Source organism: Dermabacter sp., assembly GCF_032550575.1.
GTDB lineage: Bacteria > Actinomycetota > Actinomycetes > Actinomycetales > Dermabacteraceae > Dermabacter > Dermabacter hominis.
Map to the genome: position 1 here is coordinate 576,100 of NZ_JAWFZC010000001.1, position 55,978 is coordinate 632,077.

Genomic DNA, 55,978 nt, shown 5'->3' on the forward strand with positions numbered 1-55,978 from the left:
TTCTGCGCGAACAACTACCTCGGGCTCGCCGATCACCCCGAGCTCATCGCGGCTGCCAAGCGCGCCCTGGACGAGCGCGGGTTCGGCATGGCGAGCGTGCGCTTCATCTGCGGCACTCAGGATCGCCACTTGGTCCTCGAACAGAAGCTGAGCGAGTTCCTCGGAACCGATGACACGATCCTGTTTTCCTCGTGTTTTGATGCGAATGGCGGCGTTTTCGAGTCGCTCTTTACGAAAGAAGACGCCATCATTTCCGATGAGCTCAACCACGCGAGCCTCATCGATGGCATCCGCCTGTCGAAGGCCGCGCGGTACCGCTACAAGAACGCCGATATGGACGATCTTCGCGCCCAGCTCGAGGCTGCGAAGGGCGCCCGCCGCACCGTCATCGTGACCGACGGCGTCTTCTCCATGGACGGATACCTCGCTCCGCTCGACAAGATCTGCGACCTCGCCGATGAGTTCGGCGCGCTCGTGCTCGTGGACGACTCTCACGCCGTGGGCTTCATGGGCGAGACGGGTGCGGGCACTCCCGAGCACTTCGGCGTTTCGGATCGCGTCGATATCTACACGGGCACGTTCGGTAAGGCCCTCGGCGGCGCAAGCGGCGGGTACGTGTCGGCGCATCAGGAGATCATCGATGTTCTGCGTCAGCGCGCCCGCCCCTACCTCTTCTCGAACTCGCTCGCGCCGGCGATCGTCGAGGCGACCATTACCGCTCTCGACCTCGTGAAGAATTCGGGTGAGCTTCGCACGAAGCTGTTCGAGAATGCGGAGCATTTCCGCAGCGCTATGACCGAAGCCGGGTTTGAGCTGCTCGAGGGCGAACACGCCATCGTCCCCGTGATGTTCGGCGACGCCGCCCTCGCGGGCCGCATTGCCGATCGTATGCTTGAGCACGGCGTGTATGTCACGGCGTTCAGCTACCCGGTCGTGCCGAAGGAGAAGGCACGTATCCGCGTGCAACTCTCGGCCGCCCATACGAGCGAGGACATCGACCGCGCCGTCCAGGCATTTGTCGCGGCTCGCGACGCCGAAAACTGAGTTTCCCATCGCCCTGAATTGCATAGGGGTTGTGGGGGTTTGACCCGAGCTCCCTCCCCCATTGCCCTGAATTGCACAGGGGCCACGGGGGTTTGACCTCCGACCACTCCCAATAGCGAAAGGCCCGGCATCCGTGCCGGGCCTTTCTCGTATCAGAACACCGGTTGAGGCCTAGGCCCCCGAGCGTACTGTCCCGACGTTTGCTCAGTGCTCGTCGTAGTGGTCGCCGTGCTCCGCGTGACGGTGGCCGTCGTGGACGTAGTCAACGTGGTCGTCGTGCTCGACAGCCTCGTGTCCGCAGTCCTCGCCGTGCTGGTGATCGGCGACGGTGTGCTCAGCCTGCGGCTGGTGCTCGTCGTAGTGGTCGCCGTGCTCTGCATGCAGGTGGCCGTCGTGCTTGTAGTCCACGTGGTCACCGTGCTGGACTGCTTCGTGGCCGCAGCCTTCGCCGTGCGCGTGCTCCGTGGGGGTGTGTTCGGCTTTGTGGTCAGTCATGGCGTTCTCCTTCTTGTGCGTGCGCCAGTGCGTCGTGGATGACGTGGGTGACATGGGCATCGGCGATCGAGTACCTCGTCGCTCTTCCTTCACGCTCCCCCTTCACCACGTGCACCTCGCGGAGTTTCCCGAGGTGCTGGGAGACGAGCGGTTGCGAGAGGCCCGTGAGATCTACGAGCTCCTTGACTGTGCACTCGCGTTCAGCGAGGTGCAGCACGATCTCGAGACGCGAGGTGTTGCCAAGCGCCTTGAATACTCGTGCGGCGTGCTCAATCTGCATGCTGTCTTCCATACGACAATCACACCACATCCATGAGCATATTGCAATATGCCTATTTATTGCGAATCGTTCCCACTCTCGCCATCACGCGACACCCGCAATGAGCGCACACACCCCCACGGCAACCCCCGCCCACGCCGCAGCCCACAGCACCGAGGCAAAGGTCCCGATAATGAACAACTCCCCCACGCGAGCCGCCTCACGCCCCTCCTTCTCTGCGCGCAGCTCCGGATACCGACCGAGCCCCTTCACGGCAAGCGCGACAGCGATACCCGGCGGGAAGCCTGCAACAATCGAGACGTAGACGGCAATTCGCTCAAGAATGCCGATCCATCGCCCTCCCGGCAATTCCTTTTGCGCCCCCATGAGGGTCCCCTGCGCGGCGGCGACGCGAGCCCCACCTTCATCAATGCGCCGCAAAAGCGCGCGGATAACCCCATTGCCCGCCACAGCACCACAGCCGCATACAGTTAGCGCAAGTGCGCTCCACACAACCGTCACAACACCACCCGTTTAGGCATTTCCTACATTTAGGACTAATTAAGCTATTCTCTACATATGGCACCAGTGAAGGATCAGGCTTACGCCGTCGCTGTCATCGGCGACATCGTCAACTCTCGCGGTCACAACCGCACCGCGCTCCACGAACACCTCACCGGTGCGCTCAACGCGATTCAGACACCATCACACGAACGCCTCCACCCTACCGTCGGCGACGAAATTCAAGGCGTGTTCGCCACCCACGGCGACGCCCTTCGCGCCACCCACATCCTCAGGCTCCACCTTCGCGAGCATGACATCGACATCCGATTCGGAATCGGAGCCGGCGAGATCCGCATCATCGACGAAGGCGCCGGCATCCAGGACGGCTCCGCCTGGTGGGCCGCGCGCGAGGCCCTCGAGCGTACAGAAGAACTCGCCCAAACCTCCGGGTTCTCAGGTATACGAACCGGGCTCAGTGCAGCAATCTCGGAAAATAAAGAGTCCGACGGTCGCCAGGCAACCGTCGGAACACAAGCCCCGCAAGGCCACGACACGCCCCCACCCGAAGCGCTGTGCCACTTGATCGACGCACACGTGAGCGCGCTCAAGGGTAGCGCCTGCGGAAGCTTACGCGGAATCCTCGAGGGCGAATCAAACGGCGATACCGCGGCGCGGCTCGGCATCTCTCCGAGCGCAAACACGCAGCGCATTATGCGCCACGATCTGCGTCCGCTCGCCGAGGCAATGCGCGCGACGTGGCTGTCGAACGCCCCCGCTGCACGGCCCGAGCGCTAACGAGGCAGGGCACGAAGGCGCCGAGACGCTCTACCGCAGGGCGTCGCGCACCTTGGCGAGCATCGTCATTGCCGCTTCAGCCTGCTTCCCGGCCACAATTGGATTATCGGCAAACGTCGCGAAGCCGCAGTCGGTATTCAGGAGCACTCGATCCTTGCCGAACATGTTCACTGCGGCACGCCCGCGCTCGAGCACAGCTTCGAAGGTTTCATCCTGCGGCGCCTTCTGGTTGAAGATGCCGATACCGATGCGCTGGTCTTCGCGCAGGCCCGTCAGATGCTCCCAGTCCCCCGCGCGCGGCGTGCATGTTTCCACAATGACGTTGCCGATCGGCACGGATGACAGTAGCGGGAGCAAAGGCGCGTAGTCTCCGGAAAGCGCCTTGGACTCATCGGGGGTCCAGTTGCCACGGCACACGTGAATACCCAGGCGATCGGCGGGAAAGCCCTCCGCTACCTGCGTAATCAGGTCCCGCGCAAATTCCAGCTCCGGCTGCACTGCTTTACGCTCACCGAGCGCCCCGCACATGAATGTACGACCGCCGCCGCCTTCGTTGCCGTAGACCACTTCGCTGAGCACGGGCTCGTCGATTTCCACCAACGCAACGCCTGCGGCGAGAAGCTCGGCGATTTCCTCCCGCAGAATCCGGACCACGTCGGTGGCGAGGGTTTCCCGGTCGGGGTAGGCGCGATCAGATACGCACTCCATCCACATGGTGCGAGTGAGGAGATAAGGGCCGGGAAGATCCACCTTCACCGCGCGATCGGTGATGGTCTTCAGGTATTGCGCTTCATGCACAGCAAGGGATCTGTCGCGGCCGAGCGGCCCGAACACCGCCGGGTGGCGAACCTCCCCTGCCGGCACATCGAGGGCGCGCAGCTCACGCTCGAACTGCACCGGATCATCAACGTACGGCAACAGGTCCGTGATGGGGATGAGCTGACAGTTCTGCAGCAGACCCCCAACGAAGCTGGAATAGTTATCGCGGCGCATTTCACCGTCGGTGACGACGTCGACGTCGGCGCGTTCTTGCGCTGCCACGACAAGCTGCACGGCGTCATCAGCGGTAGCGTCAAACTCTTCTTGGGAGAGCCGACCTTCCAGATGCTCATGCAGTGCGCGAATCAGCCACGACGGCCGCGGCCAGCTGCCCATAGTGTGCACGGCCAGGGGCTCGAGAGCGGGCGCCGCAGCAGGCTCGGGAAGCTCGGCAGGAATATGTGGCGTGACCACTTCCTGCGTAATCGCCATTTGCGGGCGCTTACGGGATTTCTTTCCTTTGCCTGCCGCGGGTGCGAGTGCCTCGGGGGCGTTCTCCTGCTGAGGCGTGCTCGCTGCGCCCTCGTAGGCACCCTTGCACACCAAGAACCGCCATTGGGTGAGTTCGCGGCCCTGAAACTGCACGGTCGTGGTAGTTGTATCGACCAGGTCATTCCCGGTCATACTGCACCAGCTAGGCAAGTCGACCTCCACCGTGGAATCCACGGAGGCGATCTCCAGGAACTTTCCCGGATCCAGTGGATCCAGATGTTTGCGGATCAGCAACAGCAGTCCGTTGCCGCAATCCAGATCTCCACCGTCAAAACTGGTGTGGCCTTTCAAGCCGTCCTTGAAGGTGGCCGGGGTGAACTCTTGAGCGTTCGTCATGGCGGTACTCGAGTGGCAGCCGTCAGTAGCTCACGCAGCTAGCGCCCTGGGACATGTACTCGACGAGCTTCGCGCCGCCGACGATCGTCGCGCCGTTGATGAGCTTGCCTTCGTCCAGTCCACGCTTCTTGTAGCACGGCGAGCAGACCCAGATCGTGCCGCCAGCTTCGGCGTAGTTGGTGATCAGTTCCTTGAGCGGCGCGAAGCCCTCCTCGTGAAGGTCGTCGGCGTAGCCTTCTTCAGCGAGCCGCGCCCCCTCGGAGGAGAGGAACACGACGGTTTCCTGATCGGAGGCGATCGAGGCATTGGCGATAACGAAACCCACCGTCGCCTTGTCAACATCGTCTTTGGCGTGGGTGATGCTCACACAGATCTTGGACATGTCAGGAATCCTTTCGTCGGATCAAAAACCGCGGCGGCTGTGCCACGGCAAGAGTGTGCCCGGTGAGGCTGCACCAGGCGGGGATGTCGATGATCGCGCCTTCGTCGGTGGCGATCAGCTCGAAGATTTCTCCCGGATTCAGGGCGAGCATTCGCGAGCGAAGCTTCATGACAAGCTCGCCGCAGCCCAAGTCCTCGGCGTCCCATCTATCTGCAATAGCGAGATCCGCGGAGTTGCTCATATGCATGCCTTTTCACCCAATGGACAAATCTAAAGGTGTTGTAGTCATACACACCACTGGCTCCACCATATCAACGCGGGCCAGAACCGGCTTGCCCAATCCACAAAGCAACAAAAAAGGACGCCCACTGTGCATAGTGGGCGCCCTCATCGTGGAGCCGGCGGGAATCGAACCCGCGTCCGATAGTGCGAAGCCAGGGCTTCTCCGGGCGCAGTCCGCGAAATCGTTTTCTCAGCCCCAGCGCTCACACGGACACGTCGCTGACAGGCTCAGTCACTCTAAGGTGTTCACCCAACCCCGGTGACCAGGGTTGGAAGCAGTGGCCCTCTAGATGATGGACAGGTCAGATCGAAGGCAATCCCTGACGGTCCAGACTGCTGTCGCTGATCAGGCAGCGAGAGCGAAGTCAGTGCGCTTAGGTTCGGCACTTATTGTTTTCCAGGGAGCGTTAGCGAGATAACCCTGGATCCTCGGCCCGCTTCCCCTCGCTGGACAACTACCGTCGAAACCGATCGACCCCGTATCGGGTGGCGACGCCCACAGCGGGACGCGCCAGATAATCTGCACCCGCATATGCGGGTGGGATGCGTGCCTGATTCGCACACCCTATGTGATTATCAAAAATCTCCTGCACCGCAAGGCGCAGCAGTTCAGTATACAGCTCTCAACGCGCAACACCAAGACCCTATTCCCGGCGAGCAACCGTCGGACCCGTTTTCCTGCCACCCGTCCGGGACGGGCGGGAATTTCCGACGCTAGCTGAGCATCTCGCGCCGCCTCATCGCACGCTGTGCCTCGCGAGCATCCTGCTTTTCGCGCAGGGTTTGGCGCTTATCCCACTCCTTCTTGCCGCGAGCAAGCGCAATCTCGACCTTGGCGTGCGAGCCAAGAAAGTAGATCGATAGGGGGATGATCGTGTACCCCTTTTCGCGAGTCTTATTCATGAGTTTCAGGATCTCGCGTTTGTGCAACAGGAGCTTACGTTTGCGGCGCGCCGCGTGATTCGTCCACGTACCCCGCACGTACGGAGCGATGTGCACGGCATCCATCCACACTTCGCCGTTGTCGATATAGCAGTAGCCATCAACGAGAGACGCGCCGCGCTCGCGCAGCGACTTCACCTCGGTTCCCTGGAGGACCACGCCGGCTTCCCACGTCGCATCGATGTGGTAGTCGTGGCGCGCCTTTTTATTCGAGGCGATGAGCTGCTTTTTTCGCTCCGGCGCTACGGGCGCCTGCTTCTTTCCGGCCTTCGTGGCCACGTTCATCCCTCCACACCTGCTGACACATTGACCGCCTAGTATCCCACAAATTTGCGGGGGTCGAGCGCCGTGCCGTCGAGGTGCGTCTCGAAATGCAGGTGGCAGCCGGTCGAAGCTCCCGTGGAGCCGACGTAACCCACGGTCTGCCCAGCCTCGATCCGCTGGCCGGCAGAGACCGCGAACCCCTGAAGGTGGTGATACGAGGTTGTGAGGATCTGACCGTTATACAGGCCATGGCTCACGATGACCTTGTTGCCGGCGCCGCTGTTGTAAGTCGTCGCAAGGACTTTCCCCGCAGCCATCGCCCCCACGGGAGACCCGCATGCCGCCGCATAATCCATACCCTTGTGGAGCTTGCGCGTGTGGTACACGGGGTGGAACCTATAGCCAAACATCGAGCTGCGGCGCGCCGAAACGGGATCGCGGAAGCCACCCGACGATGCGCCACCGCCACTCTCAGGCTTCGGCGCGGAGATCTTGCGGGGCTTACGCCGCTCGCGTTTTGCCCGACGCTCTTCAGCCTCGCGCGCCTCCCGAGCCTTCCGCTCCTGCTCGCGCTGGCGCGCAAGCGCCTCCTGACGTTCTTTTTCGATGAGTTGCTGAATGTCTGTTTCGAGAGCGCTCGACTGGGATTCGAGGGCCGATTCCGACGCTCGATATTTGTCCTTGAGCGTTTCGAGGTTCGCCGCCTGAGATTTCTGCGAAGCGTAAAGACCATCGAGGTCTTTCTTTGCCTGCGCCGCTTCACTCTCGGCCTGGCGGCGCTCGGCGACCGCAGCCGCTGACTTCTTCTTGAGGTCCTCGATCTCGGCACGGATCGCCTCAAGTCGGTCCGCGGAGTTCACGTTCGTGGCTTGCTGACCGCGAAGATCCGTGAGCTTCGCGCCCTGCGCTTGAAGCGTGAGGCGGTAGTTCATCGTTCGATCGACCGCGTCCTGCGGATTCTCCGAATTCAAGAAAATCGACGCGGGATTGGGAGCACTCGTGCCTTTATACGCCTCGATAGAGGCGCGCGAGACGTCCTCGTTCGACTGCGAAATCTTTTGCTGGCCACTTTCGACGGCCTGCCGGATTTCACTCTCCTCGGCTTGCGCGGCCTCGAGCCGCTTCGCCTGGCGAGCGTCTTCAGCTTTCGCCGCCTCGAGCGCGGAGCGCGCAGAGTCGAGGCGTGCTTGTGCATCGGGAATCCTCGACTCAGTTTCGGCGAGGGCGAGGTACGCGTCGGCAAGCTCCGTGTCAACCTCGTTGAGGTCCTCGCGCAACGCTGCAAGCTTTTCGTCGACGCTCTTCTTTTGTTTCTTCTTGTCGTCGATATCGTCAGCGAGCACATAGTCGTGCGAAAAAATGCCTGACGAGGCTAGGCCGAGAACGGCAGCGAACGACGCACCTTTCACGAGTGCGCGTCGAGAAAGAAAATTCATTTTCCCCTCATCATTCGACATATCCAGAACCTGCCTACACCTTCAAATAGCGGTTGAGCGAAACGACGGACGAGCCTATCGCGAGAATAGCACCGAGCGCGAGCAAAATAGGTCCTACCCACAACAGGTCCGACATCGTCATGTGGATGAGATCAGCTCCGAGAGTCGGAGCGAGCCAGCCCTCCACAAGATATTTAATGGCGAGCGAAAGTACACCGGTAGCCAGCGCTCCGCCGATCAGTGCGGCAACAGCCCCCTCCAGAAGGAATGGCAAGCGAATAAAGATATTGCTCGCGCCTACAAGGCGCATAATCGCAATCTCACGCCTTCTATTCGCCACCGACATACGGATCGTCGTCGCAACGAGGAGCACCGCCGCCACCAGCATGACGACAGCGAGAGAGATCGCAAAGACAGTTGATTGATTCAAGATCGAAATAAACGGTGCATATACCGCGAGAAGATCGGATACCTCATCGACCCCTTCTCTCCCCTGGAAGAAATCCACGACAGCACTCGAGCGCTCCGCCTCCACAAGCGTGATGTGGAAACTCACCGGCATATCTTCGGCAGTGAAATCCTGCGCAAAGCTCTCACCGCCAAACTGATCGCGGTACACCTCGAGAGCTTCCTCCTGGGAGCGCTCATCCACGGACGCGATATACGGGCCCAAAATATCACCCTTGAGCGCCTCACGGACCTCGGCAATCTGTGCGTCCGTCGCAGCGCCGCCGGCACATGATGTCGCCGTCGAATGCGGAGAGCACATATAGACGCTAATTTGCGAGTTCTTCACGAGGATGTCCTGAAGCGCGACAATCTGCTTCTGCATCAGAAGCCCCGCTCCCACGAACGTGAGCGAAACCGCGGTCACAATCACGACGGAAATCACCATCGCGATGTTGCGACGAAGCCCTCCGAAGCTTTCTTTAAGGATGTAGCGAAGCCTCATGCGAGTTCATCCTCCTCGCCCGTATCCGATTCCTCGAAGGCGCGATCGAAATCGCCCATGCGCTCGTCACCGCTCGCGGTTTCGTCAAACCGCTCGAAAGCTACGTCTGAGGCGCGCACACTTCCTCCGGTCGCGGAGTCCGACGGCTGTCGCTCCCCCGCTGCCTCACCATCGGGTACCGCGCCCGAGATCACGCTCTCATCGGAGGATCCTCGATAGTGGCCGCGCTTCTCATCACGCACAACGTGCCCATCGACGAGTTCGACCACACGTTTGTTCAAGCGATTCACTGCTTTCTCGTCGTGAGTAGCCATGAGAACGGTCGTTCCGCGATCGTTGATGTCTGCGAGAAGATCCATAATCCCCTTGGCCGTTTCCGGATCGAGGTTGCCCGTTGGCTCATCGGCAAGAAGGATCGTGGGCCGATTCACGTACGCACGCGCAATGGCAACACGCTGCTGCTCGCCACCAGACAGCTCATGCGGAAGCCGTTTTCCTTTGTCTGCCAAGCCCACCATGTCGAGAACCTCGGGCACGAGCTTTTTCACCACTCTGCCCGGAGTCCCAATGACCTGGAGCGCAAACTCCACATTCTGGAACGCCGTCTTCGAGGGCAGCAAACGGAAGTCCTGGAATACCATCCCGATTTCACGGCGGAGCCGGGGAACTTTCCAGCTCGACAGACGCGAAAGGTCCTTGCCCGCCACAAAAATGGAACCAGAGGTCGGATTAGTTTCCTTCAAAATGAGCCTGAGCATTGTCGATTTTCCCGAGCCTGAAGCCCCAACGAGAAAAGCGAATTCGCCACGCTCAAACTCGATCGACAGATCAGTGAGGGCGGGCGCGCTCTTACGCTGATATGTTTTCGTCACGTGTTCGAAACGAATCACAGGCTCATCCCATCTGGGCGGGTCGACAGCTCCCCTCGAGATGTCCGCGGGCACTACGAGGGTCAGTACCCGTCAACCCTAACCACGGCCCACCTCAAATCTTCGGATTCAGGCCGGTCACACGGGTCACGTTTTCCTCAAGAATTCGTCAAGAGGTGCTAGAGGCAGCGCGCTGAGCCTCGCGCCCATGTGAGCTCAGCAAGCGTCGGCCCCGTGCGGGTACGGGCCGAGCTCTACCCCGGCGAGTCAGTCCTCCGTGCGTGCCTGTTCGACGCGCCAGCGGATACCGGCCTCGATAAAGCCATCGATATTGCCATCAAACACCGAGGTGGGATTGCCTTCCGAGTACTCCGTGCGCAAATCCTTCACCATCTGGTACGGGTTCAGGACATAGGAGCGCATCTGGTCGCCCCAGCTCGCCTTGATATCGCCGGCGAGCTCCTTACGCTTGGCGTCTTCCTCTTGCTTCTTCAGGAGCAGGAGTCGCGACTGAAGCACGCGCAGAGCCGCGGCACGGTTCTGGATCTGCGACTTCTCGTCCTGCATCGAAACGACAATGCCCGTGGGGATGTGAGTCATGCGCACGGCCGAATCGGTCGTGTTCACGCTCTGGCCACCCGGACCCGACGAACGGAACACGTCGATCTTGAGTTCATTCTCGGGGATCTCGATGCTGTCGGTCGTTTCGATGAGCGGGATCACCTCGACTGCGGCGAACGAGGTTTGACGGCGCCCTTGGTTGTCGAACGGGGAAATACGGACGAGGCGGTGCGTCCCGCCCTCGACACTGAGCGTTCCATACGCGTATGGCGCACTCACTTCAAAGGTGACGGACTTGAGACCGGCCTCCTCCGCATACGAGGTGTCCATGACCTTGGTGGGGTACCCCTTGTGTTCAGCCCACCGCAAATACATGCGCAGCAGCATCTCGGCGAAGTCCGCGGCATCAACACCACCGGCGCCCGCGCGAATCGTCACGACCGCGTTGCGCTGATCGTATTCACCGCTCAGCATCGTGCGAACCTCGAGCTCGTCAAGCGCTTTACGAATCGCGGCAAGTTCTTTTTCAGCGTCCTCGGCGAACTGGGCATCGCCTTCTTCCTCGCCAAGCTCGACCATGACCTCGAGGTCGTCGATTCGACTCGACAGTTCGCTGACGCGGCGCTTCTCCGCCTGCGCATGCGAGAGATCGGACGTGACTTTCTGAGCCGCCTCCGGGTCATCCCACAGATCGGGGGCGGCCGCCTGCTTCTCGAGGTCGGCGATTCTAGCGGTCAGCGCATCAAGATCGGTGACCTTCTCGATCGATTCGAGGGTCGAACGCAGGTGGGGAATCTCGGCAGAAAAATCAGAACTCACAAACATCCACTCTACGCTACGCACTCACCGCACGGCAGGGACGCGACGCTCGCGCCCGGGCCAATGCGGCCCGCTACACACCAGCACCGGCGGTCCGCACTAGTGCGCATGCGCCGATGAGTCCACGCGCACAACGATGGGAGAGTCGAGCGCACGAGAAATCCACCCCACGAGCGGCGGGTGCACGCGAGCTTCGAGGGACAGCCTCACCTCACCATTCGGCGAGAGGGCAAGCGCTGTAATGTCCATATCGCTCACGCGAGAAAACTGGTGCGGGTACTGCGCGAGATAGGCAGAGGCGCGCTCGCGCGCTTCGGCCTCCGTAGGAATACGTGGGTCACCCGCGTCATCGTAGAGCCTGTTTTCGCTCGCTCCCCCCGCTGCGTATAGGGCCGCGCCATCCGCCACGAACTGGACACGATTGCGGTCGATCTCGACACCGGTCACGGCGATGCCGAACGCAATCACCATCAAAACCACGACGCTGACGCCTATCGTCAAGACGCTGGCGTTGCCGCGCTCCCCTCTGCATCGCGCCAGGCGACGCTTTCGGATCATGGCGTGCCTCCTTCAGCAATCAACGCGTGTCGGCCTTTCACGTCGACGATTGAGGAGTCCAGACCGATCACTCCGAGCCCGGGAATGGGCGCCGCGAGGCTCACCTCCACCGAAACGACCTCTCCCGCAACCGGACATGACACCGACTCACACGACACTGCGATGTCCCCGGCCTCAACCTCGACACCGTAGTCGCGCTCCACTTCAGCCACGATGCCCGCGATGCGTTCCTCGCGCCCCTCGGCAAGGTCATGGACGGAATACACCCGCGCGATCTGCCGCGCGAGGGTGTCGGCGGCGAATGAGGCGGACTGCACCGAGGCACACGTGAGCAGGAGATATACGAGCGGAATGAGGAGGACGACAGATAGTCCAGTGAACTCGACGACCGCGTTCCCCGATGCATCCCTCAACCGATGCAACGTTTCTTTCGCGACGGCGCCCAACCTAGAGAGCATCCTCGTCCACCGCATGTCCCACGACGTGCAATGCGTTGCTCGGTCCGAAAAATCCGATGAGCGGCAGGGCCGCGTGGATTTCTATCTCAATCACGCCCGCATGCTCGCGCGCTTCGACGTCCACGTCACCGAGTTGCTGAAACCGAGCAGAGGCCAGTTCTGAGGCCCGTGCGAGGCCGTCACTCGGATCGTTACCGAGCAACGCCCCGTGGTACGCCGACTGTACGGCGATATCCGTGAGTCCATTGCGCACGTGAAGGAAGAGGGCGAGCTGGAGAAGGCTCAGGCCAAGCGCCACCACGAGTGCCGCGATGAGGGGGAACTCCACGACCGCGTTGCCCCGTTCTTCGCGCAGGCGCCGATGCAATCGACGTATACGCATGCGCACGCTACTCGGTGAACTGGCTCATGGCCTGGTTGAACAAGCCCACGAGGGCATCGGATGCCACGGCCCATAGAGCCACGACGATGCCGGCCGTCATGAGAGTGATGAGGACCCACCCTGGAACGTCACCGCGTTCACTGGCAAGGCGCTCGCGCGCCGCGAAGAAAGCACGAACGGTCGCACGGGAGATGCGCTCACGCAGCGGGGTGCGGGCGGTGGCATTGTCAATCAAGGTTGAGCGGTTAATGGACACGGGGTTCTCCTTCGAAATGAGGTGGGATACCAAAATTGCAAAACGCGGGGCCATACCTGTCATAGCCCCACCTGGAGTGCGGTGATGCCGGGGAAGACCGCAAACACAATGACGAGCGGCATGAGGAGGAAGACGACGGGCAGAAGCATGTACACCTCGCGCCGTCCTGCGCTCTCCATCAACGTCCGCTTCGAAAGCTCGCGGGCATCTTGCGCTTGCGCGCGCATGACATCTGCGAGTGGGGTGCCTCGTTCGAGGGCGACGGCAATGGTTTCCGCGAACCGCGAGAGGGAGTCGAGCGGGGAGCGGGTCCCAAGATTGATAAGGGCGTCCTCGAGGCTCGCTCCCGCGCGGATCTCGGAGACGGCAATCGCGAGTTCCCGTGAAAGCTCTCCCTGAGAGGTGCGCGCGACTCTCTCCATCGCCGCGATCGGGCCTTCCCCTGCTGAAATCGCGAGGGCCAGCAGATCGGCAATAGTGGGAAATTCGCGCGCCATTGCCTGCTTCCGCGACGAAATCGCGCTCGTGAGGAGGTAGTCGCGCACGAGCGGTGCGGTCACGCTCGCGATCACGACAAGCGCAAGGAGCGCAATGAGCGGCGCTCGCTCAAGCGCGAACAGCCCCATCCCGAGGGCAGCGCTCGCCACGAACGCCACTATCGCCCAGGTGAACTGCTGAATTCTGAAATCTCGATAGGTGATCCGACCGCCCGCGAGCGCGAGACGCTTCTCGATCTCACGTTGGCTCCCGAGCGCCCGCGCGGCAAAGGCGCGCACGCTCTCGAGAAACGGGCCCACGCTAGCGTCAATGAGGGGATGCACCCGTGCACTGTTCTCGAGAAAATCGAGTGCTCCACGCGCGCTACCCCGTTTAATGTAAGGGCTGACGCGAGCTTCAACTGACCGAGGTCGCCGCCACGGATTCTCGAGGATCACGAGAGCGAGGCCGAGGCCGAAAAGTGCGCCGAGGGTGCACCCCAAAATGACGATCGTGAGCGTATTGTCGCGGATGATCATTTGCGCAGCACCCTCTCGTCTTGCGGCAAGCGCGCGAGCGCGAGCATGAGGCGATAAGCGAAGAACGACACGAGCGCACCAGCGATGATCAGCATGCCGCCGGCGGCGGAGTCGTAGGCCTCTGCGGCTTCGGGACGCAGAATCATGAGCCCGAGCACCACCCACGGGGCGATTAGGGCAAGCTTCGCCCCGTTGACCGTCCAACTCTGCCTCGCTTCGAGCTCGGAGCGCACGCGCGCATCTTCACGAAGGAACGATGACAAGGTGCGTAGAAGCGTGCCGAGATCGGTTCCGCCCACGTCTCGCGTAATGCGCAGTGCCTCGATGATGCGATCCGCAACAGGGTCGCTCAAGCGCACCTTGAGGCGATCGAGACTGTAGGAGAAATCGCCGGTAGCGTGGTATTCCCTCGCAAATTCACCGAATGACGAGCGCAGTTGCTCGGGCCCGCGATCGGCGAGTTGGGCAAGTGATTCAGGTAGGGAGAGCCCCGCGCGGACAGCCGATCCCACGAGGTCGATTACTTCCGGCCATACTTCGCGGAGGTTTTCTTGCCGACGCCTCGCCAGTGCTCGCAGCGCCCATGCGGGGAAAAGGCTTCCGCCGACCCCTGCCGCGACGCTCGGGATCATCGCGGTGCTGAGTCCTAAAGTGAGGATGAAAGCCACGCCACCGGTGAGCACCGACGCAATAAGAAGGTGATGCGGGCGTGCGCTCGAGAGCCCGATCCGGGCGAAATCGTCGCGGATTCGCTGCTCAATACGGGTACGCGAGCCCACCCTCACCGGCCTCCTCGCTTCACGGGGCCAAAACGCTGACCAGATCGTCACGAGCCCGAGGCCGAAGAGGGCTCCGGCAGCAAAGCCCGGGATCATCGCTTGTCTCCAAGGAGGGTCGATAGCGAGAAGCCGGCTCGTTCGAACCGTTCGGGGTGCGGCGGGTATGCGTCGCCCCTGCATAGCCGGCCGCGACGGAACTCGAAGATGTGCCCGAGCTCGACTACGGAATCTTCGACTCTCCCCGGAACGGCAACGATCTCTCGCACTCGACGCGTGCCATCGTGAAGGTGATCGAGGTGGACGACAAGATCGATTGCGTTCGCGACGGTAGGCGTCACGAACGAGCCGCTGACATTTTCGCCCGCGAGCAACGGGAGCGTGCACAGCTTGGCGATCGTGTCGCGGGCGGAGTTGGAGTGAATGGTGGCCATCCCTGGAAGCCCACTGTTAAGCGCGATGAGCATGTCGAGCGACTCGGCCTCGCGAACCTCGCCAACGATTATGCGGCTGGGGCGCATACGCAGCGCCTCCTTCACAAGGCGACGCATCGTAATTTCGCCGACGCCTTCGAGGTTCGGCTGCCGGCACTGCATGCCCACGACGTCCCGTGCCGAGATATTGAGCTCGAATACTTCCTCGATCGTCACGATCCTTTCGCGCGGGTAGACGGCCGAGCCGAGGCAACTGACCATCGTCGTTTTACCTGCGCCTACGCTCCCGGAGACGATGATGTTGAGCCCTGCCTTTACGCTTGCGTCGAGGAAGTCGGCAGCTTGCTGCGTGAGGGACCCTAACGCGACGAGGTCTGCGAGGGAGTGTGCTTTTGAGATGAACTTTCGGATGTTGACGGACCAGTGCTTGCGCGTGACATTCGGGATCACGGCGTGAAGGCGCGCACCGCTGGGGAGAAGTGCGTCGACGAATGGTGTACTGAGGTCAAGGCGGCGACCCGTTTGCGCAAGCATTCGTTCGACGAGCCCGCGAACTTCGCCGGCCGAAAGCACGAGTGGGGTCAATTCGCTGACGCCGTGCCGGTGGACGAAGATTTCGCTCGGCGAGTTGATCCAGATTTCTTCGATCTCCGGATCGTCGAGGAACGTCTGCAAGGCACCGAAACCTCCGATGCGTGCGGCCACTTCCCCCACGGCCGACTCGCGCTCACGCAACGCAGGGACTTCACCACGGGCAGCTTTGGCGTCGTACTCGTTGACGACTGTGGCGATGAGGTCATCGAGTGACGACGATGTCGCATCGAGACCCTGCTCGCGAATCGCTTGGCGAGCTTCGGCCTCGATGATGCCGAGTGCGTCGTGCATGGGTTCCCCCCCCCTTATGCAATCGTGGCGCCTGCTCAAGGCTCCCCGTGCCCCGTCCCCCTGGGGCTTTCTGTCATCTTTGTACCAGAGTTTGAGGGCACACGAAACGCTGTTCGGCAATTGTGGATAAGTATTCCTGGGTTATCCAGACTGCGGGTGCGTGTGCGGTGCGGCATACGTGCAGATCGGCCGTATAGACTCGCGTCGTCCCGTTCCCCGTCCCAGAGGATGACCGCATGGCAACGCGCCTTTCCACCCGCGATACCGCGGCCGAAGCAAAGATGTCGAAGACCGAATGGACGTACGCGGCTAAGCGCACTCTCACGGAATTCTCTAGAGCGGGCGGAACGGACCTCGCCGCTCAGCTCACGTACTTCATCGTCCTCGCCATCGCCCCATCCCTCCTGGCCCTCTTCTCGCTCGCTGCACTCGTACTAAGCGGTTTCCAAGACGAAATCGTCGGGCTGATTACCGATGCAGTAGCGAAGTCGAACATTGCGAAGGGCTCGGGCGATCTGAGCGGCCCGATCGAATCCACACTCAAATCTCTCCTCGGGTCGACCTCCTCAGGCACGATCGCTCTCATCATCGGTATCGTGACCGCCCTGTGGTCGGCTTCGGCGTTCGTCAAGGCATTCTCGCGAGCCTCCAACAAAATTTACCGGGTGGAGGAGACCCGCGGCCCCGTCAAGTTCAACCTCTCGATGCTCGCGGTCACTGCCGCACTCATCGTGGGAATCCTCCTGCTCTTCATTTCCATGTTGCTCAACCAAAGCATGGTCGACTCCCTCTTTGGACCCATTTTCTCGGCGATCCAGATGCCGGATCTTCTGTCCTTCCTCACCGACACCTTTATCCCGATTTGGGCGTGGGTGAAGTGGCCGTTCATGCTCGCACTTTTGTTCGCTGTCGTGTCGCTGCTGTACTGGGCGACACCGAACCTTGAGCACAAGTACCGTTTCATCTCGCCGGGTGGAATTTTCGCCATCGTGGGCATTGCCCTCGCGCTCGTTGCCCTCAGCATCTACATGTCGACCGCAGCGAGTTACTCGAGCTACGGCGCCATCGGTGGCGTCATGGCAATCCTGTTCGTCCTGTGGGTCGTGAGCATCGTGCTCATTCTCGGCGCGGCGTTTGACGCCGAGGTTTTGCGCGGCCGCCAGCTCGCCGCTGGTATGCCCGCCGAGGACGGTTTCGAACTTCCAAGTCGAGGCGCCGAACCGCCCACCAAAGCCGACCTCAAATACGCCAAGATCGTTGAGGAAGGTCGCGAAATCCGCGTCGGCAACCTCTACAAAAACCAAGGCAACTACACGGCGACATTCGCGGGTGAGGACGCGCTTCGCAAGGGCGACGAGGATGTCTTCTCCGTTTCCGAAAGCGACGAGTCATCGGGTGAGGAGCCCGCGGCTTCAACCACCGAGGACAGCGCGCGCGACGCGCAGGATTAGGCTGCGGCGTCGCCATGTGCGGGCGTTTCGCGTTTTTCCAGGAGATCGAGCCGCTTCTCGATGACATCGGCGCCCTCGATCGCGCCGATCCGCACCTGGCGGCGCGCTACAACATCCCTCCCACGACACCGATCTATGTCGTGACCGAGGGGGTCGAACGCGATACCGGCACGCTCACGAGAGCTGTGCGTACCGCCCATTGGGGCCTCGTCCCACGGTTCGCAAAAGACCTCTCGTTCTCCGCGAAAACCTTTAACGCGAGGCGAGAAACTCTCAGAGAAAAGCCAAGTTTTCGCGGCTCCCTTAGCCGCTATCGCGCTCTCGTTCCCATGAACGGCTACTACGAATGGCAATCGGGACCGAACGGGAAAAACCCGCACTACCTCCACGATCCGCACGCCCCACTCCTCTATGCAGCCGGCCTCGTGTCATGGTGGAAAGATCCTGCGCGGCCAGAAGCCGAATGGCTGCTCACAGCGACGATCATTACGAAAGCGGCCGAGGGACAACTCGAACGAATCCATTCCCGCATGCCCGTTTTCCTCAACCCCGAGAGCCGCGAAACTTGGCTCGGTTTCGAGTCTTTCGCAACGGGGAACGACGCCCATACCTGGATCAATGGCTCTGAAGGGCAGCTCCCAGCTCAAGCGCTTGAAGCCTACCAAGTGGGAAACGACGTTGGAAACGTGACGAACGAGGGCGCCCACCTCATTGATCGGCAGAATCCGACGCCTGCCTAGATCCGTCGGCGGCTTAGTCTTCGTCGGCGATAAAGAGCTCGCGATCGGGTCGATTCTCAGGGCGTATGAGAAGAACGAACAGCGCAATCGCGAGGGCGAGCGCAGTAAAGCCAGCCCAAAGGAGACCTCCACGGATGAGGCTTCCCCCAATCAGCGCCTGAAAAAGCTGCCATGTCACTCCAAAGCTCACGCCGTAGCGACCGCGTTTCATGAGCGAACGCGCGGCAAGCGCGACCATCAGGGCGAAGATCCCTAGACATGCGGTGAGTCCCACGGCGAGCGTTGAGAGTTTCGGGGACTGAGCGGGGAGCGTCACGAGGGCATAGAGCGCAGCGGCGAGAAGCAGGAGCGCCTCGACCACGAGAAGCGCAGCGCTCACGCGGCGCAGCGGGTGCGTGGGGCGTTGAGATTGCGCCTTGGAACCGGGGGCACCGCTAACGGAAGTCATGCCCCCACCCTAATGCCCGGTACGCCGTGTGGCCGCCGCTGGCAAGATGCAGGCGGTGTGGAAAAGATAACGAGGGATCTTCTCGCTAGATCCTTGTCCATTAGCGACGTTGCCAGGAACAATGGAGTACTACATCGCTTCGACACCACCGTGTGAGAGGCGATATGCATTGATGTCGAGGCCCACTGGGCCACACGCCATTGTGACCCCACTACGGTCACGATGCACTGGAAAGAGAGAGTGACCCGATGGATTGGCGCCACCGCGCTGCATGCCTCACCGAAGATCCCGAGCTTTTCTTCCCCATCGGGAATACGGGACCGGCGATCACCCAGATCCAGGAAGCCAAGGCCGTGTGCCAACGCTGCGAGGTCATGAACATCTGCTTGAAGTTCGCGCTCGAATCCGGCCAGGATTCCGGCGTGTGGGGCGGCCTTTCCGAAGATGAGCGCCGCTCGCTTAAGCGCCGTACCGCGCGAGCGCGACGCGTCGCCTAACGGCCACTACACACAGGCGTATTTTTCGAACCGTATCCAGCGGCGTTACTGCCGCGAGGTACAGCCGCGTCAACTCTGGACTTGCCCTCCCCACTCCTTAGCGTGAGATCGGGTCGAGATACACATCAATCGTGGCGCGCGTGCCACCGTCGGGCCTATTCTCCCAGGTGAGAACGCCACCAAGCTCCCCCTGCACGAGTGTTTGCGCGATGTTCGTGCCGAGTCCCTCGGGCCTGCTGGGCATCCCTTTGCCGTCGTCGTCGACGTCAATCACGAGATGGGTTCCGCTCCGCTCGCTCGTGATCGTGAGGTTTCCTCCGGTTTCCGAAAGTCCGTGTTCGACGGCATTCGTGGCGAGCTCCGTCAAGACAAGCGCCAGCGGGGTCGCCTCCTCCGCGCGTACGAGCCCTGCCTTGCCAACCTTGTGAGTCGTGACCGTAACCTGCCCGATGCCGCTCGCGTGGTCACCGTCATGCACCGTTGCCGAGGCGGCATCGACCGCGAGGCGCAGGCAGCGATCGATCACGTCGTCAAGCAAAACGGTCTCTTCGCTGCCCTGCAGGAGGGATTCGTGAACCAGTGCGATCGTCGAGACGCGCCTCATCGCCTCAAGTAACGCGTCCTTCGCCTCGTCGGACTTCATGCGCCTCGATTGCAAGCGCAAAAGCGCAGCGACCGTTTGCAAATTGTTCTTGACGCGATGATGAACCTCGCGGATCGTCGCATCCTTAGTCATCAACTCTTTTTCGCGACGGCGCACCTCGGTCACGTCGCGTACGAGAATGATGGCCTCCGTTCGCTGCCCCCGGCGCGTGATCGGGATCGCGCGCAGTGACAGGATCCCGCCTTTTGCCTGCATGTCGACGCGCCACGCAGCGCGCCCCGTCAACACCAGTGGAAGCGACTCATCGACGGGAATTCGAGATTGCAGATCGGCGGTCGCGAGCTCCGCGAGGAGAGACCCCACCATGTCTCCCTGCATCCCGCAGCGGTGGAAGGCGGAAAGTGCGTTCGGAGAGGCGGCCTTTACGACGCCTTCGCTATCGACCGACACCCAACCATCACCCACACGGGGAGCCCCTCGGCGGGGCGGAACGGGCGCCCCTTTAATGGGGAACGCCCCCTCCCCCATCATGAGCAGCAATTCTCGGCCAAGCCGATGCTGCTCCACTTCCGCGGCGGCGAGTCGCGCATCGGCGGGCGATGTAAACGATTCGATCGACACGATCGCGAGGACCACGCCCTTGCGACGAACGGGGGCAAAGCGCACGAATGCGGGGCGAGACTCGCGCTCGACCGTCACGAATGTGTCGACATCGTCGACGCCTGCTCCCGCATTGTCATAGGCCGCGAGTAGCTCAGGCCAATCCTCACGCGTGTAGACACTCGAGATCGGGTCCTCGAAATACACCGTACTGCCGTTAGCCGGGCGCGAATGCGCGGTCGCGCACATCCCCTCTTCGCGCGGCACCCACAGCACGAGATCGGAACCCAGCAGGTCCGAGACGACCTGCCAATCACCGAGGAGAAGCTGGAGCCACTCAACCTCGGGCCTCGGCGTTTCATCGTCATAGGTAAGCACGTTGTTCACGGTGGGAGCCATATCTCAAGCCTACTGCCTCACGGCTTGAGTCCGGCACCGCGCACACGCTCGTCTCGCCGCGCGCCGCTAGTCTTAGGTCAGCACCAGATGTGAGGAGACGACAGTGAAAACACTCCACGACACCATCGACTACAGCGCGAGCGTCGAGCGCGTCGCACGCTTCTACGCGAGCAGTGAGCACGCAGCTGAGCGTGCGCGAAGGCTCGGCGTGAACGATACGCACGTGGATGTCCAGGGCAATCCCGACAGCGCCTTCACCACGACGATCCAGGCGACTGTGCCACGCGAGCAGATCGACCACGACAAGTTCAGCCGTTTCCTGCCCGGGCGCCTCGACGTGACCATCGTGCATGACTGGGACGCTCCCGACGGCGGCTCCCGGACGGGGCGCCTACGCGCGACGGTCGCCTCTCTTCCGGTCGACCTTTCGGCGGACTTTACTCTCAGCGGCAGCGGCGACGGCTCGCGCATGAGCATCGAGGCAAACCTCAGCGTAAAAATTCCCCTCGTGGGAGGCGCAATCGAAAAGGCCGCACACGAAGCAGCGGGCGATGCCTTCGACACCGAGGAAGCATTTGCCAACGACGTCCTCGCAAACGAGCGCTAGGCTTCGAGGAACTCCCTGACGGCGCTGGCTTCGCTCGCGTCGAACCACAACACATCGGGAGCGTAGGGGTCGTCGGCAACCTCAGCGGCCGAATTCTGGGTGATGAGATAGGCCCGTAGCGGCACCGTTATCGCCTCGCTCTTAAGGAGGTGCGACCACTCGCCAACGTCGGCCGAGGCGTCGCTCTCGAGTGCGCGATCGGGAAGGTCAAACGCTGCGATCGCAATCCGGCCCCCACTTCTGTGCGCGTGGGCGAGGGACAGGATGCATTCACACATCGCCTCGAATTCGCGCTCTTCGGCTTCATCACCAGCGAGCCCCTTAGTCGCCGAGGCCGGCACACCCCACACCCGCGCGCCTGCGGGAAGGTCGAACGTCGGGACCGTCATATCGAGAACGCTCGTATCTCCCGCGAGCGCATCCACAGGGCAGAACACGCGCATGTGCCTCTCCTTGGCTAGTAACAGCTGAGGCCTCAAGACTACCGAAGAAGATTCTGGTCGACGTGAGTGGCGAGCCGCGTGAGCGCCTGCCGAAGTTTCGATTTCGGTGCAGACTCTGACAGGAGGACGCCGTCCCACCTCGCGCGAGAGGCTACCGCGGCATCGAGCGGGAGGGCGAGGCACGTATCAAAATCGAGGCGCGCGCGAAGAGTCCGCTCGATGCTCGCGAGCGTCACGCTTGAGTCGAGTTTGTTGACGACGACGGTCACGGGATTCCGCGCGAGCTCCATGACCTGGGGAGCTTCACGCACAAAGCGCGTCACGCTAATGGGATCAGCGGCCACAACGGCGATCAGGTGTGAAGCCGACGCAAGCGCGGTTCGCGTGGTGCCATTGCGTTGCTGAGCCCCGAAGTCACCCCCGCTGCCCTCGTGGTCCAGTGGCGCGGCGACATCAACGACGACGGTGTTCGTCGCCTCTCGAGCTTTTCCACATACCGCTTCGAGGGCATTGTCGTAGACCTCGATGTAACGCGACGGGACGCCTATTCCGCTGAGGAGGTGGAGGTCTTCGCTTACGAGCGGAGAATACTGGAGGACAAGCTCGGCTGTGAGCGCGCCTTTATCGCTTGCTCGACATGCGGCGACGAGCCCGGGCACTTCATCAAGGACGCCGAAAATCTGTGATTGGCACGGACCGTAGGTGTCGGCATCGATGAGAATGCTCTCGCCTCTGAGAAGCGACAGTTCGTGCGCAAGATGTGCGGCGACGAAGGAGCGCCCGGGGGCGCCTTCGGGGCCCCATACGGTCAGCATTGGAGAGGCCGCCTCGTCGGTGCTTGGCTCTTGGGTCCACGTAGAGTGATCGGGGTCCTGTGTTTCGAGCCCCGCGTGCAAGAGCAAGTCGTAGAGCTCATCGGCATCGATTCCGCCGTGCACTTCGAGGGTGATTCCAAGTGTCGCAGGATCGGTGCGGCTCGACTGAGACGTCACGGCAATGACGCCGGTTCCCCCACGCCTGATCTCGTGGACGATTTCACGCGAAAGCCCCGCAACATCAACATCGAGAAGGAGAACATCGCCGAGTTCGGCTCGTGTGAGAGCAAGAAGCTCCGTAAGGTCAACGCACCGCCTAAGCACACGGCAACGAGTGGAAAGTCGCTGCGCGATGGTCGAAACCAGCTGAACTTCGTCGGCACCCGACGCGCACACGAGGATGTCGATCATTCGGAATCCTCAAAAAGCCCCGGCGCTTCGACAACATAGAGGTTGCGCTTTGTTCCGAGTGCATCGAGCACGCTTGCCACGTGTGCGGAGGGGATGAGGACCTCAACTCGCGAGCCGCGCCCACTGAGCCCGCCGCCCTCATCAACGCCACGGACGACGGCGCCCTCCACGAGGATCGTCGAATTGGCTGCATCCTCACCACCGGAAGCCCACACGTCAACCAGTGCACCCTTTTTGAGCGAAGACGTAACTGGCTGATCGACCTGAATGGTAACGGGACGCATCGATGAATCTGCCGCTTGCCCGACGGCGCTGCGGGGTAGAAGCTCTCCTCGCGCGATGCTTTCACGGGCAACGCTTCCCTCTGCGATCGAGGCGGCTTTGTGCACGTAGTGCTCACGACTCTCCCCCATGCGGACCTCGGCCACCGTAAATTGTTCGGGTGTGAGCACGTCACCCTCGGCGATATCGGTTGTCGCGACAAGAACGTCTTCGCTCGAGGACACCATCGTGAATGCCAGGCCCCCGACGAGAGTGCTACCTAACACGAGTGCAGCGCCCGTAAGCAAGCGGGTATCGCGGTATGGATTCTTTCTGATGCGTCGAAAGCGCGTGCGCTCCCCCATTGACCCCCCAATGTTCGTGAACCACGTAGTTCACGACGAGCATAACGACAGTCGTGGCAGCATGCGAGCGGTTTTTCCAAATGTGGACAACTGCCGGGGCACCAACCCGTCGACACTTATCCACAGGGTCGCTAATCCGGATGACTGTTCATGCAAAAATAGTGGAGAGCCAAGTTGACCGAGGAGCACCATGCCAATGCACTTCTACACGCTCGATGAGGTGTGCGAGATCCTCGCGATCGAAAAACCGCAGGCCTACTCGCTTGTGCGGAGCGGAAGTCTGCGCGCAATCAAACTTGGAGGGCGCGGCCAGTGGCGCGTTGAAGAGGCAGAGTTACGCGCGTTCGTCGATCGCGCCTACGCCGAGACCGAAGCGGAAATTCATGCGCACAACAGCGCCCGCACCGCCGAGCGCACGCGATAGAACTAAACGACCCAGATAGCTTCGAGCGAGGAAAACGGCACGGAAATAACGCTCTGCGTCCGCCTGGAAGCGTCGGCCCCTGCGACCGCCCTGATCTCGCAGTGATCTGCGAAAACTCGCGCCACCACCCCGGTAAGGTCCCCGGCCACCGTCACGATCACTGCACGACGCCCAGTTTCGGCCATTTCTTGCACAGCACTGCGCAGCCCTAGCCGCGGTCGCCGCTCGTCACCGGGTCGCACCCGACCAAGAGCGCCACTCACCCACGCGACTTTCGCCGCGTTCACGATCATTGTGCGCGAGGGGTGGAGAGCATCGAGCTCGATCCAATCGCGGCCGACACGTCGCATGCGCCCCTCGTATGCCCGACCTGAGCAAAGACTTATCGTCACAGCCTGCCCCGCGGTCCCCGCGATTCGGTCGAGGAGTCCCACCTCCGCACGCTCTGCTTCGGCGAGCTCCTGCGCGTCTTGGCGAATGCGTTCAAGGCGCTCTCGCTCGAGCCAGCGATCGAGATCCTCGAGACGGTCATCGGCACTCATGGCGACAAGGTATCGCACTCTCCACAGTGACCTCTTGCACATCCACCAAAAAGCACATAACATCCTTCATGAACATCAAAGTTCATCAAACTGCATCAAATGGTGCGTACGTGCTCAGTACTCCCGAGAGGCTTTCCGCTGCTTCAGCAAAGCTTCGACGTTTCTGCGCGCGAGCAGTCGCACTCACGCATAGGGGGAACACTGTGACCACGACGTTGACCGCACACAGCCATCGCGCAGAGAGCTTCCAGTCCACCGAGCTCTCCACATTGGCACCCGTCGCAATTCGAAAAACTCGCGCCTTCGCCAAGGCGCTCGCGTGGCTCATCGCGAGCGTCGCCGCTGTCGGTGCACTCACCTTCGCGCTGCATAGCGCTCACTCGAGCGAAGGCACCAGAAAATTCGCGCTCTCGGTCTTCGCGTTAGGCGCCGGAGGGCTCGCCGCGCTCACCGCGCACTTAAGCGTGACCTGGATTCTCATCTCGTGCGCGCTCACCGCGCCCAGGCACTCCTCTCGCCGCACATTCGCTCTCAAGGCTCTACGCCTCTGGTCTCCGCGAGCCGCGCGCCTCGCGGTCGTCGCACTTGGGATCTCGGCAACAGCCCTCTCCCTTGGCGACCCCACACGGGCTCTCGCCGATGCCGCACCAACGCCCCCGTCTGCCACAGCCACTCCGCACGCCTCCGATTCGGGGGAAAGAGACAACCCCGTGGAGGCTATCGGCAATAGTGAAGGCATCCCTTTATCCGACGTCACCACCCTCGGTTGGGCTCCACGAGAGGCAGACTCGGGCATCATCCCAAGCCTAGAGACGACCGCGGAGCCCACACCTTCGCAATCGATGGCGTACAGCGGCGCCTCGCAGGCCCTCCCAGCGCCAGCGGCTGCCCCAAACGCTATCGAGCAAGAAAACGCATCTCCGGCTCCTACCGCCGCTCGCACCGCAACGGCGCCACGTTCGAGCGATACCTACACAGTGAAGCAGGGCGACACGCTATGGACGATCGCAAAGCGCCATCTCACCAGCCTCAACGGTGAACGCCCCACCAACGGAGCTATCGTTCGCGAAATCGAGAGAATCGCCGCGCTCAATCCCGAAATCGACGACGTCGATCTAATCTTCCCCGGCCAAAACTTCAACCTTTGATCGCTAGCCGCACCACGCAGAAAGATTCACGCCATGCTCACCAATCCTCATTCCCCGTCACCGCGCATCGAAACCCCATTCGACGACGACATCAAGGCACGCAGGCTCGTCGAGGCAGTCTCGCGTCAAGCACTTGAGGTACTCAACGGCTATCGCCCCATCACGTCGCTAAGCAAAGTTCTCGTTCCGCAAGAACAGGAAAACTTCGCCAAACGCGTCTCCTGCGTCAACGCCTACCGGCACACTGCTGGCATCAAAGTCGCCCCACGCGTGAGTGTCGGCGGTGTGCACATATGTCAAGTCAGCGACAGCGTGATCGAGGCGAACTCGGTCGTGCGAGACTCCCTTCGCCCCAGGTTCGTGTGCATGAGGTGGGAGAAGAAGCGTTCCGGCTGGAAAATCACAACTCTCGAACTCGGCTAACGCACGTCAGCAGGCTTTAACCGACGGCGAAGGTCAGTTGTTCTTCGTGCGTTTACGCTCCTCGCGCTCCTTGCGGCGACGCTCGGCACGCGAGAGCGGCCGCTCGGTGGCTGCTTCGCCCTCAGCGGAGCTGTAGGAGAAGTCCTCAACCTTCGGCCCTTCGCCAAGGCCTTTCGCCGCGATCTCGATGCCCTCGGAGTCGCCGGCTTGGTTCGCGGTCCCAGACCCGGCTTTCGCCCCACCCGGCACAGCCTTTGCCTGAGCGGCAGCTTCGCGCACGAGCTTTGCGACCTTCTCGGGAACCTGCCCTTTGCTGGGTGCTTGCTGCACCTTGACATCAAGATTGAACAGGTACCCCACGACGTCTTCCTTGATGCCAGCGACCATGTCGTTGTACATCAGGAAGCCCTCGCGCGCATACTCAACAACCGGATCTCGCTGGGCCATAGCGCGAAGACCGATTCCCTCCTTGAGGTAGTCCATCTCGTAGAGGTGCTCGCGCCAGCGCCGATCGATCACCGAAAGGAGTACGCGGCGCTCAAGCTGGCGCATCGCTGCTTCTCCAAGCTCGTCTTCACGCTTTTCATAGGCAATCGCGATGTCCGAGCGGATCTCACGCTCAAGACGCTTTGCCGTGAGGTTTTCCTTGCCTCCAACTTCCTCAACGACATCCTCGGCCGTGATGGAGGCGGGGTAGAGCGCTTTGAGCGAGCCCCAAAGCTCCTCGAGTTCGAAGTCCTCGGCGCTCTTGCCGGCGGTCGCGTTACGCACGAGCGCTCCCACGACGTCGTCGATGTAGCCAGTGATGGAGTTTTCGAGATCCTCACCTTCGAGAATGCGGTTGCGGTCCTCGTACACGCGGGCACGCTGCTTCGTCAAAACGTCGTCGTACTTCACGACATTCTTACGAATCTCGAAATTCTGCGCCTCGATACGCTTTTGCGCGCCTTGGATCGACCCTGTCACGATCCTGCCCGTCAACGGCGTGTCCTCGTCAACGCCTCCGCGCTCAAGAATCTGTTCGGCACGCCCCTGCGAGAAGCGACGCACGAGATCGTCCTGAAGTGACAGGTAGAAGCGGGACTCGCCGGGGTCTCCCTGGCGGCCCGAACGGCCGCGCAACTGGTTATCGATACGGCGGGACTCGTGGCGCTCCGTGCCAAGAACGTAGAGACCACCGAGGTCGACAACCTCATCGTGTTCCTTGGCGACCTGTTCGCGGGCTTTCTCGAGCGCGTCGTCCCACGCCGCCTCGTATTCCTCGGGCTGTTCCTCAGCACTGAGACCGCGGTTCTCGAGTTCCTTATGCGCCATGAACTCGACGTTTCCGCCGAGCATGATGTCGGTGCCTCGGCCGGCCATGTTGGTCGCGACTGTGACGGCTCCCTTGCGGCCCGCCATCGCGACAACGGCAGCCTCGCCCTCGTTGTTCTTAGCATTGAGGACGTTGTGAGGGATGCCCTTCTTCTTGAGCAGCGCGGAAAGGTACTCGGACTTTTCCACGCTCACTGTGCCAACGAGAACCGGCTGGCCTTTCTTATGGCGCTCCTCGATATCGGCGACGACCGCGCGGTACTTCGCCTTCTCCGTGCGATAGATCTGGTCCATCTGATCGATGCGCTGAAGAGGAAGGTTCGTGGGAATCGGGACAACACCAAGCTTGTAGGTGCCCATGAACTCGGCAGCCTCAGTTTCGGCGGTACCGGTCATGCCCGCGAGCTTGTCGTAGAGCTTGAAGTAGTTCTGGAGGGTGATCGTCGCGAGCGTCTGGTTCTCGGCTTTGATCGCGACGCCCTCCTTGGCTTCGATCGCCTGGTGGACGCCTTCGTTGTAGCGGCGACCAGAAAGAATGCGGCCCGTGTGCTCATCGACGATCATGACCTCGCCGTCCATGACGACGTAGTCCTTGTCGCGCTTGAAGAGCTCCTTGGCCTTAATGGCGTTGTTGAGGAAGCCAATGAGCGGGGTATTGAGCGACTCGTAGAGATTGTCGATGCCGAGCTGGTCTTCGACGAGGTCGATCCCCGGCTCCAGAATGCCGACGGTGCGCTTCTTTTCGTCGACTTCGTAGTCACGGTCGCGCTTGAGCTTAGTTGCGACGCGCGCGAACTCAGCGAACCACTTGTTCACATCACCCGTGGCCGGGCCGGAAATGATGAGGGGCGTGCGGGCCTCATCGATAAGGATTGAGTCAACCTCGTCGACAATGGCGAAGAAGTGGCCGCGTTGCACTTTGTCGCTGACCGAGTGCGCCATATTGTCGCGCAGATAGTCGAACCCGAATTCGTTGTTCGTGCCGTAGGTGATGTCGGCGGCGTACTGCTTGCGGCGCTCCGCGGGATCCTGGCCGGAGACGATCACGCCGGTTGTGAGGCCGAGCATACGAAATACGCGGCCCATGATGTCACCCTGGTACTTCGCGAGGTAGTCGTTGACCGTCACGATATGGACGCCTTTGCCGGCGAGCGCATTGAGGTATGCGGGCAGGGTCGCGACGAGGGTCTTGCCTTCACCGGTCTTCATTTCGGCGATCTCGCCGCGGTGGAGGGCAGCGCCGCCCATGAGCTGCACGGGGTAGGCGCGCTGGCCGAGTGTGCGGCGTGCGGCTTCGCGAACAGTCGCGAAGGCTTCGATCAGGATGTCGTCGAGCGTTTCGCCGTCGGCGAGGCGCTTCTTGAACTTTTCCGTCTCTTCTCGAAGTTCATCGTCGGTGAGTTCGAGGAAGCCTTCCTCGATATCATCGACACGTTGAGCGATGTCGGCGAGGCGTTTACGCTCGCGGCCTTCACCGGCACGAAGGATGACGTCGAAAAGCTTGGCCACTGGAAAACTCCCTTAGAGGATCTCGTCATGCACGCGCGCGTGCGGAACACTCACGGCGCGGTTTCCTTGCGGATAACAGCGCGAACCGTGCCAGTCTACGTGGCAAAGGGGGTCCGCGCGCTACTTGAGCGTCCGGACCCCCTGGAGTAAGGCATCACACACCGGAAAAACCGCAACTTAGCTGGATTTTTCGCGGCGGGTCACAATTATTCCAATTCGATAACGCCGTAGTTCCATCCTTTGCGGCGGTACACCACTTTCGGGTTGGCGGTTTCCTCATCAATGAAAAGGTAGAAGTCGTGGCCGACGAGCTCCATCTGGTAGAGGGCGTCGTAGATACTCATCGGCGTGGCCTTGTGCTTCTTTTCGCGAATGACGATGGGCGAATCAAGTGCGGGGTCGTCGGGTGCCTCCGCGTCGCTGTCATCATTCTCCTCGCGTGGTCCTGACTCGGCCTTGGCGAAAAGCTCTTCGATCCGGTCCGCGTCAGCCTGCATCTTGCGGAGCGTCTCGGTATCAGCGCCATGTCCCTTGGAGCGGCCACGGTGCCGGTCCTTTCGCCTGTCCGCGAGGCGGCGGAGACGTTCATGAAGCTTGTCAAGAGCGAGGTCGAGTGCAGAGTACAGGTCCCCGGAGCGTGCTTCGGAGCGGATGATCTGACCCTCGTCATGGACCGTGAGCTCAACGCGTTCGCTTTCGTCGGCGCGGCGCGGGTTCTTTTCGGACGAAACTTCAACGTCCACTCGCATTGCGCTTGGCGCTAGTTGGGGGACCTTGCTGAGCTTGTCCTCAAGGTGACGCTGGAAGCGTTCGGAAACGTCCATTTTGCGGCCAACAACATTGATATCCATGGAAATCCTCCAGAGTTGAGAAGTGCGTGGGCGGCCACGATCCGCCCGGTTCTACGGGTGGGTGGTTCACCTCCTCCTCACGAGGTTCGCGGCGTCCCTGCCGCTTTGTGGTCTCTCAATTATGAGGCTTCTGACTGAAAACGTACCGCAGATCACACGAGTAGACTGGGAACGTGTGTGCGCGGAACCCTCGCAGACGCGAGCGTCAGTGCCGCGCAGGTGTGCACCCCAAGTCCTGCGAGAGCATCGCTTGTCTTTTTCAGAGTTGTGCCTGTCGTGACAACGTCATCAAGGATGACCGCCGAAACGCCGCGCAGCCCCTCCCATTCGTCGCTTCTCCTCGGCCCGATCACGCGGCCTCGCCCGCCCGCCCTCTCGCGCTTCGTTTGCGAGTGTTGGCTCGGTCCACTGAGTCGCAACGCCGGGGCTAGGCGCACCCGCGCGTGTGCGCTCACGTGTTCGGCGAGGAGCCGCATGTGATCCTCTCCCCTGCGCCGCACTGCTTCGCTGCGCGAGGGTACCGCGACGAGGATATGCCTGTGGGCGCATCGCTCCGCGAACTCGGCGAGGGCATCTGCAAGGAGAGGACCGAAGTATCGGGCGAGCGCGAAGTGCCCTCCGTTTTTGTAGTCGAGGACAAGGCTCTTCGCGCGCCCCTCATACTCGGCGAGAGTGACCACGGGAAACATCGGCAGCGCTTCGATCTCGCGGCCGTCGGCACTTGGCCGTGCCTCGCAGACCTCTTCGCATACGCTTTCCACGCGGATAGCACCACTCGAGAGGGCACTCGCACATTCATCACACATGTGAAGCCCTGGTTCTCCGCACGCACACGAAAACGGCACGAGAGTGTGACGTGCCCATGCAAGGGTGCGCGCGAGCGCCGAGGTGATGCGTCGTCTCATGGCTCCATTCGACCGTGTTTCTCGGTCAGCTGATGAATCTCCTCGGCATGCTGAGGATGGAACGTCGCTGTGGAGGGCGTTCCGACGGCTACCGGGCAAGCACTGCCGCACTAATAAAGGGCGATATCCCGCCCACGAGCGTCGATGTGCGCCCACGAGTCCACGGTTCTCTCGACGACCTGCCCGTCGTCGCTGCCGACAAACAGCAGCCGTGCTTCGGACGAGCCGGCAACGGACGTCGTGTTCTCACGAAGCTCACTCACCTGCTCGAATCCCGTGCGCAAGCTCCACGCGATGGCAACAGGCATGGCGCTCGCACCCGACGCGCCCCACAGGAGGATCGATTCCTCGGAGTACCACGCGATGCCCTGAACACTGTCGAGGGCAACGCTCACCTGAAGTGGTTCCGCAAGACCCGTCGGGGTACCGTCGGGCTCCCTCACAATTCCCATAATGCTCAAGGTCAGGGCTCCCGGCACCCCATGCGCGATAGCGAAACGCACCCCGTCTGTGGACATCGACGTGAAGGCAACGTCCTCGGTCGACTCCCACACCACAGCAAACTTTCGCACGGCGCGCTCAGGATCGGGGTGGACCGCGAGAAGCTCCGGCCCTCCAGCCTCCGGCATCGTCCAGGCGTATCCAAACTGGTCGATACTTGGGCTGCAGAGGGCTTCACCGAATGTTTCCCGGCGAACTTCGGCCTTGGTTGTCAGCGCTGAAACGAGAAGTTCGCGTCGATCAAGGCTCACGGCACTTGCGTAACGGCCGCGTAAACTCACGCGTCCACAGCGCACGGTCTCGGACGCGAAAGCGGGTACGAGCGATGCCCCTCCCGTGTCACTGGCAAGAGAGATGATGCCGCTGTCGCCCGATCCGTAGAGCCTGTGTCCCACCGATGCCTTCATCGGGTAGGTCTCCGGCGCAACAGAAACCTTTTCGCGACCGTTCATGAAGACGACCGACGACACGCGCTTGACACTCCGAAGCGTCTCGGAAATTTGGGCCAGTGCGAGCGCCCGTTCACTCTCGGGCAGTTCGAGGACCGAGACCGGCGTCTGCACCAAGAGATCCCCCGCCTCATTTCTTGACAGCGCGCTCGAGGCAATCACGATGCCTTCATGAAGTGCGGAACGCACGGCCCCCTTGAGGTAGGGAGCCGGCCCAAGTGCAAGCCGATTGAACGCGGAGGCGAACGTCGTTTGACGCATAAACCATCGAGGATCCGCCACGAGCATGTTTCCTGCATTCGCAACGAAGTACACGTTGACGGGCTCGTACAACCGGGCGAAGTCCTCCGCCCCCAGAACGAGCGCATCGGGAGCCTCCGCGATTCTCCATTCGCCATCGACCTCGGTGAGCCGAAATTGCGCCAGTTCCCGTGTAGCCTCGAGATTCGTGGTGCGTGCGCCCGTAGCCGAAACCTTAGAGACGACCGGCACCGTGACCGCGACCGCGTTCCCCTCTCGCTCCTGAAACACGAGCCCCTCCGACTCGGCGAATTCAATCGCCGTCGAAGGATTCCATGCCTCGCGCGCATTCCCCGCCAGGTATTCGCGAGCAATGCGGTTACCGTCGTCGACGCCAAGATGAGCCGCAAGGAAACCGCGCACGATGTCGATCTTTGTCGCCCCCTGATCCGGGGGCGCCACCGCGGCATTACCCTGCGCGCCGAGACCGATTCCCCTCACCGGCGCCGTGTGGATGTCCGAGGAATTGGGGATGCGGGCGCACCCCGCAAGCACAGCGGCTCCTGCCCCGCCGAGCACGGCACGCCGCGACACATCGCGGGAGAGAGAAAAGTGATTGTTCATTCGGCTTCTCCCTTCTCCGCCGACCGCACGAGCGCGAGCGGCGAGGCGGTTAGCTTCGCCCCGGGACTGCGCGGGAGCAGCAATCGAAACACGGCGGTCTCCCCCTTGACGCCCCATGCCTCAAGAAGCCCCCCGTGAGCCTCGGCGTCCTCGTGTGCAATGGCGAGGCCCAACCCCGTTCCCCCGAGGGTGTGCGTGCGCGACGGCGCCGCACGCCAAAAACGATCGAAGACACGGGTCGCTTCTTCCGGGCTAAGGCCTGCGCCAAAATCCTGCACAGTGAGCGCAAGAGTCGAACCCCGCGAAGCCGTACGCACATCGATCACACCACCTGCACCGTGTTCGATCGCGTTGGTCAGGAGGTTTCGCACGATGCGCTCGATGCGCCTCGAATCCATGTCGCCGACGGTATCCACGCTCAAGTGCTGTACGCGGATATCGGCTGCGTACTCGGTGGCGATCGGCTCGAGTTGCTCAACGACATCGTCGACAAGCCCCTCCAGCGATGTTGGTTTAGCCTCGAGCTCCACGGTTCCGGCCTCGTGCCGAGAAATTTCGAGAAGGTCCGCAATGAGCGACTCGAAACGCGTCACCTGTTCCTCCAACAGTTCGAGGCTGCGCTTACCCGAGGGGCTGAAGGAGTCCTTTTCCATCTCGAGCATTGAGGCGGCCATCTTGATCGTCGTGAATGGTGTGCGAAGTTCGTGAGAGACGTCTGAGACGAAACGCTTTTCAAGCTCCGAAAGCTCGACGAGCTCGGTAATCGTGGATTGGAGCGAAGCCGCCATGTTGTTAAAGCTCGTCCCCATTCGCGCAAGGTCATCGCCGCCTTGAATCGCGAGGCGATAATCCAGGTCATTTTCCGAAATGTGGTCGACGGCCCGCGCGGCGCGTTTGAGTGGTGTCGTCACGATCCGCGAGATCGCGAGGGACACGAGGAAGAAAAGCAGCACGAGAACAGCGCCGCCAATCACAAGAATTGTGTTCACGCGGTCGAGCGTCTCTTGCTCCTGATTGACGGAGTACAGCATGAGAAGCCTGTAGCGGCCCGCTCCGGGAACATCGATCGTCGCTCCCACGAGAATCGCGGGTCCGGAGTCTCCACGTTCGACGTACTCAATGCTGCGGTACACGAATTGGTCACTCGCGGCGTCGAGCTCGCGCTCGAACTTTTCGCTCACAAACGCCGTGAGCGCCCCGTTGTTCGTCACTGCCTCGCCCGCGGTACTCCCCATCGGTATCACCGCAAGTCCTTTAAAGACCTTCGGATCCCCGACGGTCGCCCCCTCCATAAACGAAATGATCACGTCCTGGCGCTCGTTCACCGACGTGCCCACGAGAGGCTCGAGGTCGCTCACGAGCGCGCTACGCAACGCCTCGGACTGTTCAAGCGACCGATCGCGTCTGAGCTCGTAAAGAGCGTCAGAAATCGCCGTGGAGAGGAACGTTTCGACCACGAGGATCGCGAGGACCGACAAGAGCATCGTCGCGAAAACCGCGCGCGCGGCGATCGGCCATGTCGAGAAATCGCGAAAGCGGACACGCCCCGCGCTTCGCGAACTGATCTGTGACTCATCCGCTACAGCCGGGGGGAAGAAGCGCTCGCGAAGACTACTCACCCGCGCGGTAGCCCACGCCGCGAACCGTCACAATCAAGCGCGGATTGTCGGGGTCAATTTCGATCTTCGAACGCAGGCGCTGCACATGAACGTTCACGAGCCGCGTATCCTTCGAATGCTGATAGCCCCACACTTCGCGCAAAAGCTCCTCTCGGCTAAATACCTGCGAGGGATGACGCGTCATTTGCAAGAGCAACCCAAACTCCATCGGGGTGAGTCGAATCGTCTCGCCGTTCCTGATGACCTGATGGCGATCAACGTTGATCTCAAGGTCGCCGAGGGTAAGAACCTCAGCCTCGCCATGAGGCGCGCGGCGCACACGGGCACGGATGCGCGCAACGAGTTCTTCGGGCTCAAAGGGTTTCGTCAGGTAGTCGTCGGCACCTGCCTCAAGCCCCTCGACCACTTTCTCGGTCTCGGTACGTGCCGTGAGCATGATGATCGGAACGTTTGAGCTCTCGCGAATGTGCCGACAGATCTCGATGCCGTCCATCACGGGAAGCATGAGGTCGAGGAGAACGAGATCGATGTTTTCACGCTCGAGAATGGCGAGGCCCTCACGCCCGTTGGGGGCCGTAACAACGCTGTAGCCTCGCCCTTCGAGCAGAATCGAGACCATCTCGGCGATGGCCGCGTCATCGTCAATCGCAAGGATCCTAGGGGGTGTGCTCATGCCGTTATCCTGCCAGAAACCAGTAACAGTGGAAATTTGTTAGTCGCGAATGCTTGAAACGTCTCGCGACAGGAGCATGGGAATACCGCACTCTCGCTCGTAGCGGCACCCACACGACTCGCAGACGATCAGTCCTTTTCCGAGGTCAAGACTCGCGTGGCACTCGGGGCAGCGCACGAGGCTGCCAACCCAGTCCATCCCCTCTAGGTTCCGTTCATCTGGCGACATGTTGCTCTCCTTTTCGCCTTCGCCGTGCGGGGCAACCTCGCCGAGTACCTCCGCCTCACCGCGCACGAGCGCGAGCGCGAAATCTCGCAGGTGCTGCATGGTCGCCTCCTCAGCAGCTTCGACGTTAAGCCGCACGAGCGGCTCGGTCCCCGATGGCCGAACCGAAAGCCACCACTGCTCACGTGGATCAGCCGCTTCATCCCAGTGGGTGAGCGTCACACCGTCGAGGTCGTCGCGTCGCGCACCGCGCTCGACAAAAACTCGCGCAACGCGTTCGAGGATCTCGTTCACCGGTTCGTCGACTCGAGAGTTTATTTCACCGCTTGCCGCATAAGGCGAGTAGCGCTCCAAGAGCGAGCTCAAGGATTGTGCACCACTTCGCTCCAGTGCACCGAGCACATGAAGCGCCGCGAGCATCCCTGAATCAGCGAAGAAAAACTCCCTGAAGTAGTAGTGGGCGGAGTGCTCGCCTCCAAAAACCGCGTCGCGATCCGCCATTTCTTGTTTGATGATCGAGTGGCCTACCTTCGTGCGGACGAACTCGCCGCCTGAGGCCTCCACTACCTCCCGGACCGCTCGACTCGACACGGCATTGCCGATCACGACCGGACGCGAGCGACCGTCGAGCATTGAACGCGCAATCTCGGCCTCCGCGATCATTGCGGTCACCGCCGACGGGGGAACGATCTCACCTCGCTCATCCACGACGATGCAGCGATCGGCATCGCCATCGAACGCAAGGCCAAGATCTGCCCCGTTCTCGCGCACCGCGTTTTGCAGGTCCCTCAGGTTCGCGGGGTCGAGAGGGTTTGCCTCGTGATGTGGGAACGTTCCGTCGAGTTCGAAGAAGAGCGGAATAATCTCCACGGTGGGAAGGCGCTTCGCAAGCGCGGGGACCGTGTGCCCTGCCATCGCGTTAGCCGCATCGACCACAACCCTCAGTTGTCGCGTGCCCTCAAGCGGCGCAAGCCGCAGCATGGTGTCGATGTAGTCGTCGAGCATATCGAGGCGCTCAATGCGACCGCCCTCGCGAACAGGAATGGAACCTCTATCCAGGTATGCGTGCGCACCGTCGCGCACCTCCAACAGGCCATTTGCCCTCCCCACGGGCTTCGCATACGCACGACACATTTTGATGCCGTTGTCGCGCGCCGGATTGTGCGATGCCGTCACCTGCGCGCCCGCCGCGGCGAAGAGTCCGCTCGCGCAATAGAGCTGATCCGTCGAGCTCAGGCCCGCGAACGCGACCGTTGAGCCGCGCCTCACCGCTCCGCGCGCGAATGCCTCGGCGAGGTCAGGGCTCGAGATTCGCATGTCGTGCGCGACGATGATGTCGCCGGCATCGAGAAAGTCGGCAAAGGCCGCCCCCAGCGCACCTGCAATTTCTGGCGTCAGAGTTTCGTAGGCAACGCCGCGAATGTCGTAGCTGCCGACTATCGCTTCGAGAGCCGCTGCATGATCTCGCTCGCCCTCAGCGCTCATCGCTCTCATCCTTCACGAGGGTGAGCCGCCTTCGCCCTTGGGGCCGGGGGTCCGACGCCTGTGTGCCTGCCCTGTGGCCTACGTCTTCATAGCTCGGCTTGGCTTCTGGTTCGTCAGCGAGGGCGCGCGCAAGTGCGAGCACATCATCTTCGGGCTCAAGCGGCGCCGGAGCCGTCACGACTGTCCAACCCCTGGGCGCCGTGAACGAAGCGGCGTGGCTCGCGCACAGGTCGTAGGTGTGCGGTTCGCTTTCGCGCGAGAGCGGGCCAATGACTGCGGTCGAGTCCGCGTACACGAAAGTGAGCGTCGCAACGGCAGGTTGGGAACATGAGGATTTGGAGCATGAACGGGCAGACACGACGTCCATCTTACGGCCCGATGGCTCGTGAACCACTCGACGCGGCCGCCACGCGTAGGCTTATGGCATGGCTTTCACACGAAACGCCCGGCTGCGTCGCCGAGATCGGCATGGGCGCGGGTTCCGCGGCGATCTCATTCCCTCGCATCTTCCGGGTTTTGCCACGCCGAGCGACCGCTTCGATGCACTCGTTGCCGAGGCGATGGGGCCGCTCTACGAGAGGTACGCAAAACTCGAGTACTTGCAAGTCCTCATCGAAGAGGTTCCGCTCGATACTTCCGCCCTTCACGCTCCTCCACTCGGCCGCTATTTCCCGGGCGACCGCCGCACGCGTCCACGGATCGTCCTGTATCGGCGTGCGATCGAATCCCGCGCTGGCAACCGCGAGGAACTCGCCGAGCTCATCTATGTCGTTGTACTGGAGAACGTTGCGGTTGCCCTCGGGAAGCGAGTCGACGAAATCGACCCGTGGGCCGCGTGAGACGCCCCGCGCTTGTGGCGCTCGTGCTTACCTAGGCTCGAGGTTGACAGTCATCCCGGTTGCCCGGGCAGCGTTTGCGGCGAGGGGAAGGGTCGTGACGAGTGTGCCGCCATCGTCCGCAGCGGCCGTTTGCGACCAGGCTCCCCTATAAGCCCCTCCGTCCTGAGACACCACGAGGAGACCGGCGATCGAGGCTGGGTCCTTTCCCAGTTGATCGGGGTTCACGGTTACGGAGTGCCCAGCCTTGATATCGACGGAAGTGCTCGCGCCTATCGTCCCGTCGCGTCTGATTGGTGCGACACTCACGTGCGCCCCGTGCTCTGAGTTGAGCGTGAGGCTTCCGCCTTCAGCTCCATGCCCGAGTGCGAGAACCGAAGCGGAATCGATCGCTTCCGAGGGGGCGTACTCGGCAAAGTCTTGCGGAAGACCAACCGTGTCGCCTTGCCGTGCACCGCTTGCAATCGACGAGCGCAACGACCCTGCGACGGCGCTTCGCGCACTCAAGGAGATTGTGTAAGTTCCAGCATTGAGGCCGTCGAGCGGAATCTCTACGGTTGTACCCTGACCCGGGTCTTTGACATCCCACTCTTTCACGAGCTTGCCCTGCGCATCGAACGCCCGGGCCGTCGCGAACGCCTCCTCAGAGCGGACCTGGGCCGCATCCCCGGGTTCGCCGCCTCGGGCGGTGCGTGCGAGCGCAAGATGGGCGTTCCCTCCCTCACGGAGCACCACTCCCGGCCACGTAAGGGAGCTGCTCGGCTCGCTCGCCTGGACGTTTTCAGTCCCCTGAGGCACGAGTCCCTCGCGCCTCACGAGCTCCGCGCTCATGGCGAGTGCGGTGCCTCGCACCTCGACATCGAGGGCTACCGTTTCGCGCTCGTCAACGAGGGTCGAGACCGGAACACGAGCAGTTTCTCCCGGGCCTACGACGATGTCGGAACCCTGGGTTGCCGGTTCCACTCCGTTTTCCGAGTACACGGTCACACGCGCACGGGAAGCACGCGTTCCTGGATTGGACACCACCAGAGTGTCGAACGTGCCCGCTCGCGTGGTGAGACCAGCGAAGGAGGCGGAGGTCGTCGCTTGGGCGCACCGCGCGAGTGCGAAACCTCGGTAATCTCCGCTTCCGGTCACATGGGCTTGGCTCGCATCAAGAACCGGCGCGGTCTCATCTGCGGTGCTCGCGGTGAGGATGGTTGAAGCGTCTAGGGAGTCGAGGCCGTATACCGAGTTCAGGAGAGCGCTCGACTCGGCATCGACGTCGGCTGCCCGTCCTTCCGCATCGACTCGAGAAAGGCGCGGCGAGGCGTCCTTGCCGTTCATGTCGGAAGAGGCAGGGTCGAGATTCGTTTGCGAGGACTGCGTCCCTCCGTACAGAGCATTCGACGAGGGATCGACTGCGACCGCGTTCATCGACACCTGCGGGGAAGGAGCGCCACCGGCGAAGTCCGCGTCTGACGTCTGTGTTCCCTCCGGTCGAGCGACGATTGGCCCCTGGCATACACGCGCGGCACGCGTCGACGTCGCAGCCGCGCTTGGGAGACTCGCCTTCGTCAAGGTTTTTTCGGGAACGAGCGCAACAACGCTTCCCACGAGCACAACGATGGCGAGAACCGCGAAGGCAGCGAGGAATGCTCGGGGCTGCTTATGCGTATCGGTCATCGCTTCTCCTCGCTTCGAATCCGCCTCGGGACCGCGACGAGAGCGCACACGATGAGCCCGACGACGGCGACAACACCAGCGACCATCTGCACGTCGTTTCGGTACCGCACCTCCAGGCGACCTTTCGCGTCCGCAGGCACGGTAAAGCCCTGCATCCACGTGTCGATCGTCGTGGGGCTGAGCGGCTTGCCGTCGAGTGTCGCCGCCCAATGCTCATCTTCGCGCACAGCAAGCGCGAGCGTGCGTTCCGATTGCGCGGCATCGATCGTTCCCGATACCGCTGTTCGCTCCGATTCGAGGGTAGTAGCCTCAGCATCGGCCCCGGATGCATCAATCAGACGCGCCCGAGCATTCGTGCCTGTCACTCGCCACAAACCGCCGGCATCGCTTGCAGTCACAAACTCTAGCTGCGGGGCTGCTGCGAGGGTCTCGTACAGTCTCGTTTGCGCATCGGGCTCACCCGTCACCACGATGTAGCCGATCGCGAAGTCGGCGAGGCTCGCGCTGCCGTCCGTCGCGGCCGCCGAACCAAGGGCACTCGCGACAGCTTGTGCAAGTGCGCGATCGGCCTGGTCGGAAATATTGCCACGCTCAGCCGCGCGCGCACGCGCGGTCTCCACCGCGGCGGAGGAGTCGTCGATGCTCGGCTGCGCGCCGCTGACGAGGTGCGCGTGCACTTCGCCGCGGGTGTCCTCGTGGAGGACCAGTGTGCGGGTGCGGTTGGCACCTGTCGCCGAATCCGCGGCCACGGCGGGGATCTCCCGCACCGTCGTGCGTTCGACTTCGAGCGCACCGCTGCCCTGAACAGCCCACACACCAACGCACGCCAATACTGTCGTTAGGCACGCTCCTTGCAGCACAAAGGAGGTTATCCTTTGGCTCCGTCGGCTCGACTCGTGGGCGCGCCTCACAATGGCGTCGGCCAGGCAAATCAGGCCGACGATTGCCGCTCCACTAGCGACCATGAGCGCTGGCCCCGGGTACGCGGTGTAGGGCGTCGAGCCCTCGAAGCCTACGACGGTGCGTTGCGAGATCCACGCGAGACTCACGGCCCCCGCGAGCGCGAGAACGCTGACTCGACCGACGAGACCGGCGGTGTGCCCGAGGAATCCAGAGGCAAGTGCCGCAACGATGGCTATCAGTGCAGGGGCTGCCAGGATCGCGAAGGTCCACCAGCTCGACGAGACCCCCAACATTCGTGCGACCGGATCGCCTGCGGAAGGCACAAGGGAAAGGAGTCTTAGCGCATCAGGCATCTCGAACACGCCGGGCATGCCCGCGTTCACAAGGAGTGTCTCGGGCCGAGTGGCGTAGGTCGGAAGCTCGCCGAGATGCAGGAAGAGCGCGGGCAAGCCGCACCACCACAGTCGCCCCCTGCGACCAGGAACGAACGGGGCAACAGCCGCGGTTCCGAGAATGAAGAGAAGGGCGAGGGCAGGCTGCACGAGAGAAATCACGGCAATCATGAAACCGGCCCCCGCAGCCGCTGGGATGCTTGCCTGAGACACCTTGTGAGGAAGCCCCACGGCTTTCGCGAAGAAGAACGCGGCAAGGGGAACAGCGATGCCGAGAAGCATGAGCGGCCAGCGCCCCTCGAGCACGGCAAAGACGAAAGCGGGAGAGAGCACCCACATGGTGGTGGCAATCATCCGCACGATGATGCTCCGCGAGATCGTGCCGCTCGCCCACCACGCGGCAATGGCGCTCAGGGCGATTCCCGCAACGAGGATAAACGCGGTCACGCTCGCGCCGTTCACGGGGATGAGGGCTGCGACACGTGCGAGGAGGTCTGTCGGCCCTTCAGCCCCGAGCCCTCCGGGTAGCCACGCCGACGTCACGATGTCCCAGTTGTCTCGCGCGTTCGCAGAAAGCGGGTGATAGTGGGGGCCCCTCAGCGTGCCTTCCCCGATCAACGGCCGAATCGCGAAGAGTCCACCGACGATAGACGCGAGCACAACAATGATGGTCCAGGTTGTGTGTCGGCCGTAATCGGCATCATCGAGGCCGTGACGCGTGCCTGCGATCCCCCAGCTCGTGCGGCGGATCATGCGCGTTCGATCGTCGTCGGCGAACAGAGAGGTCCACCACGCATCGAGTTGCTCGCGCATGGCCACTTTGCGGGGCATATACAGCGCGCTCAAGCGCTTGCGCGACAAGCGAGCGCGTCCGGCGGCTCGACGAGATCGCCTCATGACGCCGGGAGCCTTCGCAAAAACTCTCAGGCATGCAAGGAACTCGTGCCCCACCGCGCGAGCGTCGTGCCGCGTGATCGCTCGCGCCATGCGCCCGAGCGTGACGAAAGGCAGGGCGAGGAGGGTCGCGAACGCAAGCAGGAGCGAGCGGAACTTGAGGAGCGAAAGCACCTGAGAGGAGCGGTATCGGAAATCCCTCGGTCTCGTGAGGTCGTCATGCGGGATACGCGTCGAGGCCTGAGGAACCACCCTGACGCGTTCGCCAGCGCGCCATACTCGCTGAGAAAAATCAATGTCATCCCACGGCGCCGTGAGCGCGGGGTCTAATCCGTGGAGCTTGTCGAAAGTGCGCGCACGCACGAGCATTCCGGGAGACGTAACTGCCAAGACCTCGCTTCGCCAGTCCGTTTGGCCCTGGTCGATCTCGCCTGGGTCGACACTCGTGAGAATTCTGTGCGAATGCGTGAGCGAAAGACCGAGATCCACAAGTCGCGACGCGGGGCGCTCAACGTCCTCGAGCGCAAGGTGTTTCGTACCCGCGAGGCCCACTGTCGGGTCGGCGTCGAGAGCACGCTCAAGTTCCTCGAGGCACGTCAGGTTCGGGGCCGCAGCTGCGTCAAGAATCCACAACCATGACTCGGCTCCACGACTACGCTTACGCCGGCGCCCGGTCCCGCTCGTTCCATACAGTTCGCTCGTATCGTCCCTGAGCCTTTCCGGGACGAGGGCGGTGTGCGTCGCTGTTTTCTCCTCGCGCCGCTCTTCGCGGTCGAGATCGATGTCCTTCGCGCGGCGACCCCGAGCACCGCTCGTGAGATACACGCGCTTTTCCCATTCGAGGTCACGTGTCGAATGGACTGTGGACTGGGAAGTCTCATCGTGGCGTGTGGGTTCCGACGGTTCCTCATCGAGCGTCGCGCCCTCATCCTCGTGGCGGACTGCCCCGCCGAAAGCGGGGTTGAGCAGAGTAAAGTTGCGAGGCGCGCTTTCCTTCTCTCCCGCAGCTTCACTGATCTCAAGCCGCGGCGCATCGGGAGAACTCGCGCCATCCTGCGCTTCTGAAGCGCGCGAAGACTTGTGCTCGGAACGCGCATCGCGCGCTCGCTTCGCCTCTTCGAGGGAGCCAACGAGATCCTCGACAATGTCGGGGCGACTCGCCCCTGCGGGAGTGACCCGCAGCAGATCAATACGTCCCTCGTCGAGGACCGACTCAGCGAAGTTGTGCAACTCCTTCGGCGCAGACTCTGGCACGGCTGCAACGACGCAGGAAAGCGGGGCAGATTGCGCACGCACCATTTCGAGGGTGCGTGCAAGGTCCCCGATCTCGTGGGTAGCGGAGACGAGGATGAGTGCGGAGACGTCCCGTTCACTCACAGGGCGTGATCACCAATCCGTGACGAACGATTAGATCGCACGCTTCTTTAGCTTGCGGCGTTCACGCTCGGACAGACCGCCCCAGATGCCAAACCGCTCGTCGTTCGCAAGCGCGTACTCCAGGCACTCGGCGCGAACCTCACACGAGACGCACACCTTTTTCGCTTCGCGAGTCGAACCACCCTTCTCAGGGAAAAACGCCTCGGGGTCGGTTTGAGCACACAGAGCCCGCTCCTGCCACGACCCCTCTCCCTCGCCCTCGGGGAGCAGCGAGGAAAACTCGACCAAGGTCAGCTCGCGGCGAGCATCGTCCTCGAATGCCTGGAGGGTCATGAGGGTCCTTTCGGGTGTGTGGGCTATAGGCACGACTACTGCAGACGCGAGGGGTGCGACGCTACAGCGACGCTACGAGTGACGCTACAGTGAAAGCGCACGTGTTCGGCGTTAGCACTAAAATACACCGATGTAACTTAGGCGCGTCAAGCCACTTAATCGAATCTTTAGGGTTATGATCCTTTCCTTTAAGGCGCGGCGAGCGCGCCGCACCAGCTTCGGGTCCGCTGCCTGACTCTCTGACCTGCAAAGGAACCGCACATGCCCGCACACCACCTCCCAGGGGACGAGCCGTTTTTCCGCGAATGGAAGACGTATCACGGCCCGTACGCCCGCTCGCGCTCGCGCGCCAAACTTTTTGCGCGCGAACTCGCCCTCGACACATCGCCCACAATCCCCGTCATCGGCGTCGTAGGCTCCAAAGGCAAAGGTTCCGCAGTCGCCGCGACCACCCAGTACCTCATGTCCCTCGGGTACCGGGTAGGCACGATCTCCTCTCCCCCGTTCCTCACTAACCGCGAGCGCATCCGCCTCAACGCCCGCCCGCTCTCGCCTCGCGACTACGACTCCCTCGCCGACCGCGTTGCCGCTGCGCTCACTGCCATGCCACCCGTTGCCGACACGGGCGGCTACCTCGCCCCCACGGGCCTGTTCACCCTCGCCGGAGCCGCGCACCTTCTCAATTGCGGCGTCGACATCCTCGTCATAGAGGAAGGCCTGGGCGGCGCGAGCGACGAGATCTCCCAGTTCCGGCTCGACACCCTGGTTGTGACCCCCATTTTTCTCGAACACGAAGGGATCATCGGCGACACTATCGACGCGATTGCATGCAACCTCGTCGGGGCAGGGGATGACCGCACACGGAACGTTGTATTCCCCACTACACAATGTCTCGAAGCCCGCGCCGCCATTCGCGCACTCCTGCCAAACGCTACGCCGCACGAAGTCCCGGAACCACGCGACCTCGGGTTCGGCGCACTTACCTCCATGAACGTTGCGACTGGATACACCGCGGCCGCAATCACCCACGAGTCAGCCGTCGGACTCCCCCACTCCCCCGTCCCGCACTCACGCGCCGCCCACCTTGCGCAGAGCCTTCGCCTCCCGGGCCGCTCCTCCCACGTCTACGCCCACGGCACCCGCTGGCTCCTCGATGCCGCCATCTCGCGCGAAGGCGTTGAATCCGCCCTCGAGAACGCTCGACACACGGGATGCTTCGATGACGCGCACACCCTCGTGTGCATGCCGGACATCAAAGATATTCGCAGCATCCTCACCCTCCTCGACCGAGACCGCACGATCCTCGCGACGACGCACGAAGACCACCTGTTCTTCGACAACTACCCCGACGATTGGGAAGTCATGCCGCTGACAGAGGCACTGCCCGCTATCCAGCGCCGCTCACGCGAAGTGATCGCCCTTGGCACCATGAGCTTCGCCGCAGAAATGGCGGCCTACCTGGGCCTCGACACCGAAACATGGATCGACCCGTGGGCGCAGGCGCAAAAATGAGCACACTTCTTCAAGCACTGGCCGCCGCCGGGAGCGCCCCCGCACTCGTGAGCTACGCCGAAGACGGACGGACCGAACTTTCCGGGCGCGTCCTCGCCAACTGGATCATCAAATCGATCAACCTCTTCGCGAACGAGCTTCTCGTGGACGAAGGCTTCACGCTTGTCCTCGACCTTCCCCCGCACTTCAAGCGCAGCGTTCTCCAGATTGCGGCATGGCACCTCGGTGCGAACGTCTCCATCGCGGGCACCGACGACCTCCCCGAGCACATCGACGTCCTCGCCACGTCACGCCCCGACACAGCGCTCGCAGAACGCGCCGAGGATGTCCTCGTCCTCGAAGCTCGTGCGCTGTCCCTCGCGTTCCCGGGCGAGACTCCCCCTCTAGCCCTCGACTGGGTCCAAGCCGTGCGAGCGGCAGGAGACGCCCTCGAAGTTCCCCTCACGACGTTCACGGGACCCGAGCCAGCGCCGCAGCCCACCTGGGGCGATGCCCGCCGAGTGGGACTCGAGGACATCGATCGCGAAGACGCAGCAGCCGCGATAGCCGCGTGGTGCGAAAGGCGCACGGTCGTGACGCCACTTTCACGCCTCGACGTCGCTACGCGTGCGGCCGAAGGGCTCGAATAAGCGTTCGACGCTCAGGAGCTCGCGCGCAAAGTCTCCACAGCCTCAACCGGGTCGCCGTCGAAGATCACGTGCCCCTTCTGCAGCACCACTATCCGCGTGCACAGTTCGGTGAGCATATCGAGCTCGTGGGAGACGATCACCATGGTCTTGCCATGCGCCTGCATCTCGCGAATCCGCGCAAGGCACTTGCGCTGGAAAGGCTCATCGCCAACTGCGAGAATCTCATCTACGAGGAAAATATCGGGATCGGTATGCACCGCGACGGCAAACGCGAGGCGCAAAAACATGCCCGAGCTGTAGTACTTCACGTCAGTGTCGATGAACTGTTCGATCTCGCTGAACGCCACGATGTCATCGAAGCACGCGTCAATCTCGGCCTTCGACATTCCGAGAATCGCACCGTTGAGATACACATTCTCGCGACCCGACAGATCCGGGTGGAAACCTGCGCCAACCTCGATGAGTCCCGCGACCTTACCGCGCACGCGCACACGCCCGCGATCGGGAAAAAGCACGCCCGAAATCGTCTTCAGGAGCGTCGACTTGCCCGATCCGTTGAACCCGATCAGCCCGACGGTCTCCCCCGATCGAACCGTCACATCGACCCCGTTGAGCGCCATGAACGTATCGCGCAGCTTTTGCCTCTTGAGCGCCGAGAATACGAGTTCCTTCAGCGCCCTCGTATGGCGAAGCGAGAACTCCTTGTACACGTTCTCGATGCGCACCATTTCGCGTGGTGATTCAGAAACAGACATCACAGCTCCTGCGCAAACTTCCGCTTCGAACGCTCGAACACGAACGTCCCGAAGGCAAAGACCGCGATCGCGATAAGCAGCCCCGCCCACCACAGCTGGGTGGCCTCGGCGCCCGCAGCAATCGTCGGGGCAGCTTCACCCGTCGAATCGAGCGCACTCGCCATGGGGCGCCAGAACGCCCCGTGGAAACACTCCACGACGATCGTGATCGGGTTGAGGCTGTAGAGAACCCACCACGCGCTTGTGCCGAGGGCGTCCTTGACCATCACGAGAGCGTAGAGAACCGGCGATGTCCACGTCGCCACCATAATGATGAGATCCACGAAGTTCTCGACGTCGCGGAACGCCGCATTGAGCGCCGCCGCGAGCATGCCAAGACCCACGGTAAACACGAGCAGGATCACCATGCCGATGAGGAACCACCACCCCTCAGCGATGGAAGGGCGCCAGCCGAAAAGACCCGCCCCCACCATGAGCACGAGCACTTGGGGCACGAAATGCACAAGCGCCACGAGTGCGCTCGCCCATGGGAAAAGTTCCGACGGCAGGTAAATTTTCGACACAAGCGGCGCGTTCGACGCGATCGAACGCGTGCAGTTCCCGAACACCTCGCTGAAGAGGTTGATGACGATGATGCCGGAGAAAAGATACGCCGCGTATGCCGGAAGCGAGCGGTTCAGCTGAAGAAAGACTCCGAGCGCCAGATAGAACACCGCGAACTGCACCGCGGGCTTCGCGTAGCTCCACGCCATGCCCAGCACGCTGCCTCGGTAGCGCACCCGAAGTTCCTTCTTCACGAGAAGGCTCAGCAGGAAACGCTCGTAGAGAGGATTAAGCCATCCCTTGTCGCTTCCCGGTACTCGCCAACCCTGAGCCTTTTCCTCGCGTGTGATGGAGGAGATACTCACGCGTTTCGGCCCTCACGCTTTGGGGCGGGATTCGCCGCAAATGTGCGCTCCCACGCCTCAAACGACGTGAGTTGTGACGCTGCAGCGCGGTACTGCTCGCGCAAGGTGCTCCACTTCGCAAAGAGTTCAGCGTGCGTGCGCACGGCTTCGGTGAGCAGTTCGCGCGCTTGCTTCGGATCTCGCTTGTACCAGGCGATCTGTGTGCCCTCGGCGTTGGACACAAGAGCGCTGTCGTAGTGCGACAGGCGCCACCAGCGCGCATCTTGGTGCGCAATTGCATCCTGCGGATGTTCGAGCGAGAGCTCGCTCGGCTTCGTGAAAGCCTGCTTCGCGAGCTGCTTGATCGTCCACGCCGGCATGAGGAGTCGACGAGGCTGGCTAAAGCCCCGCCCTTTGCGCGGCGGTTTATTCGTACGCACGTCAGGGTAGTCGTCGACGTCTTTCTTCTGCACGGCGTCGTCGAACTGTGCGGCCAGTGCGCGAATCTCGGGAAGCGTCGTCCCGATTGTCTCGTGAAGATGCTCGGGGCCTGCAAGGACATCGCGCTGGGCCATAAGGCGGCCCGTTTGCGTGTAGTACTGCATGGAAATCACATGCTTGATGTCCATGAAGTGCGATTCCTTCACGAGCCTGCCGCCGCGCTCATACGGTGAATGCAACAGGGCGGTGATGAGCCGGTTGCGCTCGTGGAAGAACGCCTGCCACCCCACAAGGTCGTCCTTTTCGCTCCAGGACATGTGCCACACGCCGGCACCCGGCAACGTGACAGTCGGAAATCCTGCATTTCCCGCTCGCAGACCGTACTCGGCATCATCCCACTTGATAAACACAGGAAGGGAAAGGCCGATCTCCCGTACCACTTCGGTGGGGATGAGACACATCCACCAGCCGTTGTAATCCACATCAACGCGGCGGTGCATCCAACTAGTTGCGCGAAGGGGGTGCACGGCAAGGTCGTGATTGTACTTTGAATCGCTGAAGGCAAGTCCGTAGTGGAAGCGCCACCGATCAATGCTTTCACCGAATGCCAGCATGGACGTGCGGTTATTCAGATCGAACATGTGGGCGCCTACAAGCGTGGGCTTCGTTGCGAAGTCCGCGAACGTCACAAGGCGTTCAAGTGAAATCGGCTCGATGGAAATATCGTCATCACAGTTCACCACGTAGGTGGACTTTTCGGCGATACAGGCTTCGTACATTCCGCGCGAGAACCCGCCCGAGCCGCCAATATTGCCCTGCTCAATGACGCGAAGCTTGTCACCCATCGCCTCCTCGAGCTCTGCGAGCTCGTCAGCGTGATCTCGCAGGCGATCGCTTCCCTGATCGATGATGTACATGACATCAAGGAGCTCGAACAGTCGCGGTGAATTCGCTATCGTGCGGATGTTCTCGAAGCAGTAGCGCACCTTATTCATGGTTGTCATGGCAATCGAGAAGGATCCGCGCACGCGTGCCAAAGACTCCGGAGCCGAGTACGTCGCGCCGCTAACCTCCAGAGCTCCCGCCGAAGCGTGAACATCGAACCAATACCAGCCGCCATCTCCGAAAGCAGTGACGGGCAACGTAAACGTCGAGACAGCTTCGCCCGCCACCGTTTCGGTTACCACAGTCCGCGAACGGCCATTCGCGCTCGAGCGGTGCACAACAATCCTGCCTTCGCCCTTTGTCGCGACGGTCAGCGTCACATCACGCACTCGAGTCCAGCGCCGCCAATACGATGCCGGGAAGGCGTTGAAGTAGGTTCCAAAGGAACGGGTCTGCCCTGCGGGAACTGTGATCCCGGAGCGCGTATACGTCCCTTCCTCAACATCACTTGTCGCGGGGCGCCTTACCCCCGCGACAGCCTCCATGATCTCAGTTGAGGCCCCCTCGGCGACGTCAACGGGGGAAACGTGTGCCGAAGACTCAACGTACAGCGGCATCGTTTCGGGGCTCGCGCCGAACGGCAAGACAAGCCTGTGGAGTTCGCGATGCCCTTCGGGCAGGGTAAACGTGTCAGTCATGGTGCTCTTTTCACTCATCGGAGTCACGGCGGATGCGCACAACTAGCGGCGCAAAAGCTCCTCAAGTTTGTTATCAGCCATCGAGAGGGCGGCACCGATGGCCATGTGCATGTCGAGGTACTGGTAGGTGCCGAGTCGACCGCCAAAGAGGGTCGAGTGCTCAGCCTCCGCACGCTCGCGGTATTCGAGGAGAGTCGATCGGTCGTCCGCCGAATTCACGGGGTAGTACGGCTCATCCTCACGGCTTGCGAACCGCGAGTATTCGCGCATGATGATGGTTTTGTCCTTCGCGTAATCACGCTCGGGGTGGAAGTGGCGTGGCTCGATGATGCGCGTGTACGGCACGGATTCATCGGCGTAGTTCATCACCGACGTTCCTTGGAAATCGCCCGTGTCGAGCGTTTCAGACTCTAGATCGATCGTGCGCCACTTGAGCTCACCAAGTTCGTAATCAAAGTAGCGGTCAACGGGTCCGGTGTAGACGACGGGGAGTTGGCCGCGCACGTCCTTTTTGTTGAACGGCTGCGACTCGTCGAAGTAATCGACGCCAAGCTTGACCTCGATGTTCGGGTGATCCGCCATGTTCTCGAGCCACGCGGTGTAGCCGTTCGTGGGCAGACCTTCATAGGTGTCGTTGAAGTAGCGGTTGTCGTACGTGTAGCGCACGGGAAGACGCTTGATGATCGACGCGGGAAGATCCTTGGGGTCCGTCTGCCACTGCTTACCCGTGTAATGCTTGATGAAGGCCTCGTACAGCGGGCGCCCAATGAGCGAAATGCCCTTGTCATTAAGGTTCTCGGGATCTTGCCCGGCAAATTCGCCCGCCTGCTCGGCGATAAGTGCGCGCGCCTCATCCGGAGTCATGGCCGCGTTGAAGAACTGGTTGATTGTGCCGAGGTTGATCGGCATGGGGTACACGATGCCCTTGTGGTTCGTGTACACACGGTGCACGTAATTCGTGAACGACGTAAACGTATTGACGTACTCCCACACGCGTGTGTTGGAGGTGTGGAAAAGGTGAGCGCCATACTTGTGCACCTCGATGCCCGTCTCAGGGTCGATCTCACTGTAGGCGTTTCCGCCAATATGCGGGCGGTTGTCGATCACGGTTACTTTTGCCCCGTGTTCGCGTGCGGCGCGGTCTGCGAGCGTAAGGCCGAAAAGGCCGGATCCGACGATGAGAAGGTCGGGTGTGCTCATGATGTGTCGTTCCCTTCGAGGTTTGCTACGTCGATCCCACAATAGCGGTCGCGCGCGCAGAATCTCGAGGGCGCACCGACTGCGCGCCGCTGGTTCGTCACATAGCGGGACTTAGCCGGTTCATGACCGCTGTGTATCTGAAAGACCGCGTTCAATGACGCGCCAATACACGCGGTCGCGCGCGAATGCGGGCACGGCGCGATACACCGCGCGTCCCACAAGATTTCTCACGGCCCTGGGCGCGCTGGTTGCCCCGCTCTTGAGCATCGACCACTGCATGTGCACATCGCTCTTAAAAAGTGCGAGGCCCCCGCGCCTGCGATAGAGGTTCGTACTCACGCGGTAATCCACGAGAGCGTCCGCAACATTGCCCATGCGAGAGCCCGTGCATAACAGGCGATGCCACAGGTCATAATCCTCCATCAGCGGAATGTCCCTGTAGCCGCCTGCCCTGCGCACGGCCTCAACTCGCATGAGAACCGTGGGATGGTGAAACGGTGAGTGATCGCGCATATAGTCCGCGATTTCTTCGTGGGTGAGGGGGCGGCGGCGAATACGCTCCTCGCCCGCCTCATCGCGGCGAGGCAAAGAGGACTCGTCGATCTCGCGCATGTTCGCGCCCACGATGTCAAGGTCCCGCTCCCGCAAAGCAGCGAGCTGCACCGCAAACCGTTCAGGATGATTCACGTCGTCAGCATCGGCTCTCGCAACGAGCGGACTTTCGCATTGCTCGAGGGCACTGTCGAGGGTGCGTGCGAGTCCGCCGTGGCTCTTATTCCTCACTACTCGTGCGCGACCGTATCTTCCTTCGAGAACGTCGGCGATGACGTCTTCCAGGGCGTCGGGAAGCGGGCCGTCGATGGCAAGCAGCAATAAGCCTGGAGCGGTGGTTTGGTCGACCGTCGCCGAGGCAATGGCTTCGCGCGCGTACGCCGGGTCGTCTCCCTCCCACAGGGGCATGAGGACGGTGAGGTCCTCCTCGATCTTCCGCACACCGTGCTTACTCACGTGAGCGCCCTTCGTGAGCGTTCGGCGGAATCGATCGAAGATTCGAGCGCGCGGATCTCGGTGGCACTCATGGGATCGGCAGCAAGAACCACGCTCGAGCGTCGTGGCGACGTGAAGAGCCCTTCACGGAGACCCTTGAGCGCGACGGGAAGGACATCCGCGCGAGTGCGTACCAGGGTCTGCATCCACCCAATCGCACTCTTGCCCCCGTAAAGAACCTTCTCGATCGGGGTGAACGAGTCGGTTTTCGTGAGGGCCCACAACCGATTGCGCACGTCGAAGTAGAACCTAGAACCAGGATTCGTCTGGGCATTCGAGAACTTCACGGTGCGGTGCTCAACCGTGCTCGACGCGACGGCGAAGCCGTGGGAGTCTCGCAGAAGCCTGCCTGTGAACTCAAAGTCATCAGACCAAATGAAATAGTCGGCAATGGGGAGTCCATGCTCCCACACGTCTTCGGCAGCAATGAGCGCCGACACGAAGCTCGCCGTGCGGATGGGACGCGCCCCGAGCTGTGCGTAACGATCGAGGTCGGCGTCACTCGTGCCGAGGCGCGTACGCGAGGAATTCATGGGGTGCGGCCTACCGTCGGTCCAGACCGCAAGCGAACTGAGAACGCTTGCGTGAACATCGAGCTTGCGCTCAACCTCGAGGAGCTTCTCGAGCGCATCGGGCGCTGGAACCGTGTCGTCGTCCATGATCCACAGGAAATCAGGACTGTGCTCAAGGAGGGCATGCGCCATGCCGGTGCAAAAGCCACCGGCACCGCCTACGTTGCGATTGAGGTGAACAACGTCGGCACCAATCGGGTGGGTGTCGGCGACGGCGCCGGAACGGTCCGTGCTTGCGTTATCGATGATGACGACGCCATCCAGCGGCCTGCTTTGCGCGTGCAGTGCATCGAGGCACTCGCCGAGGAGATCAGCGCGGTTGTACGTCACCACCACGGCAACGACTCGTCGAGAGTCCTCCTGCGTGGCATCAGGGTGTGGAACAAAACGCTCCGGAATGGGGGCTGAGTCCGCTGGGTTACTCGAGGTGCTGTTGTCCCGCACCCAGCGAACAGTCGCGGCGAGGGACTCTTCGAGCGATGACCGCGCGGGCAGAAGCGCGTCGAGCTTCTCCCGCGACATTTCGGCGCTCGGCCGCGCGTCAAGGGCGAATCGCTTGATTCGACGGGGAAGTTCGAGGCCGCTTGCACGAACCGCTTCCCCTGCCCGCCCCGCGCGCGCCATGAGGCGCCTGCCGGGAAGTGAAAGTGCGAGCGGTGCAGTTTTCGCAATCGAGCGCACGAGGGCGCGCAACTCGTGATCGTCGAGCCGAGGGGAATCTGCAACGTTGAGCACGTAGGGCTCGCCTTCGGGGACGTTCAGATTGAGAGCGGCGCGCGTCGCGCCAGCGAGGGTTCCGACGCTTGCCAGGGGGCGCGCGATGACCGTGTGCGTGAGCGAGACTGCCCCAGAGTTCACGAGCGAAGCGATCAGTCGCGAGATGCGCGCATGAGAACCGGGACCAAAAAGCTCGGCCACGCGCATCACCAGCAGGCGTCGGCCCCGCCCCGCACGCACCCACTGGCCGTAAAGACGTTCCGCCTCTGCGAAAGCGCGCCCTTCGACGGTCGTAGGGGCCTGTGGGTCAGATTCGTGCGCACTATGCCCGTCAGGCGTCTCGCCGTACACGGCGCCGCTCGAAATGAACACGAGGGTTCGCACATCCTCACGTTCGGCAGCGGCAATGAGCGAACGCGCGCCTCCCACGAGGACCGAGTTGAGCGTGCGTGCGCTCACGCTCGAGGAGTCGGGAACCCCAGCGGCATTCACAACCGTGCCGCATCCGCGAACCGCGGCGCGCAGGGCTTCGTCGTCACGAATATCGAGCACGCAATGCTTGCCATTACCGCTTGCGGGTCGAATGTCTGCCGTCACCACGGGGGTCCCGTGCTCACGAAGCTCGCGCGCGATATGGGAACCTGCAAAGCCCGCACCACCGAGAACGAGGGTGCGCGGCGGCGTTTGCCGTCGCTCTTTTTCGGACACGTCGTCTCCTCGCCTTTCGTCCAGGTTTATCGCAGAGTCTAGGCATGATCTTACGGGCAGTGAGTCCCGAGCCTGAGCACACACGCCATCACCGGGGCAGATTCACTCACTCCACCTTGGTGTCCGAGGTTTTGTTGTCATCGGTGTGTACTGTGGGAGCGCGCATGGTGCGGCTTGCCGCCCCCCACACGATTGAAGGTGAACACGATGACGGGTGACTTCCCACGCGACGCCGGCACAGGCCGCTCGCGGCCCGGCCATTCGCGCGCCCGCTCGGGCGGGTCGGCGCGACCTCTGACGCGACCATCCGCGCCGCGTCCACGAGAGTCTGGCGCTCACAGCGAGCCCACCGCCGAAACGCCTACGCGTCAAATGCCAGCTGTACGCAATGCTGCCCGGCCGGCTCCGGTGCGTCTGAATTCGAAGCCATCGGGCAGCCCAGAGCAGCACGCGCAGCATCAACTCCCCCCGATGCACCCAGCGCCCTCGGGCCCGCCTCGCAGAAGAGGCATGTCTCGAAAGCGCGGGGTTCGCCTTGCCCGCACGATCGTCCTTCTCATACTCGTTATTGCCCTCGGGTGGCCGGTTGGCCTCGGGGTATGGGCTAATTCGAAAATCGCGCACACGGACGCGCTCTCCGGAGCCGCCGATACACCGGGCGAAACCTACCTTCTTGCAGGAGCCGACATCGAACAGGGCGGAGCCCAGCGCACCGACACTCTCATGCTGCTGCACAAGGCGCCCAACGGGAAGCAATACCTCGTCTCAATTCCGCGCGACACACTCGCCGAAATTCCCGAGCACGGAACGCACAAAATCAACGCCGCCTACTCGATGGGGGGCGCTCCCCTCCTCGTCAAAACCGTTGAGAAACTCTCGGGTCTCACGATCGATCATTTTGTCGTGATCGGCTTCTCCGGAGTCGAGGACGTCGTCAATGCAATCGGCACAGTGAACCTCTGCATCGACCGCGATGTCGATGACGTGCGTTCGGGTCTCAAGATGACCAAAGGCTGCCACGACGTGGGCGGCGAGCAAGCCCTCGCGTTCGTACGCGCCCGCTATTTCGATCCCACGGCCGACATAGGCAGGCAGCAGCGCCAGCAACAGTTCGTGAGCGCTCTGATGAAACGAGCATCCTCACCTGGCGTCCTGCTCAACCCACTCACTCAGGTGAATCTCGCAAGCGCGGGAACGAAAGCCCTCGTGACCGATAACGACACCGGCCTCATTGACCTCGCCAGTGCCGCCCTCGTCATGCGCGCAGCACCCAACTCTGGAGGTGTTCTCGCCATGCCAATCGAGGACCCGAGCTTCAAAACGAAACACTCGGGTGTCGCCATCAAAGTTGACGACGAAGACGTGCACGCCTTCTTCTCATCGATTGCCGACGGCTCGGCCGAACCGAAGCCCGAAGGCTAGGGGCGCCTCACGAAGCGAGGCTCATCTTCTCTACTTAAAGAGAAGGTCCGTGACGATGTTGATCGCGTTCAGCAGCGGCTGCCCCTTCGATTTCGAATAATCCGTGTAGAGAATGTGAACCGGATATTCGGTGTACGTGAGATCGTTGCGACCGATTTCCGAGACGATCTCCGAGGCGTGCGCCATACGATTCTGCTCGATCGAGATGGACTCGCACGCGTGGCGGCTGAGCACGCGAAGACCGTTGTGAGTATCGGTGAGATGAACGCCGCTCGTGATGTTTGTGAAGACGATCGCCATCCGCAGCACGATGCGCTTGAGAAAGCCCGGCTTCGTGCGGCTATCGAGGAATCGTGAGCCGAGCACACAGTCAACCTTCTCAGCATTCATCTTCTCGATCATCGCCGCGGCATCGCTCACCTGGTGTTGCCCATCGGCGTCAAAGGTGACGATTTGCTGCATCGACGGATCCCGAAGCGCGTAGTCGATACCGGTCTTTAGCGCAGCCCCCTGCCCCATGTTGTAGGGGTGTCGCACGACTACGGCACCTGCATCCTCTGCCTCGACCGCCGAGTCATCATGCGAACCGTCATCAACACACACGACCAACGGGTACGTTTCGCGCAGTGCACGAATAACATCGCCAATTACTTTCCCCTCGTTATACAGGGGGATAACGAACCAGGTCGTGTCGGCTCCGGGGCCAAGGGTCATCAGAAAACCTCGTGAAAATTGACAATTTTTGGCGCGATTTTTGGCGCGGGTGCGCGTTACCGCCACCGCAAAGGCTACCCTAGTCGGTAGTGACAACAGCGCATAGCGCCTCGAAAAACTCAACTCCCCGAAGGGACCACGCCTCATGAAGATCGCCGTCGTGGCACTTGGAAAGATCGGATTGCCGCTCGCCGTGCAGTTCGCCGCGAGTGGACACGAAGTTGTAGGCGTCGACGTGAATGAACGTCAAGTCGCGACTATCAACGAAGCGAAAGAGCCGTTCCCGGGCGAAGAGCAGCTCGCCGAGCGCCTTGCCGAGCTTGTACCTGCTGGCAGGCTTCGCGCCACGACCGATTATGCCGATGCCATCCCGGACGCCGACGCCGTAGTGCTTGTCGCTCCCGTTTTCGTAGACGAGGAAACCTGGGAGCCGGACTTCCGCTACATGGATGCGGCTACGCGTTCGCTCGCCGAATACCTCACCCCCGGCACCGTGGTGGCGTATGAGACAACACTCCCCGTTGGCACGACCCGCACGCGCTTCGTTCCCGTGCTCGAGGAGGTTTCCGGCCTCAAGGAATCTCGAGATTTTTTCGCTGTCTATTCCCCCGAGCGTGTTCTCACGGGGCGAGTTTTTGCTGACCTCAGGAAATACCCGAAACTCATCGGTGCTCTAAGCCCCGCAGGCGCTGCAAAAGGTCGAGAGCTGTACGAGGCGGTCCTGCAATTCGACGAACGCCCCGACCTCGATCGCGCGAATGGGGTGTGGGACCTCGGCTCACCAGAAGCCGCCGAGCTCGCC

The 55,978-nt window shown here is 61.9% G+C and carries 56 protein-coding genes and 1 other RNA gene (2 of these 57 running past the window's edge); 14 read left to right on the forward strand and 43 right to left on the reverse strand.

Annotated features, from left to right (window positions below):
* Nucleotides 1-1,044 carry the 3' portion of a glycine C-acetyltransferase gene (locus E6X30_RS02630; protein WP_316335688.1) on the forward strand. 153 nt of this gene lie to the left of the window's left edge, so only the last 1,044 of its 1,197 coding nucleotides appear in the window; its start codon lies off the left edge, out of view; the stop codon is at nucleotides 1,042-1,044.
* A 204-nt stretch (nucleotides 1,045-1,248) separates the two neighbouring features.
* On the opposite strand, the gene E6X30_RS02635 is transcribed toward E6X30_RS02630, so the two are convergent.
* The 3 genes from E6X30_RS02635 to E6X30_RS02645 all read right to left on the reverse strand — a co-directional run bounded on the left by E6X30_RS02635 (nucleotide 1,249) and on the right by E6X30_RS02645 (nucleotide 2,269).
* Nucleotides 1,249-1,539, reverse strand: a complete 291-nt coding sequence (locus tag E6X30_RS02635) for a hypothetical protein (RefSeq protein ID WP_034373877.1) — start codon at nucleotides 1,537-1,539, stop codon at nucleotides 1,249-1,251.
* On the reverse strand, nucleotides 1,532-1,819 hold the full coding sequence (locus tag E6X30_RS02640; protein ID WP_081976513.1) for a helix-turn-helix transcriptional regulator: 288 nt from the start codon (nucleotides 1,817-1,819) through the stop codon (nucleotides 1,532-1,534). Before E6X30_RS02640 ends, E6X30_RS02635 begins: the two co-directional genes overlap by 8 nt.
* Before the next feature lie 84 nt (nucleotides 1,820-1,903).
* Nucleotides 1,904-2,269, reverse strand: coding sequence for a hypothetical protein (locus E6X30_RS02645; protein WP_316335689.1), 366 nt, complete (start codon nucleotides 2,267-2,269; stop codon nucleotides 1,904-1,906).
* Nucleotides 2,270-2,377: 108 nt separating this feature from the next.
* Here E6X30_RS02645 and E6X30_RS02650 point away from each other — a divergent pair, with 108 nt between their 5' ends.
* A complete protein-coding gene (locus E6X30_RS02650; protein WP_316335690.1) occupies nucleotides 2,378-3,097 on the forward strand; it encodes a SatD family protein in 720 nt (239 codons plus the stop codon).
* A gap of 30 nt (nucleotides 3,098-3,127) precedes the next feature.
* Here the strand turns inward: E6X30_RS02650 and E6X30_RS02655 are convergent, their stop codons facing one another.
* The 16 genes from E6X30_RS02655 to E6X30_RS02730 form a co-directional block, all read right to left on the reverse strand.
* A complete protein-coding gene (locus E6X30_RS02655; protein WP_316335691.1) occupies nucleotides 3,128-4,744 on the reverse strand; it encodes a 5-methyltetrahydropteroyltriglutamate--homocysteine methyltransferase in 1,617 nt (538 codons plus the stop codon).
* Between the two features lie 22 nt (nucleotides 4,745-4,766).
* Nucleotides 4,767-5,126, reverse strand: a complete 360-nt coding sequence (locus tag E6X30_RS02660; RefSeq protein ID WP_016664969.1) for a DsrE family protein — start codon at nucleotides 5,124-5,126, stop codon at nucleotides 4,767-4,769.
* A 1-nt stretch (nucleotide 5,127) separates the two neighbouring features.
* Nucleotides 5,128-5,367 (reverse strand): sulfurtransferase TusA family protein, encoded by a 240-nt coding sequence (locus tag E6X30_RS02665; RefSeq protein ID WP_016664970.1) that lies wholly within the window; start codon nucleotides 5,365-5,367, stop codon nucleotides 5,128-5,130.
* 149 nt (nucleotides 5,368-5,516) lie between these two features.
* Nucleotides 5,517-5,887, reverse strand: a transfer-messenger RNA (tmRNA) gene (ssrA, locus tag E6X30_RS02670).
* A gap of 235 nt (nucleotides 5,888-6,122) precedes the next feature.
* Complete coding sequence (gene smpB / locus E6X30_RS02675; protein ID WP_016664971.1) at nucleotides 6,123-6,629, reverse strand: SsrA-binding protein SmpB; 507 nt, start codon at nucleotides 6,627-6,629, stop codon at nucleotides 6,123-6,125.
* A gap of 35 nt (nucleotides 6,630-6,664) precedes the next feature.
* The gene (locus tag E6X30_RS02680; RefSeq protein ID WP_316335692.1) at nucleotides 6,665-8,050 is read right to left on the reverse strand and encodes a peptidoglycan DD-metalloendopeptidase family protein; all 1,386 of its coding nucleotides are present in this window, start codon (nucleotides 8,048-8,050) and stop codon (nucleotides 6,665-6,667) included.
* A gap of 34 nt (nucleotides 8,051-8,084) precedes the next feature.
* Complete coding sequence (gene ftsX, locus E6X30_RS02685; RefSeq protein ID WP_034373887.1) at nucleotides 8,085-9,002, reverse strand: permease-like cell division protein FtsX; 918 nt, start codon at nucleotides 9,000-9,002, stop codon at nucleotides 8,085-8,087.
* On the reverse strand, nucleotides 8,999-9,892 hold the full coding sequence (ftsE, locus tag E6X30_RS02690) for a cell division ATP-binding protein FtsE (RefSeq protein ID WP_034373889.1): 894 nt from the start codon (nucleotides 9,890-9,892) through the stop codon (nucleotides 8,999-9,001). Before ftsE ends, ftsX begins: the two co-directional genes overlap by 4 nt.
* A 246-nt stretch (nucleotides 9,893-10,138) precedes the next feature.
* Complete coding sequence (prfB, locus tag E6X30_RS02695; protein WP_070458154.1) at nucleotides 10,139-11,257, reverse strand: peptide chain release factor 2; 1,119 nt, start codon at nucleotides 11,255-11,257, stop codon at nucleotides 10,139-10,141.
* A gap of 93 nt (nucleotides 11,258-11,350) precedes the next feature.
* The gene (locus tag E6X30_RS02700) at nucleotides 11,351-11,809 is read right to left on the reverse strand and encodes a pilus assembly protein TadG-related protein (RefSeq protein WP_016664976.1); all 459 of its coding nucleotides are present in this window, start codon (nucleotides 11,807-11,809) and stop codon (nucleotides 11,351-11,353) included.
* Nucleotides 11,806-12,267 (reverse strand): hypothetical protein, encoded by a 462-nt coding sequence (locus E6X30_RS02705; protein ID WP_034373896.1) that lies wholly within the window; start codon nucleotides 12,265-12,267, stop codon nucleotides 11,806-11,808. The genes E6X30_RS02700 and E6X30_RS02705 overlap by 4 nt, the downstream gene beginning before the upstream one ends.
* Nucleotides 12,257-12,649, reverse strand: a complete 393-nt coding sequence (locus E6X30_RS02710; protein ID WP_051120722.1) for a hypothetical protein — start codon at nucleotides 12,647-12,649, stop codon at nucleotides 12,257-12,259. The genes E6X30_RS02705 and E6X30_RS02710 overlap by 11 nt, the downstream gene beginning before the upstream one ends.
* A 7-nt stretch (nucleotides 12,650-12,656) precedes the next feature.
* Nucleotides 12,657-12,905 (reverse strand): hypothetical protein, encoded by a 249-nt coding sequence (locus E6X30_RS02715; protein WP_034373902.1) that lies wholly within the window; start codon nucleotides 12,903-12,905, stop codon nucleotides 12,657-12,659.
* A gap of 59 nt (nucleotides 12,906-12,964) precedes the next feature.
* Nucleotides 12,965-13,921 (reverse strand): type II secretion system F family protein, encoded by a 957-nt coding sequence (locus E6X30_RS02720; protein WP_034373905.1) that lies wholly within the window; start codon nucleotides 13,919-13,921, stop codon nucleotides 12,965-12,967.
* Nucleotides 13,918-14,796 carry a type II secretion system F family protein gene (locus E6X30_RS02725; RefSeq protein ID WP_034373909.1) on the reverse strand — a complete coding sequence of 293 codons (879 nt, stop codon included), beginning with the start codon at nucleotides 14,794-14,796 and terminating at the stop codon, nucleotides 13,918-13,920. Before E6X30_RS02725 ends, E6X30_RS02720 begins: the two co-directional genes overlap by 4 nt.
* A complete protein-coding gene (locus tag E6X30_RS02730) occupies nucleotides 14,793-16,016 on the reverse strand; it encodes a CpaF family protein (protein ID WP_016664982.1) in 1,224 nt (407 codons plus the stop codon). Before E6X30_RS02730 ends, E6X30_RS02725 begins: the two co-directional genes overlap by 4 nt.
* A gap of 236 nt (nucleotides 16,017-16,252) precedes the next feature.
* Between E6X30_RS02730 and E6X30_RS02735 the strand changes: the two genes are divergently transcribed.
* Both E6X30_RS02735 and E6X30_RS02740 read left to right on the forward strand, forming a co-directional pair.
* The gene (locus tag E6X30_RS02735) at nucleotides 16,253-17,467 is read left to right on the forward strand and encodes a YihY/virulence factor BrkB family protein (protein ID WP_016664983.1); all 1,215 of its coding nucleotides are present in this window, start codon (nucleotides 16,253-16,255) and stop codon (nucleotides 17,465-17,467) included.
* A 14-nt stretch (nucleotides 17,468-17,481) separates the two neighbouring features.
* Nucleotides 17,482-18,207, forward strand: coding sequence for an SOS response-associated peptidase (locus tag E6X30_RS02740; protein ID WP_316335693.1), 726 nt, complete (start codon nucleotides 17,482-17,484; stop codon nucleotides 18,205-18,207).
* 13 nt (nucleotides 18,208-18,220) lie between these two features.
* On the opposite strand, the gene E6X30_RS02745 is transcribed toward E6X30_RS02740, so the two are convergent.
* Complete coding sequence (locus tag E6X30_RS02745) at nucleotides 18,221-18,655, reverse strand: hypothetical protein (protein WP_016664985.1); 435 nt, start codon at nucleotides 18,653-18,655, stop codon at nucleotides 18,221-18,223.
* 248 nt (nucleotides 18,656-18,903) lie between these two features.
* Here E6X30_RS02745 and E6X30_RS02750 point away from each other — a divergent pair, with 248 nt between their 5' ends.
* Nucleotides 18,904-19,152: a WhiB family transcriptional regulator gene (locus tag E6X30_RS02750; protein WP_016664986.1), complete on the forward strand. Its 249-nt coding sequence runs from the start codon at nucleotides 18,904-18,906 to the stop codon at nucleotides 19,150-19,152.
* A gap of 97 nt (nucleotides 19,153-19,249) precedes the next feature.
* On the opposite strand, the gene E6X30_RS02755 is transcribed toward E6X30_RS02750, so the two are convergent.
* Nucleotides 19,250-20,755, reverse strand: a complete 1,506-nt coding sequence (locus E6X30_RS02755) for a sensor histidine kinase (protein WP_016664987.1) — start codon at nucleotides 20,753-20,755, stop codon at nucleotides 19,250-19,252.
* A 103-nt stretch (nucleotides 20,756-20,858) separates the two neighbouring features.
* Between E6X30_RS02755 and E6X30_RS02760 the strand changes: the two genes are divergently transcribed.
* Nucleotides 20,859-21,362 carry a DUF2505 domain-containing protein gene (locus E6X30_RS02760; RefSeq protein WP_070458131.1) on the forward strand — a complete coding sequence of 168 codons (504 nt, stop codon included), beginning with the start codon at nucleotides 20,859-20,861 and terminating at the stop codon, nucleotides 21,360-21,362.
* Here E6X30_RS02760 and E6X30_RS02765 read toward each other — a convergent pair.
* Genes E6X30_RS02765 through E6X30_RS02775 form a run of 3 tightly spaced genes read right to left on the reverse strand, consistent with a single transcriptional unit; the run spans nucleotide 21,359 to nucleotide 23,579 of the window.
* Nucleotides 21,359-21,805: a hypothetical protein gene (locus E6X30_RS02765; RefSeq protein WP_070458129.1), complete on the reverse strand. Its 447-nt coding sequence runs from the start codon at nucleotides 21,803-21,805 to the stop codon at nucleotides 21,359-21,361. The two genes, E6X30_RS02760 and E6X30_RS02765, sit on opposite strands and share 4 nt — an antisense overlap.
* Before the next feature lie 38 nt (nucleotides 21,806-21,843).
* Complete coding sequence (locus E6X30_RS02770; protein WP_016664990.1) at nucleotides 21,844-23,031, reverse strand: hypothetical protein; 1,188 nt, start codon at nucleotides 23,029-23,031, stop codon at nucleotides 21,844-21,846.
* Nucleotides 23,028-23,579: an SAF domain-containing protein gene (locus E6X30_RS02775; protein ID WP_172620182.1), complete on the reverse strand. Its 552-nt coding sequence runs from the start codon at nucleotides 23,577-23,579 to the stop codon at nucleotides 23,028-23,030. Before E6X30_RS02775 ends, E6X30_RS02770 begins: the two co-directional genes overlap by 4 nt.
* Nucleotides 23,580-23,847: 268 nt before the next feature.
* Here E6X30_RS02775 and E6X30_RS02780 point away from each other — a divergent pair, with 268 nt between their 5' ends.
* The gene (locus tag E6X30_RS02780; RefSeq protein ID WP_034373922.1) at nucleotides 23,848-24,081 is read left to right on the forward strand and encodes a helix-turn-helix domain-containing protein; all 234 of its coding nucleotides are present in this window, start codon (nucleotides 23,848-23,850) and stop codon (nucleotides 24,079-24,081) included.
* Between the two features lie 2 nt (nucleotides 24,082-24,083).
* Here the strand turns inward: E6X30_RS02780 and E6X30_RS02785 are convergent, their stop codons facing one another.
* A complete protein-coding gene (locus tag E6X30_RS02785) occupies nucleotides 24,084-24,623 on the reverse strand; it encodes a hypothetical protein (RefSeq protein ID WP_040386597.1) in 540 nt (179 codons plus the stop codon).
* A 203-nt stretch (nucleotides 24,624-24,826) separates the two neighbouring features.
* Between E6X30_RS02785 and E6X30_RS02790 the strand changes: the two genes are divergently transcribed.
* Nucleotides 24,827-25,771, forward strand: coding sequence for a LysM domain-containing protein (locus tag E6X30_RS02790; protein WP_016664994.1), 945 nt, complete (start codon nucleotides 24,827-24,829; stop codon nucleotides 25,769-25,771).
* Nucleotides 25,772-25,804: 33 nt separating this feature from the next.
* The gene (locus tag E6X30_RS02795; RefSeq protein WP_016664995.1) at nucleotides 25,805-26,194 is read left to right on the forward strand and encodes an Rv3235 family protein; all 390 of its coding nucleotides are present in this window, start codon (nucleotides 25,805-25,807) and stop codon (nucleotides 26,192-26,194) included.
* A 33-nt stretch (nucleotides 26,195-26,227) separates the two neighbouring features.
* On the opposite strand, the gene secA is transcribed toward E6X30_RS02795, so the two are convergent.
* The 8 genes from secA to E6X30_RS02835 form a co-directional block, all read right to left on the reverse strand.
* Nucleotides 26,228-29,017: a preprotein translocase subunit SecA gene (gene secA, locus E6X30_RS02800; RefSeq protein WP_016664996.1), complete on the reverse strand. Its 2,790-nt coding sequence runs from the start codon at nucleotides 29,015-29,017 to the stop codon at nucleotides 26,228-26,230.
* 206 nt (nucleotides 29,018-29,223) lie between these two features.
* Nucleotides 29,224-29,868 carry a ribosome hibernation-promoting factor, HPF/YfiA family gene (gene hpf, locus E6X30_RS02805; protein WP_016664997.1) on the reverse strand — a complete coding sequence of 215 codons (645 nt, stop codon included), beginning with the start codon at nucleotides 29,866-29,868 and terminating at the stop codon, nucleotides 29,224-29,226.
* 152 nt (nucleotides 29,869-30,020) lie between these two features.
* The gene (locus E6X30_RS02810) at nucleotides 30,021-30,773 is read right to left on the reverse strand and encodes a ComF family protein (protein WP_040386598.1); all 753 of its coding nucleotides are present in this window, start codon (nucleotides 30,771-30,773) and stop codon (nucleotides 30,021-30,023) included.
* Nucleotides 30,774-30,883: 110 nt separating this feature from the next.
* Complete coding sequence (locus tag E6X30_RS02815) at nucleotides 30,884-32,587, reverse strand: LpqB family beta-propeller domain-containing protein (protein ID WP_316335694.1); 1,704 nt, start codon at nucleotides 32,585-32,587, stop codon at nucleotides 30,884-30,886.
* Entirely contained in the window at nucleotides 32,584-34,206 is a 1,623-nt protein-coding gene (gene mtrB, locus E6X30_RS02820) for an MtrAB system histidine kinase MtrB (RefSeq protein ID WP_051120667.1), read from the reverse strand. The genes E6X30_RS02815 and mtrB overlap by 4 nt, the downstream gene beginning before the upstream one ends.
* Nucleotides 34,199-34,879, reverse strand: coding sequence for an MtrAB system response regulator MtrA (gene mtrA / locus E6X30_RS02825; RefSeq protein ID WP_016665001.1), 681 nt, complete (start codon nucleotides 34,877-34,879; stop codon nucleotides 34,199-34,201). The genes mtrB and mtrA overlap by 8 nt, the downstream gene beginning before the upstream one ends.
* Nucleotides 34,880-34,918: 39 nt before the next feature.
* Nucleotides 34,919-36,589: a hypothetical protein gene (locus E6X30_RS02830; RefSeq protein WP_016665002.1), complete on the reverse strand. Its 1,671-nt coding sequence runs from the start codon at nucleotides 36,587-36,589 to the stop codon at nucleotides 34,919-34,921.
* Complete coding sequence (locus E6X30_RS02835) at nucleotides 36,579-36,956, reverse strand: DUF3499 domain-containing protein (protein WP_034373948.1); 378 nt, start codon at nucleotides 36,954-36,956, stop codon at nucleotides 36,579-36,581. Before E6X30_RS02835 ends, E6X30_RS02830 begins: the two co-directional genes overlap by 11 nt.
* A 58-nt stretch (nucleotides 36,957-37,014) precedes the next feature.
* On the opposite strand from E6X30_RS02835, the gene E6X30_RS02840 reads away from it, so the two are divergent.
* Complete coding sequence (locus tag E6X30_RS02840; protein ID WP_016665004.1) at nucleotides 37,015-37,428, forward strand: metallopeptidase family protein; 414 nt, start codon at nucleotides 37,015-37,017, stop codon at nucleotides 37,426-37,428.
* Nucleotides 37,429-37,455: 27 nt separating this feature from the next.
* Here E6X30_RS02840 and E6X30_RS02845 read toward each other — a convergent pair whose 3' ends face one another.
* The 3 genes from E6X30_RS02845 to E6X30_RS02855 are packed head-to-tail and all read right to left on the reverse strand — an operon-like array spanning nucleotide 37,456 to nucleotide 42,989.
* Entirely contained in the window at nucleotides 37,456-39,090 is a 1,635-nt protein-coding gene (locus E6X30_RS02845) for a DUF5719 family protein (RefSeq protein WP_034373950.1), read from the reverse strand.
* Complete coding sequence (locus tag E6X30_RS02850; RefSeq protein ID WP_016665006.1) at nucleotides 39,087-42,656, reverse strand: hypothetical protein; 3,570 nt, start codon at nucleotides 42,654-42,656, stop codon at nucleotides 39,087-39,089. Before E6X30_RS02850 ends, E6X30_RS02845 begins: the two co-directional genes overlap by 4 nt.
* 30 nt (nucleotides 42,657-42,686) lie before the next feature.
* On the reverse strand, nucleotides 42,687-42,989 hold the full coding sequence (locus E6X30_RS02855; RefSeq protein ID WP_016665007.1) for a WhiB family transcriptional regulator: 303 nt from the start codon (nucleotides 42,987-42,989) through the stop codon (nucleotides 42,687-42,689).
* Nucleotides 42,990-43,250: 261 nt separating this feature from the next.
* Between E6X30_RS02855 and E6X30_RS02860 the strand changes: the two genes are divergently transcribed.
* Together E6X30_RS02860 and E6X30_RS02865 are read left to right on the forward strand one after the other, a co-directional pair.
* A complete protein-coding gene (locus E6X30_RS02860) occupies nucleotides 43,251-44,501 on the forward strand; it encodes a hypothetical protein (RefSeq protein ID WP_016665008.1) in 1,251 nt (416 codons plus the stop codon).
* Nucleotides 44,498-45,130: a TIGR03089 family protein gene (locus tag E6X30_RS02865; RefSeq protein ID WP_016665009.1), complete on the forward strand. Its 633-nt coding sequence runs from the start codon at nucleotides 44,498-44,500 to the stop codon at nucleotides 45,128-45,130. Before E6X30_RS02860 ends, E6X30_RS02865 begins: the two co-directional genes overlap by 4 nt.
* A gap of 11 nt (nucleotides 45,131-45,141) precedes the next feature.
* Here the strand turns inward: E6X30_RS02865 and E6X30_RS02870 are convergent, their stop codons facing one another.
* The 6 genes from E6X30_RS02870 to E6X30_RS02895 all read right to left on the reverse strand — a co-directional run bounded on the left by E6X30_RS02870 (nucleotide 45,142) and on the right by E6X30_RS02895 (nucleotide 53,040).
* Nucleotides 45,142-45,885 (reverse strand): ABC transporter ATP-binding protein, encoded by a 744-nt coding sequence (locus tag E6X30_RS02870; protein ID WP_016665010.1) that lies wholly within the window; start codon nucleotides 45,883-45,885, stop codon nucleotides 45,142-45,144.
* Nucleotides 45,885-46,793 carry an ABC transporter permease gene (locus tag E6X30_RS02875; protein WP_016665011.1) on the reverse strand — a complete coding sequence of 303 codons (909 nt, stop codon included), beginning with the start codon at nucleotides 46,791-46,793 and terminating at the stop codon, nucleotides 45,885-45,887. Before E6X30_RS02875 ends, E6X30_RS02870 begins: the two co-directional genes overlap by 1 nt.
* Entirely contained in the window at nucleotides 46,790-48,796 is a 2,007-nt protein-coding gene (locus E6X30_RS02880) for a glycosyltransferase (protein WP_040386599.1), read from the reverse strand. The genes E6X30_RS02875 and E6X30_RS02880 overlap by 4 nt, the downstream gene beginning before the upstream one ends.
* A 42-nt stretch (nucleotides 48,797-48,838) precedes the next feature.
* Complete coding sequence (gene glf, locus E6X30_RS02885) at nucleotides 48,839-49,996, reverse strand: UDP-galactopyranose mutase (RefSeq protein ID WP_316335695.1); 1,158 nt, start codon at nucleotides 49,994-49,996, stop codon at nucleotides 48,839-48,841.
* 120 nt (nucleotides 49,997-50,116) lie between these two features.
* Nucleotides 50,117-51,004 (reverse strand): glycosyltransferase, encoded by an 888-nt coding sequence (locus tag E6X30_RS02890; RefSeq protein ID WP_016665014.1) that lies wholly within the window; start codon nucleotides 51,002-51,004, stop codon nucleotides 50,117-50,119.
* Nucleotides 51,001-53,040 (reverse strand): NAD-dependent epimerase/dehydratase family protein, encoded by a 2,040-nt coding sequence (locus E6X30_RS02895; RefSeq protein WP_016665015.1) that lies wholly within the window; start codon nucleotides 53,038-53,040, stop codon nucleotides 51,001-51,003. Before E6X30_RS02895 ends, E6X30_RS02890 begins: the two co-directional genes overlap by 4 nt.
* 510 nt (nucleotides 53,041-53,550) lie before the next feature.
* Between E6X30_RS02895 and E6X30_RS02900 the strand changes: the two genes are divergently transcribed.
* Nucleotides 53,551-54,462, forward strand: coding sequence for an LCP family protein (locus tag E6X30_RS02900; protein ID WP_016665016.1), 912 nt, complete (start codon nucleotides 53,551-53,553; stop codon nucleotides 54,460-54,462).
* Nucleotides 54,463-54,492: 30 nt separating this feature from the next.
* Here E6X30_RS02900 and E6X30_RS02905 read toward each other — a convergent pair whose 3' ends face one another.
* Complete coding sequence (locus tag E6X30_RS02905) at nucleotides 54,493-55,176, reverse strand: glycosyltransferase family 2 protein (protein WP_016665017.1); 684 nt, start codon at nucleotides 55,174-55,176, stop codon at nucleotides 54,493-54,495.
* A 145-nt stretch (nucleotides 55,177-55,321) separates the two neighbouring features.
* On the opposite strand from E6X30_RS02905, the gene E6X30_RS02910 reads away from it, so the two are divergent.
* Nucleotides 55,322-55,978, forward strand: partial view of a nucleotide sugar dehydrogenase gene (locus E6X30_RS02910; RefSeq protein WP_016665018.1) — the 5' portion only. Its footprint extends 663 nt past the window's final position; the window shows 657 of its 1,320 coding nt (coding positions 1-657); its start codon is at nucleotides 55,322-55,324; the stop codon falls past the right edge of the window.

Excerpts from the sequence above, each read along its gene's own strand:
- E6X30_RS02635 (WP_034373877.1), bottom strand. The coding sequence starts at position 1,539 with ATGACTGACCACAAAGCCGAACACACCCCCACGGAGCACGCGCACGGC.
- E6X30_RS02640 (WP_081976513.1), bottom strand. The coding sequence starts at position 1,819 with ATGCAGATTGAGCACGCCGCACGAGTATTCAAGGCGCTTGGCAACACC.
- E6X30_RS02650 (WP_316335690.1), top strand. The coding sequence starts at position 2,378 with ATGGCACCAGTGAAGGATCAGGCTTACGCCGTCGCTGTCATCGGCGAC.
- E6X30_RS02655 (WP_316335691.1), bottom strand. The coding sequence starts at position 4,744 with ATGACGAACGCTCAAGAGTTCACCCCGGCCACCTTCAAGGACGGCTTG.
- E6X30_RS02660 (WP_016664969.1), bottom strand. The coding sequence starts at position 5,126 with ATGTCCAAGATCTGTGTGAGCATCACCCACGCCAAAGACGATGTTGAC.
- E6X30_RS02665 (WP_016664970.1), bottom strand. The coding sequence starts at position 5,367 with ATGAGCAACTCCGCGGATCTCGCTATTGCAGATAGATGGGACGCCGAG.
- E6X30_RS02680 (WP_316335692.1), bottom strand. The coding sequence starts at position 8,050 with ATGAATTTTCTTTCTCGACGCGCACTCGTGAAAGGTGCGTCGTTCGCT.
- ftsX (WP_034373887.1), bottom strand. The coding sequence starts at position 9,002 with ATGAGGCTTCGCTACATCCTTAAAGAAAGCTTCGGAGGGCTTCGTCGC.
- prfB (WP_070458154.1), bottom strand. The coding sequence starts at position 11,257 with ATGTTTGTGAGTTCTGATTTTTCTGCCGAGATTCCCCACCTGCGTTCG.
- E6X30_RS02700 (WP_016664976.1), bottom strand. The coding sequence starts at position 11,809 with ATGATCCGAAAGCGTCGCCTGGCGCGATGCAGAGGGGAGCGCGGCAAC.
- E6X30_RS02705 (WP_034373896.1), bottom strand. The coding sequence starts at position 12,267 with ATGCTCTCTAGGTTGGGCGCCGTCGCGAAAGAAACGTTGCATCGGTTG.
- E6X30_RS02710 (WP_051120722.1), bottom strand. The coding sequence starts at position 12,649 with ATGCGTATACGTCGATTGCATCGGCGCCTGCGCGAAGAACGGGGCAAC.
- E6X30_RS02720 (WP_034373905.1), bottom strand. The coding sequence starts at position 13,921 with ATGATCATCCGCGACAATACGCTCACGATCGTCATTTTGGGGTGCACC.
- E6X30_RS02725 (WP_034373909.1), bottom strand. The coding sequence starts at position 14,796 with ATGATCCCGGGCTTTGCTGCCGGAGCCCTCTTCGGCCTCGGGCTCGTG.
- E6X30_RS02730 (WP_016664982.1), bottom strand. The coding sequence starts at position 16,016 with ATGCACGACGCACTCGGCATCATCGAGGCCGAAGCTCGCCAAGCGATT.
- E6X30_RS02735 (WP_016664983.1), top strand. The coding sequence starts at position 16,253 with ATGGCAACGCGCCTTTCCACCCGCGATACCGCGGCCGAAGCAAAGATG.
- E6X30_RS02740 (WP_316335693.1), top strand. The coding sequence starts at position 17,482 with ATGTGCGGGCGTTTCGCGTTTTTCCAGGAGATCGAGCCGCTTCTCGAT.
- E6X30_RS02745 (WP_016664985.1), bottom strand. The coding sequence starts at position 18,655 with ATGACTTCCGTTAGCGGTGCCCCCGGTTCCAAGGCGCAATCTCAACGC.
- E6X30_RS02750 (WP_016664986.1), top strand. The coding sequence starts at position 18,904 with ATGGATTGGCGCCACCGCGCTGCATGCCTCACCGAAGATCCCGAGCTT.
- E6X30_RS02755 (WP_016664987.1), bottom strand. The coding sequence starts at position 20,755 with ATGGCTCCCACCGTGAACAACGTGCTTACCTATGACGATGAAACGCCG.
- E6X30_RS02765 (WP_070458129.1), bottom strand. The coding sequence starts at position 21,805 with ATGCGCGTGTTCTGCCCTGTGGATGCGCTCGCGGGAGATACGAGCGTT.
- E6X30_RS02770 (WP_016664990.1), bottom strand. The coding sequence starts at position 23,031 with ATGATCGACATCCTCGTGTGCGCGTCGGGTGCCGACGAAGTTCAGCTG.
- E6X30_RS02780 (WP_034373922.1), top strand. The coding sequence starts at position 23,848 with ATGCCAATGCACTTCTACACGCTCGATGAGGTGTGCGAGATCCTCGCG.
- E6X30_RS02785 (WP_040386597.1), bottom strand. The coding sequence starts at position 24,623 with ATGAGTGCCGATGACCGTCTCGAGGATCTCGATCGCTGGCTCGAGCGA.
- E6X30_RS02795 (WP_016664995.1), top strand. The coding sequence starts at position 25,805 with ATGCTCACCAATCCTCATTCCCCGTCACCGCGCATCGAAACCCCATTC.
- hpf (WP_016664997.1), bottom strand. The coding sequence starts at position 29,868 with ATGGATATCAATGTTGTTGGCCGCAAAATGGACGTTTCCGAACGCTTC.
- E6X30_RS02810 (WP_040386598.1), bottom strand. The coding sequence starts at position 30,773 with ATGAGACGACGCATCACCTCGGCGCTCGCGCGCACCCTTGCATGGGCA.
- E6X30_RS02815 (WP_316335694.1), bottom strand. The coding sequence starts at position 32,587 with ATGAACAATCACTTTTCTCTCTCCCGCGATGTGTCGCGGCGTGCCGTG.
- mtrA (WP_016665001.1), bottom strand. The coding sequence starts at position 34,879 with ATGAGCACACCCCCTAGGATCCTTGCGATTGACGATGACGCGGCCATC.
- E6X30_RS02830 (WP_016665002.1), bottom strand. The coding sequence starts at position 36,589 with ATGAGCGCTGAGGGCGAGCGAGATCATGCAGCGGCTCTCGAAGCGATA.
- E6X30_RS02835 (WP_034373948.1), bottom strand. The coding sequence starts at position 36,956 with ATGGACGTCGTGTCTGCCCGTTCATGCTCCAAATCCTCATGTTCCCAA.
- E6X30_RS02840 (WP_016665004.1), top strand. The coding sequence starts at position 37,015 with ATGGCTTTCACACGAAACGCCCGGCTGCGTCGCCGAGATCGGCATGGG.
- E6X30_RS02845 (WP_034373950.1), bottom strand. The coding sequence starts at position 39,090 with ATGACCGATACGCATAAGCAGCCCCGAGCATTCCTCGCTGCCTTCGCG.
- E6X30_RS02855 (WP_016665007.1), bottom strand. The coding sequence starts at position 42,989 with ATGACCCTCCAGGCATTCGAGGACGATGCTCGCCGCGAGCTGACCTTG.
- E6X30_RS02860 (WP_016665008.1), top strand. The coding sequence starts at position 43,251 with ATGCCCGCACACCACCTCCCAGGGGACGAGCCGTTTTTCCGCGAATGG.
- E6X30_RS02865 (WP_016665009.1), top strand. The coding sequence starts at position 44,498 with ATGAGCACACTTCTTCAAGCACTGGCCGCCGCCGGGAGCGCCCCCGCA.
- E6X30_RS02870 (WP_016665010.1), bottom strand. The coding sequence starts at position 45,885 with ATGTCTGTTTCTGAATCACCACGCGAAATGGTGCGCATCGAGAACGTG.
- E6X30_RS02880 (WP_040386599.1), bottom strand. The coding sequence starts at position 48,796 with ATGACTGACACGTTTACCCTGCCCGAAGGGCATCGCGAACTCCACAGG.
- glf (WP_316335695.1), bottom strand. The coding sequence starts at position 49,996 with ATGAGCACACCCGACCTTCTCATCGTCGGATCCGGCCTTTTCGGCCTT.
- E6X30_RS02900 (WP_016665016.1), top strand. The coding sequence starts at position 53,551 with ATGTCTCGAAAGCGCGGGGTTCGCCTTGCCCGCACGATCGTCCTTCTC.
- E6X30_RS02905 (WP_016665017.1), bottom strand. The coding sequence starts at position 55,176 with ATGACCCTTGGCCCCGGAGCCGACACGACCTGGTTCGTTATCCCCCTG.